This is a genomic window from Stenotrophomonas sp. YJH_SMC_14-1 (assembly GCF_059372275.1).
Genome location: NZ_JCAFVK010000003.1, coordinates 56,076 through 111,853, shown reverse-complemented (window position 1 = coordinate 111,853; position 55,778 = coordinate 56,076). Strand labels below are relative to the sequence as shown.

The following is a 55,778-nucleotide window of genomic DNA, read 5'->3' as shown; positions in this document are numbered from 1 at the left end:
CCGACCACGTCACCAGTGATGGCGCCGGCATCGCCGTGGATGTGCGCCCCGAGGCAAGCGGACGGCGCCAGGTCCTGTCGATCCTGTATGGCAACTACGACGTGCTGGTCGATCCGCGCCGCTTCGTCGATGTCATCGCCGACCCGAACGTGCGCCTTGCCCTGGCCAGCCCGGACGGCCGCCTCCTGGCCAGGCAGGACGGCATGGATCCGGCATTGCTGGAGACCCTGCTGCGCGCGCCCGGTGAGGGCCTGGACCACAACACCCTGTACGCCACCGCGCGCAACGAAGAGTGGCTGGCGATCGCAACCACGCCGCGTACCGCGCTTGCCGCGACCTTCCGCCAGCAGGCCTGGCTGTTCGTGCCGATCGGCGTTCTGCTGGCCGCCATCGGTGCCGGCCTGGTGATCTGGCTGTCGCGTCGCCGCCTGTCCCTGCGCGGCGAGCTGGCCACGGCGATCCGCCGCCGCGAGCTGTACCTGCACTATCAACCCATCATCGAACTGGATACCGGCATCTGCGTCGGCGCCGAGGCGCTGGTGCGCTGGCAGCGCCCGGATGGCACCCAGGTGCGGCCGGACCTGTTCATTCCGTTGGCCGAAGAGGCCGGCATGATCGCCGCAGTCACCGATCTGGTGATCGAGAACGTGGTGCGCGACATGCGCGAACTGCTGGTGGCCGACCGCAGCGCGCACATTGCGATCAACCTGGCCGCCGAAGACATCAGCAGCGGCCGTGCGCTGAAGATGATCTCCAAGCACATGGCCGGCAGCGGCATCCTGCCGCAGCAGATCTGGATGGAAGCCACCGAACGCGGTTTCCTCGATCTGGACCGCGCCCGCACGATGCTGGCACAGGCACGTCGGGCCGGGCACAGCGTGGCCATCGATGATTTCGGCGTCGGCTTCTCCAGCCTGCAGTACCTGGAGCAGCTGCCACTGGATGCGCTGAAGATCGACAAGTCGTTCATCGATGCGATCGGCACCGAGAGCGCGACCAGCCCGGTGACGCCGCACATCATCGACATGGCCAAGGAGCTGGGCCTGTGGGTGGTGGCCGAGGGCGTGGAGACCGAGGCACAGCTGGCGTACCTGCATACCCGGAAGGTCGAGTTCGCGCAGGGCTGGCTGTTCTCGCGGCCGCTGCCACGGGATGAGTTCGTGGCGTTCCACCACAAGCGGCAGCAGCGCTATGGCGCGGCGCGGGAGCACATGCAGAATCCGCGCAGCGTGCCGATCGAGCGTGAGGGAGTGGAGTAGGACGGCGAACGGCGGAGCCCCTCGTGGTGGGTCGCGTACTGCTATCCCAGGGCTGGCCGGGACGGTCGGGTTCGCGGGGGACGCCGTAAACCCGTCCATGGGGGCTTGGCCGCGGCATCCATGCCGCGGACACCCCCGCGAATCCGACCGCCCCGGCCTCTGACAGGTTCCTGCAGCGTCCCACCACGGAATCAACGGGAAAAGGCAAAAGCAAACGCGGGTCGCTGCGCTCGGTGGATCCACGCCATGCGTGGATGGCGGGGACCACGGTAGTGCCGGCCGCTGGCCGGCACCTCCGTAACGTTTGCTCTGGGCCTACGCCCAGGCCTTCGGCCGTGCCAGCAGCCACGCCACGCTCACCGCCAGCAGCAGCAACGGCAGCCATCCCAACGGGTTCGGGCCGCCCGCCTGCAGCAGCACACCCCCTGCAACGCCTCCGGCGGCGATGGCGAGGTTCCAGCCGGTCACCAGCATCGACTGCGCCAGATCCGCGGCGGCACCCGCACGCCGTGCCAATGCGGTCTGGAACAACGTAGGCACCGCACCGAAGGCCACGCCCCACAGGATCGTCGCCAGCAGCAGCGCGGTCGCGTCGCCCGGCCACAGCAGCAGCGCCAGCACCGGCACGATGAAGCCGATCACCGCCGCCCACACCAGCGTGCGCAGATGACGGTCCACGCCCCAGCCGGCAATGCCGATGCCGGCGATGGCGGCCAGGCCGAAGGCCAGCAGCAGGCGGTCCAGCCACGGGCCGGTACCGGCCTCCACCGCCAGCGGTTCGATGTAGGTGTAGAGCACGTTGTGCGCCAGCACGTACAGCACCATCACCAGCAGTGCACTGCGCACGCCCGGCATGCGCCACACCGTGCCCAGCGGTATGCGCCGGCCGGCACCGGCGGCGGGCAAGGCCGGCAGTGCCCAACGCGCATACGCCAGCAGCCCCACGCCCAGCACGCTCATCAGCGCGAATGCCCAACGCCAGCCGATCTGCTGGCCCAGCAACGTACCGGCCGGTACACCCAGTGACAGCGCCAACGGCGATCCGACCATCGCCACCGCGATTGCCCGGCCCTGCAACGACGGCACCACCATGCGCGCGGCGTAACCGGCCACCAGCGACCACAGCAGGCCACCACTCACGCCGGCCAGGAAACGCGCGGCCAGGATCAGCGGATAGCTGCTGCTCAGTGCGGTCAGCGTGTTGACCAGCACGAAGCCGGCAATCGCAGCGAGCAGCAAGGGGCGTCGCGGCAGGCGCTGGGTCAGTGCGGTCATCGGCAATGCGGCCATCACCGAGCCCAGTGCGTACACGCTGACCAGCTGGCCGACCGCCGCATCACTCACACCAAGGCTGTCGCCCATCGGCCGCAGGACACCGGCCGGCAGGGTCTCGGTCAGCAGAGTGATGAAGCCGCCACCGGCCAACGCCAGCAGGCCGGCCCATGGCAGGCGCGTGGCTTCGCCGGCGGGGCTGGCTGCATCGATGGCATGGCCGCTCATCGCACGGTCCCCACATCGGCATACACCGCATCGCGCAGTTGATCGACGAAGGCACCGTCCATGCCTTCGTACAGGGTGTTGGTCAGCGCCACCACGCTCAGCCCGCGCACAGGATCGACAAACCAGCTGTGCCCGTAGGCACCGCCCCAACGCCATGTACCTGCGTTCTGCGGCGTGCCGCTTGCGGCCGCATCGCGCAGCACCGCAAAGCCCAGGCCGAAGCCCCAGCCGGCCGGTTCCGGCGGCCCCTGCTCGCCGACCTGCGGGCTGGCCATCTCCGCTGCCAGTACGGGCGGCAGCAGGCCTGAACGCTGCACGTCACGCAAGGCTTCCAGCACCGCCATCACGTCATCGGCGGTACCGACCAGGCCGGCCCCGGCCGAGGGGAAACGGCTCGCATCGGTGGCGCGCGCGAGGCTGTATTCGATGCCGACCGTACCCTCGAACGGAGCGACCACCTCGCCTTCCTGCAGGCGATGCGGCTGCGGCGCGTCGCTTACATAGGGCGTGGCCAAGCGTGCCGCGGTGCGCGCAGCAAAGGCGGTGTCGCGCAGGCCCAGCGGTGCGGCCAGCAAGCGCTCGCACAGTGCCTGCAGCGTTTCACCCGTCGCTGCTTCGGCAACGGCACCGGCAACGTCCACGCCCAGCGAGTAGAGCCATTGGCTGCCCGGCGCGAACAGCAGTGGCGCCTGCGCGATGCGGCGCACGTTGTCGGCCAGGGAGAGCGGGTTCGCGTCCAGGCCATCGCTGACCCCAGCGCGCGCATACGGGCCGTCGGCATCGGCTTCGAGGAAGCGATAGCCCAACCCGCTACTGTGGCTGAGCAGTTGGCGCAGGCTGATCGGCGGCATGCTGCCGTCGGCCAGTGCCGGGCGGAAGTCCGGCAGCCAGCGCTGCACCGGCATATCGAGGTCGAGCACGCCCTCTGCTACCAGGCGCAGGATCACCGTGGTCAGCAGCGGCTTGCTCACCGATGCCAGCCGGAACAACTGGTCGCGCTGCATCGGCGTGGCCGTCTCGCGATCGGCCAGCCCGGTCGCGCGGGCGTGGCGCAGCACACCGTGCTCGCGCACCAGCACCACCGCACCGACCAGGCGCTGCGGGTGCACCTGCTGCAGCAGCCGCTGCACCGATGGCAGTGTCGGCGTGGGTTCAAGGGAAGGAGCGGCATTCATCGCGGGAATCCGTGGGGAGTGGCCCGCCACGTTAGGCAGCACGGCGCAGCGCAAAAAGCCGGTTGGCGCTCCGGGCATCATGGACCGTGCAGTCCGCAATCGGCATGATGGCCGGAACTGCAAGGCCGCAACGGTCCCAACGCCACCCCGCACCACAGTGTTGCGATGGCGGAGCCGTCCACTACGGCCGCGCCGACCTACCCTGCCGCTTTCATTGCCCACACGCCCATGTCAGTCCTGGACAACCTCGCCAATCTGCAGACCTTCGTGCACGCGGCCGATACCCGCAGCTTCGTCGAGACCGGGCGCCTGCAGGGCATCTCGGCCTCGGCCGCCGGCAAGTGCGTTGCCCGGCTGGAGCATGCACTGGGCGTGCGCCTGTTCCACCGCAGCACGCGCAGCATCACCCTCACCGCCGAGGGCCAGCTGTTCCTGGCGCGCTGCCGGCGCATCCTCGACGAGCGCGATGCCGCACGCACCGAGCTGGCACAACCGCACGCCACGCCTCGCGGCACGCTGCGCATCGGCCTGCCACTGGTGGGCGACCTGACCCTGCCGCTGATGGCCGAGTTCATGGCGGCCTATCCCGATATCCGCCTCGACCTCGATTTCAGCGATCGGCTGGTCGACGTCATCGAGGAAGGTTTCGATGCCGTGCTGCGCGTCGGCGAGCCCAGCGACTCACGCATGAACGCACGACGCCTGGGCGTGTTCCCACGCCGCATCGTCGCCTCGCCGGCGTACCTGCAGCGGCGCGGCACGCCGCGCACACCGGCTGATCTGATGCAGCACACGCTGCTGCACTATCGCTTCCCCAGTACCGGCAAGCTGGAACTATGGCCGATCCACTGGCCCGACCAGGAAACACCGCAGGAACTGCCAGTGCACATGGTGGCCAACACCATCGAAGCGCGGGTAGCGCTGGCACTGCGCGATATCGGCCTGGCGTTCGTGCCCGTGCACTCGGTGCGCGATGCGTTGGCCGATGGCCGCCTGGTCACCGTGCTGGACGAGCATGTGCATTCCTGCGGAATCTTCCACCTGCTGTGGCCCTCCGGCCGCCACGTGCTACCGAAACTGCGCGTGTTCATCGACTTCGTCAGCGCACGCCTGGAAACTGTGCCCTAGGCGATCGATCCACCCCATGCCCGGCCCACAGTAGATCCACGCCATGCGTGGATGCCTTTGTAGAGTCGCGCCATCAAACCATTCAGCCAGCCCCGCTATACTGGCCGCTCATTCCTCCCAGAGGCTCGCGACCAATGCGCCATTGATGCCGCCGTCTTCCCACCAGACGGCCTGACTCTTCCCGCCCCTGCGCGCAGGGGAGAACCCGGCATCCATGGAGGTCGCATGACCCCGCATTCCCTCACGCTCGATCGCGTGTCGTATCGATTGGCCGACGGCCGCCCGCTGTTTTCCGATCTGACGTTTTCCTTCGAACCGGTCGCCACCGGCCTGGTCGGTGCCAATGGCGCCGGCAAGAGCGTGCTCGCACGCCTGCTGGCCGGACGGTTGCTGCCCGACAATGGCCAGGTGCGCGGCACCGGCCGCGTGTTCCTGTTGCCGACGCCCGGCTATCCACCCGCCGGCACGGTCGGTGAACTGGCCGGCGTCGGCGCGCAACTGGCCGCACTGCGACGCATCGAAGCCGGCAGCGTGGACGAGGCCGACTTCGCCTGCGTCGACGACCGCTGGGATCTGCGCGAACGCCTGCAGCAGCAATGGCGGGCGCTTCGGCTGCCCGACGACCTCGATCCCGCCCAGCCGGCCGCGCGCCTCAGTGGTGGCCAGGCCATGCAGGTCGCGCTGTCCGGTGCTTGGGCCAGCGGTGCCGATTGGCTGATCCTGGACGAACCCAGCAACCACCTCGATGCACGCCATCGCCAACAGCTGTACGAGCAGTTGCAGCAGTGGCGCGGTGGCCTGCTGGTGATCAGTCATGATCGCGAGCTGCTGGCGCACATGCAGCAGATCGTCGAACTCGATGGGGGCGGGCTGCATCGTTACGGCGGACCGTGGCAGCACTATGCCGATGCGCGCGCCGCCGAGCGCGAAGCTGCCACCGCCCAGCTCGATCATGCGCGCGCCCAGCACCGCCAGCAGCAACGCAGCGCGCGCGAACAGCACGAACGGCAACAACAACGCCAGGCGCGTGGCAACCGCGATGCGAAGCAGGCCAACCAGGCCCCGATCCTGCTCGGCCGGCAGAAGCAGCGCGCCGAGGCCAGCCACGGCCGCGCACAACAGGTGCAGGCCGAACGCCTGCAGGCCAGCGCAGAGCATCTGCGCGCAGCGGCATCGGCGGTGCACGCGGCGCCGGAACTGGCACTGTTCGCCGGTGCGGGTGACCGGGGCAGCATGCGCCTGCTACAGGCCGAGGCGCTGGTGCTGCCACATGGCTGCAGTGCACCGTTGCAGCTGGAGATCCGCCGCGGCCAGCGCATCGCCGTGGTCGGTGACAACGGCAGCGGCAAATCGACCCTGCTGCGTGTGCTGGCCGGCCAGCTGCCGGCACGCAGTGGCGCCGTGCAACGGCATGCGCCACTGGCCCTGCTCGACCAGCAGCTGCTGGGGCTGTCCGGCGAGCGCAGCATCCTCGACACCGTGCAGGCCGCCAACCCGGGCGCGGACCCAGGCGAGCTGCGCACGCGGCTGGCCCTGCTCGGGCTGGATGCACAGCGCATCCAGCGGGCAGCCCACAGCCTCAGCGATGGCGAACGCGTGAAAGGTGCGCTGGCCAGCGTGCTGTACGCCGATCCCGCGCCCCAGCTGTTGCTGTTGGACGAACCCGGCAATGCGCTGGATCTGAGCGCATTGCAGGCGTTGGAGGAACTGCTTGCGGCGTGGCCGGGCGCGCTGCTGATGGTGAGCCACGACCGGCACCTGCTGCAGGCATTGCGACCGACCCACGTGCTGCAGGTGAGCACCGGGGGCTGGCAGTGGCGCGACAGTCTGTAGAGTCAAGCCATGCTCGACTCCGCCATGCATCCATCCACGCATGACGTATCGACCAGGGGGTAGTGCCGGCCGCTGGCCGGCAACCCATGGATCCTCAATGCACCGTCAACGCTTCCACACCGGGAACGCCTGCGGCAACTGCTGCCACAGCAATGGCCCCGCACGCAGCTCCTGGTCGTTGAGCAGACACGCATCCAGCTCCGCACGCACCGCGCGCTCATCCATGTGCACGCCAATCACCACCAGTTCCTGGCGGCGATCCCCCCACAACGGGTGCCAAAGCCGCTGCATCGCCGTGTGCGCTGCCTCATCCGGGAATTCTTCAGGCCCCGGGAGCGGCGCGCTCCAGCAATCGGCCTGCTGCCGCGCCCATCCCAAGTCGCTGTAAGGCAGCGGCGTGGGCGGCAACAACGGCGCGGTGTCTTCCAGCCCGGCCCGCACGCGGTCACGTGCGGCGTACCAGAAGCCCGCCGCCTGCGTGCGCGTCGCAGCGCCCACGGTGTTCAGCTCACCCACCCAGTCCATGCGGTTGGCCAGCCAGAACCAGCCTTTGCTGCGGATCACGCCGGGCATGCCGGACTGCAGCGCGCGGGCGAAGCGCGCCGGGTGGAACGGACGTCGCGAGCGGTAGACGAAGCTGCCGATGCCGTACTCCTCGGTTTCCGGTGTGTGCTCGCCCCGCAGTTCCTTCACCCAGCCCGGCGCACGTTGCGCACGCTCCATGTCGAAGCGACCGGTATCCAGCAGCTCGGCCAGCGGCACATCGCCGAAGCTGGACAGCAGCAGCTTCGCGTCGCGGTTCAGCCCACGCAGTACCGCCAGCGTGTCCTGCAGTACCTCGTCGTCCACCTGGTCCACCTTGCTGACCACGATCACGTCGGCGAACTCGACCTGCTCGCACAGCAGGTCAACCACACCTCGATCATCCTCCGGGCCGGCCTGCTGGCCGCGCTCGGCCAGTCGCGACGTCGAGCCGAAGTCGGCAAGGAACGCGCTGCCGTCGACCACCGTCACCATCGTGTCCAGCCGCGCGATATCACTCAGGCTGAAGCCATGCTCGTCGCGCACTGCGAAGGTGGCCGCCACCGGCATCGGTTCACCGATGCCCGTCGATTCGATCAGCAGGTAGTCATAGCGGCCGGCATCGGCCAGGCGCCGCACTTCCTGCAGCAGGTCGTCGCGCAGCGTGCAGCAGATGCAGCCGTTGCTGAATTCCACCAGCGTCTCTTCGGTGCGGCGCAGCTCGGCGCCACCTTCGCGCACCAGCTGCGCATCGATGTTGACCTCGCTCATGTCGTTGACGATGACCGCCACACGCAGGCCTTCGCGGTTGCGCAGGATCTGGTTGAGCAGGGTGGTCTTGCCGGCCCCCAGGAAGCCGGACAGCACGGTGACCGGAAGGCGACGGTCGGCGCGGGAAACAGTGTTCATGTCGGAGCGGGTTGGCTGCGGAACGGAAATGTTACTGTATAACACTTGTTGCGCAAGGAACCTCCCCCGATGAAGTCACCTTCGGCCGCCCTGCTTGATGCCGGCGCGCTCGCCCTGTCCAGCCTGTGCCTGCTGCACTGCCTGGCGCTGCCTCTGCTGGCCGCCGCGCTACCGCTGTTCGGCACCTGGGCCGAAGCGGAGTGGGTACACCTGCTGTTCGTGGCCATCGCCCTGCCGCTGACCGGCTACGCGCTATGGCGCGCCGAGCGCCGTCACCCGCTGCCCGTACTGGCCTGGGCCACCGCAGGCGTCGGTCTGGGCCTGTTGCTGGCCGGCGCGCTGGCGCTGCCCTCACATGACTGGGAAACGCCGATGACGGTCACCGGCAGCCTGCTGCTGGCCGCAACGCATATCTGGAACGCGCGGCACCGGCACGCGGGGTAGAGTCGACTGTTAGTTGTGTAAACCCACCACGTTGTTCAGCAGGACTCTGGAAATAGGTGGCTGGCCACCGATCCCCATGTGAGGGCGGTGCCAGTTGTAGTGGTGCAGCCATTGGGTCAGCACGGAATTGCGCTGGTCCGAGGAGGCGTATTCGCGGGCGTAGGCCCATTCGCGCAGGCTGGTTTGGATGAAGCGCTCGGCTTTGCCATTGGTCCGCGGCGTGTAGGGCTTGGTTCTGATGTGCTTGATCCCAAGGGATTTGAGCAGCTTGGCAAAGGCGGTGGAGCGATAGCAGGCACCGTTGTCGGTCAGGATCCGCTTGAAGGTGATTCCCAGGCTGGCGTAGTACTGCAGAGCGCCCAGCAGCGCCTGGCAGGCGGTTTCGGCCTGTTCGTTGGGGTGGACGCTGCTGAAGGCGACCCGGGAGTGATCGTCGATGGCCACGTGGACGTAGCCCCAGCCACCGCCAGCGGCGTTTCCCCGGCGTTTGGCATCGGTTCTGTGCCCTGGCCGCTGGAAGTTGCCCAGCTTCTTGATGTCCAGGTGCAGCAGCCCTCCGGGCTGATCGTATTCGTATCGGATGACCTCCTTGGGCGGTTCAAGCCGACACAGCCGATTGAGGCCGTGGGCACGCATCAGCCTTGAAATCGTACTGTGGCCGACCCCCAGCGCCTTGGAGATGGTCAGGTAGGTCTGCCGTTTACGGCGGTGCTCCTTGATTTGCTCGATTACCGGAGCAGGTGTGGCATGCGGCGTCTGGTGAGGCCGTGAGCTGCGGTTTTCCAGCCCCGGTGCCCCGAACTGGCGGAATCGGGCCAGCCATTTGTAGGCCGTACGCACACTTACGCCGCATGCTTGGGCTGCTTCCTCTGGGCGCAGGCCCTCGTGGAGGATGCGGCGAATAAGAAGTGCTCGACTATGGACGGTCAAACGGGCATTTTTATGGTGGTTCATCCGGGCTCTTTGGGGACTGGATAGGTGTGGTAACCACCATTTTCCAAAGATGCCCCGGATGAACAACCTACCGAGAGATCACAGTTAGTCGACTATCGCGCGAAGCGCGGGGTTTTTCGTTGGTTGTACGAAGAGCAGTCGACTGACAGTCGACTCTACCGCCCCTCGGCCTATTTGCCGTAGCGGCGCAGCAGCTCCACCAGCACCGCGGCCTCGTCTGCCCGCTGCTGCGGGTCGTCGGCACCCACCACGTGTTCCTGCAGGTGCTCGTGCAGCAGCTCCATCAGCAGGCTGTGGGCGGCACCGCGCACGGCGGCAACCTGCACCAGCACGTCCGCACAGTCGCCGGCCTCACCCTCGGGCCTGTCCAGCGCCTGCTCCAATGCCGCCACCTGGCCCGCGATGCGGCGTACCCGGGTCAGCAGCTGCTTTCGATTCCTGTGTACATGGGCCATGGCGGGATCATATACCCTATGGGGGTATCCACTCCAGCTCCCGCCGCTATGCACCTGGACGCCCTCGCCGCCGCCCGTCGCCACGAACACCGCTTCGACGACGGCAATCCGCTGGCCGAACGCAATACCCGCCGCGCCCTGTGGCTCACCGTCGGCATGATGCTGGTGGAGATCGTCGGCGGTTGGTGGTTCAACTCCATGGCCGTGCTCGCCGACGGCTGGCACATGAGTTCGCACGCGCTGGCGCTGGGCCTCTCGGTATTCGCCTACCGCTGCGCGCGCCGCTACGCGCACGATCCGCGCTTCGCCTTCGGCACCTGGAAGATCGAGATCCTGGCCGGCTATACGAGCGCCATCGCCCTGCTCGGCGTCGCCGCGCTGATGGCCGTGCAGTCACTGGAGCGGCTGTGGGTGCCGGCGCCGATTCACTACAACGAAGCCATCGCCATCGCTGCGGTGGGCCTGGGCGTGAACCTGCTCTGCGCATGGTGGCTGCACGACAGCCCGGGCCACGCGCATCACCACCACGGGCATGGCCATGGCCACGGGCATGACCACGAACACCACGATCACGACCATGCGCACGGTCACGACCTCAACCTGCGCTCTGCCTACGTGCACGTGCTGGCCGACGCCGCCACCTCGGTGCTGGCCATCGTCGCCCTGCTCGGCGGCAAGCTGCTGGGCCTGACCTGGCTGGACCCGGTGATGGGCCTGGTCGGCGCCGTACTGGTCACGGTGTGGGCGATCGGCCTGCTGCGCGACAGCGGCCGCATCCTGCTCGACGCGCAGATGGACGCGCCGGTGGTGGCCGAAGTACGCGAGGTGATCGAACAGGGCCCGTGGCCGGCACGCCTGGCCGACCTGCACGTCTGGCAGGTCGGTCGCGGCAAGTACGCGGTCAGCGCCAGCGTGGTCACCAGCGACGCAGGTCTGGATGCCGATACCGTGCGCAAGGCGCTGGCGATCCATGAAGAGCTGGTGCATGTCACCGTGGAAATCCACCGCAGCACCTGACCCGCATCCGGTAGTGCCGGCCGCTGGCCGGCAACCTCATGGGCTCCGGAAACAATCCAGCGGTGCCGGCCAGCGGCCGGCACTACCGCTAGAGATTCAACATCATCCGCAGCAGGTACATCAGCAGCGGCAGCGCACTCAGCACCGCACCACCGATGCCGATCCACGGCCAGCGCTCGCCGCGCACGCGCGAGGCCACCGCCAGGCCGCCGCCCACCAGTGCCGCACCCAGCACGCCCACGCCCAGCCCGGCGGCCATGCCATTGCCACCTGCGGCCACCGCCGCCTGCGCAGCCAACGTGCCCGCGCCCCAACCCACAGCGATCCCCAGCCAAGTGGCCACGCCGCACCACGGTGCCTTGCCCTGCGCCATCCGAAAACCCCTGTGTCCTTGCCGAATTTCTGTACGGGCCGTGCCCGTGTGCTGCCTACACTAGCCGCACCTGCCCCGTCGGGACATCCCATGCGCACGCTCCGCCTGCTGCTGCCCGGTGCCCTCCTCCTGCTCACCGCCTGCGGTGGTGACGCCGGGCTTCCTTTCAGCGCCGACCCGTTGCAGGGCTGCTTCGCCACCGGCGCGCGCAAACCGGCCGATTTCCGCATCGACAAGGAAGGCGGCCAATACTTCGTCTCCTTCAGCCGCGGCGACCAGTGGCAGCGCGAGCCGAATGCCCTGCACAAGGCCACCCGCAGCGAGATCAGCCGCTACTTCCGCGATGACGCCGAGCAGATCGACAGCGCGTTGATCCGCATGGCCGGTGGCTTCGGCATCTTCCACTTCAACAAGGGCGCGACGTTGAAGGGCAAGGCCAGTGATAGTGACTACATGGCGCTGATGCTGATCGGGGCTGGGCCGGTGTATGCGGTGAAGTGCCATTAGCGACAGGAAAGACTGAGAATTATTTGAAATCTGAAGAATTGCCTGGTGTGCCCCAAAATTCTATGGAGCAAGTAATGAAGATGGAGCCTCACCCAATTCTGAGAGGCTCAAATGAAAATGCAGGTAGCTATTCTCATGCTCATCGTCTCTACATCTGTGCAGGCAGGAGGCGGAACTCCAGCTGATGGACAAACCGCTGACGAAGCGAAGACCCCATCAAGAATCGTCCGCACCGCAGAATGGCCCGACTTCATGGGAGGAGCGGTAATTGTAGAGCAGTCCCTCATCCGCAACTCGAAGGGGCAATATGTATATCGCTACGACGATCAATCGGCAGCTACGAAACAATATCACGAGGCATCCTGCGCGGATATCGGGATGAATCCGGCCAAGGGTGAGTCAATCACAGTGGGTCCAGGAAGCGCCGCGTGGCATTGCTCAAGCATCGAGTCGAACAGTGTTATCGACTAAAAGAGTACTGACTATGTAATCGTCTATGCGCCAAATGGACAGGTATCCGCCGGCCAGAACTTCGTTTCCTACGGAACCGTAAGATTCAACAGTTCAGTCAGCGGAAACATCCAAGGTAGTGCGCAAATCGACAACGGAAGGTGCCAGACCTTCTATAGCGAGTATTACCCACCCAACACTGTGGGAAGTCACACTGCCAGAATACTCTGCTTCGCTCATGCGCCACAGACGATGAATACGTTGATGGAAGGATGCGTGCCGCGGGCCTGCGCAAGCGATCGTGGCTCCATCAGAGCCTACTGAGGTCAAAACCCTTTGACGTGGCAGTGAGGGTGATGAAGCCGCCCTCACTGCTCAGGCTCATGATCCTATCCTGATGATCGCCTCTACTATTCAATTCCTTGCTCTCTTATCGGTATCCTGCCTTCCGGGCCAACTGAGCGCGGACTACAGCCTGTCAGGGACGCCTATTGTCATCCGCAACACATCGGCCCCTGACAGCTCTGGAAACATGACGTGCATCCAACAACTTCTTATCAGGAATGAAGAAGGGGTACTGACCTATCACTACGCCCTTCAACCCTCAGCGGCACGAGACCTCCATGAAGAACTCTGCGCTGCCATGGGCATGACGCCTTCATTGGGGACAGCATTGCTACCAACGCCCTCATCCGGTTGGGCCTGCACTACCGAACTCCATGATGGTGGCCAACGCCCTGCGGTACCATGCCCTCCCCCGAACCGCCCCGGTACCCGCCGTGTCCCATTACACCGGCCCCCTGCTGACCCGCGACAGCGCCGACAGCCTGCGCCGTGCCCATGACAAGGGCGCTGCCGACTGGCAGGGCTCGCTCGACCTCGGCCGCAGCGAGGGCAGCGTGGCGCTGGATGCCGACGGCTTCCACTTCCGTGGCCAGCCCTACCCGTGGCCGGGCAAGCTGAAGGACCGCACGCTGTACTACTGGGACGGCGAGGACTTCGCACCGATTTCGCGCTACAGCGGTTCGCTGATCAAGCTGGTGCCGACCGAATGGGGCGCACCGACCTTCGAGATCGACGGCATCAAGATGCTGCCGACCTCCAAGCTGTCACCGTTCGAGGACGCGCGCCGCAAGGTCGAGCTGGTCGCCCCGGCCGGCAAGGTCATCCTCGATACCTGCGGTGGCCTGGGCTACTTCGCCGCCTGCGCGCTGGAGGCCGGCGTCGGCCAGATCCGCTCGTTCGAGAAGAACGCCGACGTGATGTGGCTGCGCACGCTCAACCCGTGGTCGCCGGACCCGGAATCGGCTGCGGCCGGTGGCCGCCTGCAGTTCAGCCACGGCGATGTCTCGCAGCAGATCGAACAGGTGGCCAGCAGCAGCGTCGACGCGATCCTGCACGACCCGCCGCGCTTCGGCATCGCCGGCGAACTGTACTCGCAGGTGTTCTACGACCACCTCGCCCGCGTCATCCGAAAGGGCGGGCGCCTGTTTCACTACACCGGCGCGCCGAACAAGCTGACCAGCGGCCGCGACGTGCCACGTGAAGTGGCCAAACGTCTGGAAAAGGCCGGCTTCAAGGCCGAGCTGGCGCTTGACGGTGTGCTGGCCGTCAAGCGCTGAGCCTCACTCCGAATCCACCTTGGCCAGCTTCATCACCCACGCCGGCACCTCGGGTTCACCGGCGTAGAACTCCTTCGGTTTCTTCTCCGCCATCGCCCAGCGGTGCAACCAGCTCGGGCCGTAACGGCCACTGTAGCCTTCGGCACCACGTGCATAGGCCGGGTCACGCATCGCTTCATCCAGTGAGATGAAGCGATAGCCGCGGCGCTTCGTCGCCGCCACCAGTTCGGCAAACGTGGCTGCATTGAGTTCGTTGGCGTGCATCAGCCAGACCTGTGGCAGCGCGTAGCCCAGCAGTGCCTGCGACTGCTTCTCGTAGTAGTCCAGCTTGTTCAGCATGTACGGCACGTAGCCCTTGCGCAGCTGTGCCAGCGTCGCCTCGCGCGCCGGTGAATCCGGCTGCTCGTTCATCACGTTGGCGTAGGCGAACGCCCACACCCACTCGCCGTTGTCGACCGTCACCGGTGCCACGCGGTAGCCATGCTGCTTGAAAAACGCGTCCATCTCCGCGCGTTCTTCCGGCGTGCGCCCGGCACGCAGATAGGGGTGACGCATCCACTGCGGCTTCAGCCCACGCTCGGCCAGCAACGGCCGCAGCACCGTCTCGCCACGCAGGAAATCCTGCTGGAACGCAGGCACGCCCTTGGCATTCAGGTCCATGTGCGAGTAGGTGTGGTTGCCCAGCACATAACCGGCGTCCAGCCAGTCGCGCAGCATCTGCGCCCGCGCCGGCTGCACCTGCCCATCGATCTCTAGCTTGTTCTCGTTGACGAAGCCAACTACCGGCACACCCGCCTGGTGCAGCTGCGCCATCAGCGCTTCGTGCCGCGACTGCAGGTCCGGCGGAACGATCTCGTCCACCCGCGCCCAGGGCAGGTCGTCGATGGTCACCGCAATCCGGCGGTCCACCTCGGCGGCGTGTACCGCCAGCGAACAGAGCAGTAGCGGTACAGCACGCAGCAACCAACGCATCAGCACATCCTTGCAGGAGCGAAGCGCAGACTGTAGCGCGATTGCGGGCGCGTGGTCGGTCACACACCCCTCAGGGGCTGGGCGACTGCACCTGACGTTCGCGCACGATCGCCCGCCACAGCATGAATCCTGCAGCCATTGCCACCAGCATCAACGCGACCAGCACCAGGGCAAGGTCATCGGGATTGCGCAGCAGCGGCGCATGCTCATGGGTGAGGATCTCGAACACCACTTGCTGCGCCTGCGCCAGCGGCAGCCGGCCCTGCTCGCCCAGTTCAACCAAGCATGCGGCCGGAGACAGCTTGGCCACGCTGGTCCATGCCATGTCGTACAGATGCAATGCCCTGAGCGCCAGCGCCAGGATCGCGGCGTGCAGGGCCATCACCCCCCAGTTGGCGCGTCGCAGGCGTTCGGACAGGCGACCCAGGCGGTAGACGCTGATCGACATCGCGCCCAGCAACGCCAGTACCACCCCCGCCATCGGAATCCACTGCAACGGTTGCCATGGTGCAAGCGCAGCGGACCGCGCCAGCAGCTGTTCTGCAACCTGCATGCGCGCGACAGGATCAGGCCCACCGCATGCGTCATCCACCGGCTCCAGCAGCAATCCCACGCGGTAGTGGAAGAAGCCGGCTGCAAGGGCTACCGCCAGCAGCGCCACCACCTGCAGTGCCAGCAGAATCGGGCCAGGACCACAGATACGACAGAAGCGGGCAGCAGCAGAGACCATCGGTTCATCCGTGACAACAAAGGACCATCCTAACCAAGCGCCCTGTGCTTGTCGGCTGGCGGATACGACAACCGCCGCGTGGCCCCGGTAGGATGTGGACGAGCATGGATGGTCGCATGTAGAGGTGTTGTGGATGGTCACGCTGTATCTGTGGGTGCGAACGCTGCTTCCGCTGCTGGCGTTCGTGATCGCGTGGATGCTGCTGTCGCGCCTGATCAAGGCCCGCGTGGCGCGCCTTCCACGGGTGCCCTTGAACCTGCCCGAGCACAGCAGCAGCCCGCGCAGGAAGGACCGGCGCATCTACGCGCGCAAGCTGCGGCGCAAACCGGGCCTGCGCACCGCAACGCGCCCGGCCACCGCGCCGCGCAGCTGGAACCTCGCGGCGGTGTTCGTTTCGTTCTCTGCGTTGATTGCCGCCGTGCTGGTCATGCCGGATGGCGCGCGCTTCCAGGTGCTGGTCGAGAGCCTTACGGGCTACCCGGCCACGATTGCTGAAGTACATGTTCCCGCTGCCGGGCAGCCTCTCGTGCTGCAGGCGTGGCAGCCCGCACTGGCGCAGCTGTCACGGCCGGTAACAATGCGCTACCCGATCGGGCGCACCGGCGGCCAGCATGACGCGCACGCCACGCTACCGGTACAGGTGAGGCATCAGGGTGATCGGCTGCAGGTGGCTACGGCCGCGCCGGTGGATTCCGAGCTGCTGCGTGCAGAGCTTGCGCGTTTGGCGGGGCTGCCGACGGAGGCAATCACCGTCCGCCAGAGCGAGATCTCACCATGGCTGGAACCCGGCTGGACGCCGCTGGACGGCATGCAGATGCCGGGCCAGGCCAGGCTGCTGTTGCAGTAGATCCACGCCATGCCTGGATGGGCACCGTGCGGGGTCGAGCACGGCTCGACTCTACAGATCAGGACCCGCGCGGCAGCTTCGCGGCCCACATGTTGTCCACCAGATTCGGATAACGCCGCCCATTCTCTTCCGCCCGCTGCCGCGCCGCCTCTTTCTGCGCAGGCGACAGCGGCTGCGAGGTCTGGCCCTTGGGGTTGGGCTTCTTCCACGGGGGTGTCTTGGTCTGGCGCATGGCCGCAGCTTACCGCTTCAGGAAGTTCAGCAGCGCCAGATTGAAGCGGTCCGCATGGCTGGTATTGCACCCATGTGGTGCGCCTTCCAGGATCACCACTTCGCTGCCCGGAATGGCCCGGTGCGTGCGCTGACCCGAGCCTTCAAACGGCACGATGGCATCGCTGTCACCGTGCAGGATCAGGGTTGGCACCGTGATCTTCTTCAGATCGTCGCGGAAGTCGGTAGTGGCAAACGCCTGCATGCAACCCAGCGCCGCCGTCTGGTCGGATTGATGGCAAAGCGCGATTGCGGCCTGGCGCTCATCCTCGGTCACCATCAGCTTGCCATTGGCACTGAAGAAATCGCGGGTGAAGCCATCGAAGAACGCCTCGCGATCCTTCTCCAGACCGCTACGCATTTCGTCGGCCTTGTCCTGTGTGAGCGGACCTTCCGGGTTGTCCTCGCCGCGCAGCAGATACGGCGGCACGGCTGCTGCAAACACCACGCTGTGCAGGCGCTCCTGCCCGTGATTGGCCACATACCGCGCCACCTCACCGCCGCCCATCGAGAAGCCGACCAAGGTGACGTCGCGCAGGTCACGTTCCTCGATCACCCCGGCCAGATCCGCCGCCAGCGTGTCGTAGTCGTAGCCCTCGGCGGGCTTGTCGGAACGGCCGAAGCCGCGCCGGTCGTAGCTGATCACCCGGTGTTGGGCGTCGCGGAGGATCGACACCTGCGTCTTCCATGCGTCGGCGGACAGCGGCCAACCGTGAATCAGAATGACCGGGCGGCCGTCGCCACCGGTGTCTTCAACGTGCAGGCGGACGCGGGAAGCAGGCATGGAACCTCCTGTGGAAGGGGAGGATTTCAGCCTATGGGCCGGCCCCTATCGCGGCCGTGATGGAATCGCCGGTCGCCATGACATCCCCTGCACAGACCACGGCCCCGACGCTGGAGCCGAGCCGCCAATGCGGGCATTCACTCCGTGGAAGGGCCGTTTCGTCGGACGCCGGCTGCAGCGCCCCGAACGCCATGCGAGCCTGCGTGAACCCTCCCTGGAGACTCGCCATGCTGCTGCTCACCCTGCCCCTGCTGGCCGCCGGCCTCGCCGCCGCACCCGCGCCCTCCGATGACCTGCGCGAGCAGATCCGCCAGGCCGACACCCAGCTGTTCGCCGCCGCCTTCGAGGCCTGCGATGCCGACAAGGCCGCCGCGATGACCACCCAGGACATGGAGTTCTTCCATGACAAGGATGGCAAGTCGGCCAGCAGCCGCGAAGACTTCCGTCGCAGCGTGGCCACCATGTGCAGCAATGCGCGCAAGGGCGGCTGGAGCCTGCGCCGCGAGCGGGTGGAGCCTTCGTTGCAGGTGTTCCCACTACACGACGAGCGGGCGCTGGAGATCGGCGACCACCGCTTCCACGAACGCGGCAAGGACGGCGTGGAGCGCTGGGTGGGCCAGGCCCGCTTCATCCAGGTCTGGCGTCGCGTGGACGGGCGCTGGATGGCCGAGCGGGTGATCAGCTATGACCATCGGCCGGCAACGAAATGAACCCGTCGGCGACTGTTCACTCGCCCTGACCAAGACCATTCAGCCCACGGTCTCCTCCAGATCGCGGGCGTAGTAGCTTGCTGCCTGAGCCAACTCCGCGCCGATGGCGTCGCACAGGTGCGTTGGGGAATCGACCCGTACGTTGCTCCCGAAGCCCATCAGCCACCAACGCAAGGTCTGGTCGTCCTCCACCGTAGCGCGCAGCCGGATCCATCCATCACCCAGATCACTGATCGTCTGATCTTCGGACAGGGGCGTCTCCCTGAGATGCTCCGCAGCCTGCGCCCGGAAGCGCGCCTCCAGCACGATGCGTCCTTGCCCCTGGAACGCGGTGGCGGTGGTCGTCGCATAGCGCTGGAAGTCGAAGTCCGGCAGGCTCCTTGCCTCCATCTCCAGCACCCGGGTTCCACTCAGGCGATGCAACGCCAGGTGGCGGATGTCCGTATAGTCCCGCAGCATGCAGACAAGGTACTGCGCAGAACCGCGCATCAGCAGCCCCAGAGGATGCATGATCATCTCCTTCGGCTCGTCCTTGCCTTTGCTGCGGTACCAGCCTGACAGGCAGCGTCGGGATGCCAATGCCCTGTGGACATCCACCTGTACGGCCGTTTCCACTTCGGGGGCGAGCAGGTTCGGGCCCATGGGCAGGATCGCGGTCCTGCTGGCCCACTCCCCCCAGCCCGACGTCGAGACTTCCGCCCGCGCCATGTCGAACACGGGCATCAGCTCATTCATGGCCGTTGCCGGGAGCAGCTGACGCAGATGTGCATGCGAAAGCAGCAGTGCAACGCTCTGCGAAATCGACAGCCTGGGCGTGAAGGCGAAGTTCGCTTCCCTGGACCAACTCCAGCCAAAGGGCTTTTCACTGTCGTCGGCAATGAGCTGGAACCGCGTGGACAGGTTCTGGAGGTCCCGTTCAATGGTGCGACTGCTGGTCCTGAAGCCCAGCGGCTCCAGATTCTCCAGTATCTGCCTGACGGATATCCTGCGCGGAGCTCGCGGGATCATGCGCAGCATCTCCCACTGCCGCATCAACGTGTCGTTCGAACGGATCTTCATATCAATCTTCCCTTCCAGAGCCGACAGGCAACAAGAGCCCCACCAGAACGGCGTGGGGCTCTGCCCATCGTCAAGCCGCCTTGGCGGGCTCCTCGCCCTTCATCACCACCATCGCCGCATCCACATCGGCCACGGTCTTCTCGGTCGAAAGCACCAGCGCTCCTGCGTCATCCAGGATCGGGGTATCGATCATCACCTTGATCAGCTGGGCAATCTTCACGGCACGGAAAACCCGCTCCCGCGCCTGCTGGGGGAAACTACTGAAATCGCAGCCGTGCTCCCGGATGACATCACGGATATCGGCTACACCACGACGCAGCGACATGCACAGCTTGGAGAACGTCCTGTTGGCGAGCGTTGTAACGGTCTCGACCGCCGCCAACTGTTCGGCGGCCAACACGGCCTCGTCGTAATGGGTTCGAGCAACCTCTTTGTTGCGGCGTGCATCGGCCAGCGCGGCTTCAGCCTTGCTGCCCACCACGTAGCCAAAGATCGCCAGCGCCGGACCGGCAACCAGGCCACCCAGCACCAGGGTGCCGCCAGCCATTCCGAATCCGCCCGCAGCCAACGAACCGCCGCCCAACCACGCCAGCGTTGCGTTGGTTGCTGCAACACCGCTGAGGGTCGAAATGGCAGTGCCGGTGCTGGCACTGGCCAGCAGCATCGTCCCGTTGTACGCACCAAATGCCAACGCGGCGCCACTTCCCAGCCCGGCGCCCAGGCCCAGGCCCGAGTCCATCAGCAACTGGTAGTCCCGCTTCAGGCCTTCCAGCGACGCCGTGGTGAAATCGCCCTGCACCAGCTTGTCCAGTTCGGGTGAGCCGATCCCCTCAACGTTCTTGAGCTGACCAAATGCATCGATGAAGTCTGCGATCCCCCCATTGAAAGCACGCAGTTTGCGTGCACCATAGTCCTCAAGCACCGTGTTGGTACGCTTGCGCTGCGTCTCCAGCAACGACGAGCCCTTCTCGATCAGCCCTTTTGCATCGGCGTTGGCGATGCCGGCATCCTTGTGATCGACCACGGCCTTGCCGCCCTTGTAGATGCCATACAGCGCGCTGGCCGCCATCGCGGCCCCGACTACGATTGGAATCATGGGTAACTCCTTTTACTCAAGAATGATGGCAACGGTACGACTGGCCTCGCGATTGATACTTTCCGCGCGCTCAAGCAGGTCGTTGTAGATGTAGTCGTCAATACCGAAGATATCGGCCAGGCGACGCAGCTGTGCTTCCTCGACACTCGACACTTCACCGTCAGCCAGTGCAAGCAGCATCAACTCATACAGCATCACCTTCGGTACAGCCGGCTGCGCGGCTTCAACCATGGCCTTGTCGATCAGCGAGTCGAGCACCTCACACGCCACCCGCGCCCGCTCCACCGGGTCGCTCTGGCGCACCAGCGGCATCGTCTGCAGGCGCGTCAACAGTTCCTTCGTCACCCCGTCGGACCGATATACCTTGCCGCACTCACGGGAAAAGCTGTCGAAGATCGCACGTTCGTGTTCGGATTCATCCAGCGAAACCTTGCTCAGGTTGGTATCGCCAGTCACTTCTTCGTGGGTCTTTCCGTCCCACAGCATCGGGTTGTCACTCACGCTCAGCAGGCGCGCAACCTTCAGGAAGGTTGCCTGCTCGGTGTCTGGAAGCAGATAAAGGAACATCGTATCTCCAAGGTCCTGGGATCACACACGGAAGCCGGCGTGGCCAACCTGCCCGGAAGGCCACGACCAGAAATGGGTTCGATTGATCAAAGCCGAAGCGGCTCGTGACCCGTCATGAACAGATCAAACTCCTGCAGCGAAGCAAACTGCAGGCGGCTGCCCAGCAGAAGGGCAAAGCGGTTGATTGCAGCCGCGAATCCATCGGCGTCAATCTCCGGCTGGGTGGTATCGAGTGCACACAGCAACTGGGCCGTCTCGTCATTCAGCACTGGAAGCTCGGCCGCAATGAACTGCGCCAGCGCCAAGCGCTGCGCCAGAATTTCTTCACGGGCAGCTTTATTGAGCTCGATTGCCAAGGCCAGCCTCTCGGCAGCCAGATCTGCACTCCGGGCCGCCTCCAACGTTTCCCGATAGAAGATCGATGAAAGCGTGCAGCCAATCATCCCGCCGATGGCGGCGCCAACCACCGGGACCGGAATCGCGATCTGGCCCAATGCCGCCATCATGGCCGAAGCCATCATGCCGGAACCCTTCTCACCGATCTCATCCAGGAACTGGACGCCGTCGATCTCACCCCTGGCGTAGCGGCGTATGCAGCCGGTCATGGTCACGCAGACGTCGACCACCATGGCCGGAGCGGCTGTACGGGAAAGGACCTGCAGGCTCTGTCGGCCTGACTGCTGCATCACTGCGGTCAATGCGGCCCCGGACGCAGCCGTTGCGTAGCCCATGCCGGCAGAGACGGCACCATCCACCAGGACTGCGCGGCCCGCATCAATCATCCCCCTGCGCTCGGTTGCCACCGCATAGGCATTGGTCGCCATGCTGATCGCCGCGCCAACCATGAACGCCCCGCGCGCGCCTTCAAGACCTGCCCTGTGGCTGGTATGCGCGATATCGCGCACCGTCGCCATCCGCGGATGGGTACGATAGAACTTCGCATCGTCACTGGTCAGCCCCGTATCCAGAAGGTTGCCGGCCAGCTGCTCATAGTTGTCTGCCTTCGCACGAAGATGCAGTGCGACCTCAGGCTTGCCCCTCGCGTCGACCACGTCCGCCTGACGGCGCAGATCTGCTGCCTGCGCCCGGCAATGTGCCTCGGCATCGACGTACTGCTCCGAGGGCAGCTCCAACTTCAGCCCACGATAGCGCGAGAACTCTCCATCGGGCGCAGCGATCTTCTCAAGGAGCCGGTCACGGTTGCCCACGAACTTCATCTGTGACTGGCTGCCTTCAATGATCTGGCCATCCAGCACCCTTATCCGATCAACGCGATCATCGTTCCGCCGGTACTGGGGATGGTCATCACTGCGCACCGTGCGAACGGGTGACCCACTGATGATGGCCTCGGCATTGTCACGACTGGTCGCTGCGACCTCAGCCGCATAGCCGGCCTGCTGGGCAATGCTGTTTTCCGGACGTAGCGGATCAAGCTTGTACCCGGAGATCTTCTTCAGGCCATGGGTAAATGTCTGACCGGTCAGTTCGTCTCTTCCGGTATACCCTTTGATGTATTCGGCATTAGCATTGCCATAGCGTTGGACAGTCTCCAGCGTTGACATCGTCGTCGCTGCGTCCAGGATCTGCCTGCCCGACGTTTTGCGGGCATTTTCATCTGCATTGGGTTCCATTGCGTTTTCCTCCGTGACGCAAAGCATCCAGCTGTGGGCCAATACCCGGGCATGCTTCGCCCGCAGGTTTGGCTGGGAGATCCATCTTCGGCGTACATAGCGACAAACCATGTCGTAACGCCTGATCCCCCGGATCATCGACAGCACTTCCGAAAACTTTAGGCCTATTGCGAACTTTTCGTGGCCGATTGCGACGACACATCGCACTGCGACACAGATTGTCGGAGGAATCCGCATATTCCTCTCCGGGGAGGCCACGCAGGTGCTGGGCCTCCCTTCCTTCCATCACCTGACGAGGAACGCCATGTTCAGAATCATCGGTGCCACCGTGGTGTACGGGCTCGCGCTGTATGGCCTGGGATGCTGGGTACGTGACAGCCACGAAGTACGTGACACGAGGTAGACCTTTACTCCTGTCGAAACCCGGATGACCTCAGCGGTCGACAGCAGGCAATCCCCTCACCGGACAGCGAGGGAACACAGATCAGGATGATGGAATCCCCAAAAGAGAGATTGATGAACAAGCGTCATTCCGAGCTCGTGACCTTCATTGACAATGTCGTCGTAGAACTTCGCCCGGTGCTGGCCTGGATCGAGCGCCATCCGGTCCTTATTGCGTCGATTGCCGTACTTCTGCCCAGCGCAGGCATCCTCTACTACGCCGTCAGGGAAGAGCTGCCTCTCAGCCTGCTTTCGTCCGATGCCGTTTCCGCACTCCCCATGATGCTTGCGGTGACCGGGCTGCGCGTCCTTGCCCTGGCCGTCATGTTCCTTTCCCCCATCGTACTGTCACCCAATCGGTTCTCGTACATCCCAGGCCAGGGAATCAAGCTGCTGCCGGACGATCTGGCGAGCCGGAAGAGGACGCTCTGGCGCTGGAGCCTTGCGCTGATCACTCCGGGCGTACTGCATTTCAGCGGAATCTATGTCGCATCCTTCTACACCGAGATTTCAGACGCAGCACTGTGGTTCAGTACGATTGGCTGCCTGCTGATCTTCGTTCTCTTTTCCCGCTGGGCGAAGCCCGATGACAGGAAGCAGAAATGGCTTTCCTTGGATAGCTACTTCCTGCTGGGCATGGGGCTCATGCAACTGCTGTCCATCAACACGATCATGCGGCTCATGCTCGGCCTGGTCTCCAGGGAAAGTGATCTGGTGATTGGCATGTGCCTGCTCACGGCCGCAGTAGCATTGGGCATATTCCAGTCCATCGTCATCAGAGTGGTCGATGAACTGAGTGGACGATACGGCGTTGGTGTGCTTGCACTCTCGTTCGCCTCGATCATGGTCACCGTGGCCATGCTCTTCCCTCCGACCGGTGCATACCTGGCCTCGCAGGTTGTCAATCCGCCAAGCGGAAAATCCCGCGGCTGCATGACGCTGGATCTGCGATCGCGTGACAGCGCATCCCGCAAGCTCCTGACCGGTGATGGTACCGCTACCCATCCGGTCAACGTTGTCTACTCGACCAGTTCCGTGCTGCTTGTACGCTTGAAGGATGACGACAGCAGGACCATCCATCGCATCCCCATGGACCAGGTTACCGAGTTCAACCCGTGCCCGCGGGAAACAGACACCGAGAAGTCACCCGGGACATAAGGAAGCTGATGCCCTGATCCGAGCAGGGCCGCCCGTGCCAGACGCACGGGCGGCCCCGTAGCCGGTTACAACTGAATCCGCGCCACACTCTCGTCAGCGCCCTTGTCGTCCTTCTCGCCGTTCTTGATGCTGACGAACAACACGTTGTTCTTAGCATCCAGCGCCAGGCTGTTCGGGTGGGTCGGCACCGTGTAGGTCGCCACCTTCTGGTAGCTGTCACTGTTGTACGCGGTCACCGTACCGGCCTCGCGGTTGGTCACGTACAGGCGCTTGCGCGGTGCATCCAGCAGGATGCCCAGAGGACCGGCATCAGTCGGGATGCTGGCCAGTTCCTTGCCGGTGCTGCGGTCCAGCACCAGCACGCGCTGGCCCGGATGCTTGCTGACCAGGCCGCTGCTCTTGGCCTGGTAGCCACGCAGGAATTCCGAGCCCTGGTCGGTTACGAACAGGCGCTTGCCGGCCGGGTCCAGCGCGATATTCATCGGCTGCTCGGCGGCGATCTTGTGCTGCGCCACCACCTTGTTCGAATCGGTGCCCACCACCACCAGGTCGGCCAGCAGGTTGCTGGTGTAGACGCGCTTGTTGGCCGCATCCAGCGCCAGGCCCGGTGCCTTGGCATTGCCCAGGCCATCGATGGTGTTGATCACCTTCAGCGTGGTGGTATCGATCACGAACAGCACGCTGCTCACGTCCGGCTGGCTGCTGTGGCCGGTCACGTACAGGCGGTTGGCCGCGCTGTCGACCACCAGTTCGCGCAGGTCGTGGGTGTAGACGGCCTTGCCGTCCTTGCCGGTCTTCTTCTCCATCAGCTGGATGGTGCCGACGGCCTTGTTCTGCGCGGTGTCGACCACGGTCACCGACAGGTCCACGGTGTTGCCCACGTACAGGCGGTTGTGGGCGTCATCCAGCACCACGCCGAAGGCTTTGCGCTCCAGCGGAATGCGGGTTTCCACGGCCAGCGTGGCCGGGTTCAGGCGCAGCACCTGGGCCGGGCCGGCGTCATCGCCGAAGCCACCGGACGAGGCTACGAACACGGCGTTCTGCTTCGGGCTGTAGGCCAGCTCGTACAGGCCCTTGGCCACGGCCTGGCGCTGCACGGCAGTGGTGGCGCTGGCGGCGGGTGCGTTGTCGGCGAATGCGGAGGGCGCGCCGAGGCTGAGCGAAACGGCCACGGCCAGGGCGGCCGAGCGGAAGAGAGGATTACGGAACATGCGAGCGTCCTTGAATGGGCACGGGAGGGTGTCCTGGCTCGCTGGGCCGTTCTACGACGGCCCGACCTGCATCTGTCTGCGCGGGGTGGGCTGGCTGGGGTTGCGGGGGAATGGTAGCAGGTGGGGGGCGTGGCGTGCGCCGGCACGCGTATGGCAGGCGCGCGGGTTACTGCTCCTTCAAGCGCAGCGAATCGGCCACATCGGTCTTGGCCGCCACCTCGGTGGCGATGCTGGCGCGGCGGTGCCCTGGGTCATTGCGGTCGCCCTGCACGATGAAGATGCTCTCCGCCGCATGGCTGCTCTTGGTCGGCTGGCTGAGCAGCACGTGGTCCACGCGCGAGAGATTGTTCTGCTTGGCCAGCACCAGCAGGCTGGCGCTGATGCGCTGGCTGGCCGCATCGAACGGGCGGCCATGCGCGGCATCCAGTTCGGCCACTTTCTGGATCAGCTGCGAGAACAGGCGGTGGTCCGGATGCGAGGGGTCCAGCAGCGTGCCGGCCACTTCAATCGGCGTCGGCGGCGGCTCATCGCTGGCACGGTCGCCCTGGCGATGATGTTCGGCCTCGCGCTCGGGCATCGCGTGGTGGGTTTCGGCATTCAGATCGCTGCCCGGGAACGGCGCGGCAATGCACTGGATTTCCGGCAGGTTGAACAGCACCGCGAACTCGCCCAGGTTGCTGCCGCCATCCAGCGGTGCCGGCAGCGGATGCAGGCCGGCGTAGTGCAGCGCCGCCCAGACGAAATCGCTGCAGCGGTTGATGGTGGCCGGGCGATCCACATCGAATTCGAACTCGGCCGGTTCCTCGGCGAAATCACGCAGGCAGCCGTAATGCTCCTCGGAGATTTCCAGGGTGCGGCTGTAGTACGGGTCCAGATGTTCGTCGGCATCATCGTGGCGCACCTGCGCGTACTGCACGCCGGTGGGGGTTTCGCCCGGCGCCTGGCGCGGTGGTGCGAAGCCATAGCTGTGGGCCTCGTCGCCTGCTGCCACCTGCAGGTACATGTGGCCGCGCGGCGAAATGCCCCCGCTCTTCAGTGGGGTGCCGGGGGCGGCTAGGTACAGCGTTGCCGTGTAGCGTGTTGCCTGCTCCATGCCTGTTCAGCCTTGATGGGTGCTGCGGTCCTGGCCGGATGATGGCATAGGTGGGATGGCGGGCAGGTGGAGGAATAGAGGCGACCGATCGCGGCTTGCTGAATATGTGAGCCAGCATGCAGTAATGACCCCGCGGTGGCTGCGGTCTCGGCTGCGACTGGAGCTTGCCATTCCACCGTTCTATAGTCGTTTCGATCATGCAAGGGAATCGCCCATGAGCAGAGCACCGGCTTGCCGGCTTGCCTCCTTCGCCCTGGTGGCCGTGCTGAGCACCACCGCCTGCGCGAAGGCCCCATCCACGGAAAAGGACCCGAACGGAACCCCCATGTCCGAAAGCGCAACCAGCCCACGTACGGTGGGCGGACAGACCTACACGACGCACCCGGTAGAGGCTCGGCTTGGCCCGCACCGCTTCATGTTCCCGGCCAACTTCTACTACAACCAGACGGGCCCCTTGGCCGATGGGGGCGTCATGCTCACTCTGTTCTGGCCTGATTTCGATGCAGCTCCTCCTGGTGATCGCCCGGTGCGCAGCACGCAGGACAGCCGGCGGCAGATACTGGTCGAGCTTAGGTACATCGATCGCGTTCCCATCCAGAACTATCTGGCGCGTCGGTCCAGTAGTGAAGCCACCAGCGCGCCGGGATCACTGGAACGAAGGGACCCGGTAGAGAACCTTGCGCTGCGCGTTGCACAACCCGAGCGCTGGGGTCTGACGCCGTATGCGATTGACCCATCGTTGATGGAAGCCTATGCAAAGGAGTCAGAGGCTGCGCTGGGCAGGCCTTACGTGCATAACCCGGGGATGGAGCCAGACTGGTATGTGGCCCGCTCGGCGGAGGGGCAACTGACAACGTTCATCAGCTGCGACCCGGCAGACCGCATTCCTGACGGACTTGTAGTTCAGGGAAAGACACTTGAACGCGCCGGCGAAGGCCAGATCGCAATGTGCCGCCATTCCATCGTGGACGTCGGCGATAGCATTGCCATCGAGATGAACTATGCACGCGTCATGCTGAGCGACTGGCAGGGCCTGGAAGCCAGCGTGCGTGATCTTCTGAGCCGCTATCGCGTTCAGCCGTAAACCGCATCTCAAGGATGAATCATGAGCGGACTTACCGATAAGGACATTCGTGTCCTGTCCTCCTACGCGAAGGAGGGAAATCGCGAGCTGTACTGGAACTATCTCGCGCAGCTTCCCGACAATGATGGCTACGGCCTGCTTGCGTTGGGTGTTGTGCGCAACGACAGCCTCCCCGGCCGGGTGGCCAACAGCTTTGCAAGCGCCGTTGCCGAGCAACAGGCCACGCTGTTCGGCAACGAGAAGAACGTAGCGTTCACCGAACGCAGGCAAGAAACCTTCGGCCAGGATCTGATCAGGAACGACCTGGCGGAGCGCAAAAGTTGGATGGAGGCCGGCAGGCCTGATCTGGCACTCAACCTGCCCTATACGAGCACGCTCAAATCCCACGATGTTTCGTTCGAAAAGAACGACCTCAATGTGAACTGCTGGACGCCGCGCTTGCTGCTGGTGTCCACGGAGCACAAACGCGGTGAGCAGGCAGCCGAAAAGGTCTGGCAGAACATGCTGGACAACAGCGCTGCCGGCGCATTCCGTGCCGGCAAGACGGCCGTCAGCGTGCACCTGGATATGCCGCAGCCCGCTGGGCATTTCTACTTCGTTGAGCTGAGCAAGTTCGAGGGCGCAGCACTCCTGCAGCGCGACGCCGTAGATCCGAACGTGATTGGCACCAAGTTCGACTATCACAGCTACGACCCCAAAGACGGCAGCTGGAACCGCACAGTGGGCGTTCCCCCACTCGATAGAACAACCAAAGAGACCGATCCCGCCGAGATTTCCGCGTTGAATGAGACCCGCGAGGTTCGCTTGGAACGCGAGGCCAAGGCGAAGCAGTTTCATCCTGAAGATCCCTACAGAGAGATCGCCAAGAGCCCGCGCGTGGTGTCGACGCAGGAGCCCGAGCCTCTCTTTACGGAAGGACGCCGCGTCGCGGCGATGGAACCAGGCAGCCCGGACCACGCGCTTCACCAGCAGATTCGCCAGGGCGTCGCTGCACTGGACGAGAAGCACGGCCGCCCCTTCGACGCGACCAGTGAGAACCTCGCCGCCAGCCTGACAGTGAAGGCACGCGAGCAGGGTCTGGAACAGGTGGACCATGTGGTGCTGAGCAACGCCACGGCCAATCAGCCGGCGGGTCACACCATCTTTGTTGTACAAGGCGACCTATCCGACCCTGCCCACCTGCGTGCAGGCATGCCCACTGCCGTGGCGGCACAAACACCGGTGTCTGAGTCGCTGCAGCAACTGGCCGTGGTGGGCGATCAGCGCGAGCTCGCCCGCCAGAATGCGCAGCAGGCGCTGGATGCACGTACGCAGGAACAGCAGAGCCACGCCATGCGCATGGGCTGATCGCCCGGAGGGAGGCGACCTCCTCCCTCCGGGCCAGAGATCGCAGTCCCTGAGACCTTCCCAGGCCAGGGGTGCGTGTGAGCTTCGTGCCCACGACTGAAGTATCCTGGTTTGGGAGCTCCTCACATGTTCGCCGCACGAATCTGTATCTCGTGCTGCACCCGCTGATCTTCCAGCTGCTGATCCATCTGATTCGCAAGCGCACGCTGATGCGCTTCACGGCTGACAGAGTCGAACTGTTGCAGTGACTCTTCAACTGATGTCTGCGCCGCCAGCTCAGTCGGCATCGCAGCGCGCTGATGCGCCGGATTGCTTGGCTCGCCCTGAACCACGAACAGCGTGTGCCCAGCCGGATGTTCACTCGTAGCGTTGCTCACCAGCACATGGTCCACCCGCTCCAGGTCGTTGTCCTTGGCCAGCACCAGAAGGCTGGCGGTCATGCGTTCGCTGACTTCATCGAAGCTGCGGCCGTGCTTGGCGTCCAGCGCTTCCACGCCCTCGCGGATCTGCTGATACAGCGCGTGATCGGGGTGGCCGGGCTGCGTAGGGTCCTGCAGCGCCAGGTTCGGGGCCGACGCCTCATCCGGTGCGGGTTCGGCTGGCTCAGGGCTTGGCGCAATCGTGGGCGCGGCAGGAACAGTGACAGCCGCAGTGACAGGCTGGAGGTCATCCGATAGAGCCGGTTCGGGCTCTGGCACGTGTTGTGCCGCTTCCTGCTCCAAAGGCCATGGATCGCGCGCAGGCTCAGCAGGCAGCGGCTCCTTGAAGGGCACCGGTTCCACCTCCTGAACTGCCATGTCCTGCTTTGGAGTGGGAGCAACCGCAGGCACCGGGGCCATCTTCTCCGGCTCCGATGCCTGCTCTGTGCGCTGCGTGGGCATGGTCTGCGTTGCCGCTGCCAGAGGCGTGTCAGCGTGTGGCGTCGCGCGCTCAGGTGCGGCCGGGTGCGCCTGCATCGGCCCAGCGGGCTCCGGCGTCTGTGAGGCGGTACGGTTTTCGGTAGGCGCCTCGTTGTTTGGATGGGGCTGAGGTTGAGGCTCCGCCTCGCGTCCCGGCGGATCGCGCTGCTCGGCGTGTCGCTGAGGCGCGGGCTTGTCCTGGGGGGCGGGCGTAGGCGGTGGCGTGACCGCTACCGCGGGCGGCGCTGCCGCAACCGTTACAGGCGCGACGGGCTGCGCAGTCGCCGGCTCTTCAGCCCGCGCTTCCACGTTTCCATCCTGCTCAGATGGCTTGTCGCCATGTGCCATCTGCGCGGCTGCTCGTGCAGCCTGTCCTGCATCTACCTGCGCAGCACCCAGCCGATTGGCTTCCTGCAGTGCCTGCCGGTACGCCTCCTCCTCACCCGCCGACAGTGCAGCAATGCGCAGCTCGGGCGAGTCCGGCAACGGCGCCTGCTCATTGGCACGCGCGCGCACCTCATTCCATGCGGCCTGCAACTCCTGCGTGCTGGTGGTCGCGACGGCACGCGCCACGCCATCCTGACCCACTTGGTAATGGGTGATGGGCCGGGACGCGCCCGCGTTGCCCTCGGCTACAGGCCCCAGTTCCTGCAGCGTGGGACCCGTAATGCCGTGCTGCTCGCGCGTGCGCGCCGTGGCCAAGGCAATGGCCTGCTCCCACGCCGGGGTCAGCGCAACACCCGCAGCGTAGTAGCTGTGGCGCAGCTCGTTCTGGTTCACTTCCGCCGCCGACGGCAGCGGCCGCGATTCCAATGCGGCAATGGTCTGGTTGAACTGATCGAGCGACGGCTGCTGGATGGTGCGGGTCAGCTCCAGCTCCAGCGCCATGTTCCCCTGTGCGTTCTGGCCAGCATGGCTCCATTGTCCTGCTTCATCGCGCTGATAAAGATGGCTGTCGGAGCCCTGGATGGCGTCGGGCTTGGCACGGGCCTGCTCTACCGCTTCCGGCACCAGCGGCACGAAGTCACTTGCCCGTGTAGCAGCTCGGGTCTCCAGATAGCTGGCGGCAATGGCGGCCTTGCCGTTGGCGATGTTGTTCTCGATGCGTTGCACCGCCTCGCGATTCAACTCGTTGGCGCGCTCAGGGCTGGCGGTCTGCGTCTCATACACACCCCGGTCGTTGGCACCGGACACGCCAATCTTGACCTGCCGCGTCCACTGTTCAGTCTGTGCATCGCGGTACCAGTTGGGATTGTCCAGACGGCCCTCGCCGTCCTTCGCCGGGATGCTGAAAGGATCCTGCGGCGGCATTGCCTTGCCCAGCGCCAGCTCTACCGCCTTTACGTGGGCGTATGCGCCCAGCTCGCGGGCCTTCTCGTAACTGGCGCCCACACTGCGCTCAGCCGGATTGCCCAGGCCGTCGCCCGCGCTGTCCATGACCGCTTGGCGCTGCCAGTTGCGGCCATCGAACTGCCATGTGACATCGGCCTTGTCGGTCTGCCGGTAGACGGCGCGGTTGTCGAGCAGATCGGCGCCCTTGTCGAATGCCTTGCTCATCAGCAGCGCATCGCCCGCGACGATAGCCGCAGGGACGAAGCTGGACGTGCCGATCACCGACGCGGTAGCCATACCACCGACCCAGCCACCGCCGTTGCGCGCCAGAGCGTGGGTGAGCTCGGACTGGGCGGCGGTGCCGTTGCCTTCTTCCAGCAGCTGTGAGGTGCGGCGGGCGGTGATGACGGCATCGGCGCCGGAGGCAAGCAGGCCACCGGAGCGGATCAGTTGGCTGGTGGAGGCTTCGCCGAGGAGGAGGTCCAATGTCGCACCGCCTTGCTGCGAGCGCGGGCTGCGAATGCGATGCCCGGCCTCCTCGCCGAGCACGCGCTCGACCGTCTGGATACCCGGCTCTGTCAGAACAACTCGGCCACCGTGGTGGGCATTGGAAATGGCAAGCGACAGGCCGCTTCGCTGCAACTCAATGTTTCCACCGCGAGTCAGTGGCTTGGCGTCATACTCGATTCTATTGAGCGTAGTCACAATACCACTTTCGGAATGCGTGACAGCCACCCAGCCAAGGTCGACCCCGGTGAAACCTTTCAAGGCTTGGATCTGAGCGATATGCCTTTGGTGGTACTCAGGAACTCCGTCAAAAAAATCCCGGATTCGTTTGTTCGTGATCGCAGGCGTGCTTCCCAGCGGAGTATTCGTGTTGAGATCGCCGTTGATCAACCCGACCTTGACGGTGTCTCGCAATGCTTCTACACGTGCCATGACTCTATCGAGGGCGTCAGAGTCATTCAGCAGCGCGGCCTTACCGTCTCGCGTTCTCTGAATCTCGTTCAAGCGCCGAATCATTCCGTTCTGGTATTCACCCAACGGTCCGCCACTGTGAGGCGTAATGCCCATCGCATCTGCATAGGCAGGGTTTGCGGGGAGGAATAGCCGGTTCTCTTGGGCGTGAATATTGAATCGCCCGGCCTCCTGCAGCTTTGCGAGCAATGGGCTGTGCCTCAGCGTCTGCTGCTCAATCGCGTGATGGTCCTGCAAATGAGTGGAATGTCCAGCCACAAATCCTCCTTGACTCAAGCATCGCCTGGTCTCAGCAGTTCACCGCGTCATAGAACCACAGACCGTTGGACGTACCGCTGGCGATCAGTCCCGCGGCTTCGACCGCCTCCTTGAAAGTGCGGTCGCAGAAGACACCTTCGTAGTAAGGGAGCCGGAATACGTGAGCATCGCCGATGACCTCCCGCTTGAACGCCAAGCGGACGTCGCCAGTCAGATCGTAGTATTTCCCCTCTTCATAGTCGTCACTCACGATGATCTTCAGCTGGGATGCTGCCTCATCCAAGGCATCAATGGTTCTGATGACATCGCAAAGGAAATAAGGGCCACCCATTGCTCCATCAGCGAGTCGATAGTCAGTCTCCCTGAACGCAAAAGCTCCTGGGTCCACGGCCGCCATCACCTCCCGGAGACGCCCGGAAACGAGCCAATAGCCGCTCATCCCAGCTTCAAGATCCTCCGGTGGCCACCCTTCGCTTGGGTAATACACCAGGCGCGGGGTCTCGCGCAGAGGCGGGAAGCCCCCCTGATCGGGACGCAAGAGGAAATTTGGAGGGGTCTTCAAGGAAGACTCGTTCTCAAAAACGACGCCATGCCCTTTGCCGCGCCGTCGGGCATCTGGGCGCAACTCGAAGAACTCGCCCTTCTTTGGGAGATTCGAAGTCATTGCTTGTCTCACCTCAGAATCAATCTAAATAAGCGTGCCAAGAGCTTATCAGAGGGCGCCAACCTTCCATGCCCTCTTCGAGTCATGCCCGCGCGCTCACAGCCCGAAGCCCCCTCCGGAAAGCCAACCGCGCACTGGGCCGGCATAGCGCACTGCTGCTTTTCTCCGACGCGTGGTATCAGGCACCAGGAGGAAGTACTCGCCAGGAACAGCATGGGGTGGCTTCGACGGTTCCATGCTTTTTCCTATCTTCCAGATGTTTGCACTCCAACGTAGAGACATAGCCGGGTTTCGGGAAGGCATCGACTGTCAGTTATGTGAAGGCCAGCCACTCATGAATTCTCTGCCGGCATGGGCTACACCCTATATATCCGCGGCATCCGTCAACCACACGCCGTCGGCATCGCTGTCAGTCTCTATACCGGCTGCAGCCACTGCGTCCCTAAACACGCGGTCACAGAACACAGAGCCGGAGAATGGAGTCCTGAAGACGTGAGCCTGCCCCAGCCTCTCCCGGTCGAACGTCACACTCGCACCGCCGCCCAAGTCGTAGAACTTCCCGTTGATGAATTCCTCGGTGGTGTCGATGAAGAGCTTGGACGCACCTTCGTCCAACGCGTCAACGACCTGAACCACGGTGCACAGGAAGTGGCGATCACCCCGGCTACCGTCTTCCAGGCGATAGTCGGCTTCCGCAAAGGTGAAGGCGTGAGGATCCACGGAGATCATCACGTCATGCAGCCGCTCAGAGACCAGCCAGTAGCCGCTGAACCCCGACTCCAGATCCCGAGGCGGCGGTCCTTCGCTCAGTTTAAGTACCAGGCGCGGCGCCTCGCGAAGCGAGGGGACGCCGCCATCCTCCGGCAGCAAGATCATGCGAGGGAGAGACAGCAGGCGATCCAGATTCTCGAAGACGACCCCGCAGGCAGGGCCGCTTATCGCCCCTGGCTCAAGGAGAAAGAACTCCCCTTTTCGAGGATGGCGGGTTGAAACCGAATCCATGCACTGCCTCCCTCTCATTGCCACTCCGACGTTGGAGCGAAGGTCTCGACCCATTTCCGATCATGTGAAGGCGATCGGTGAATGTTCACCCGAACAAGCCGCAGCCCTTTTCTACCCTGACTTGCACGGGCCGGCAATCGGAGCCGAATGAAATCAAATGATTGTCGAGCTCCTATCCCATCCTGTGAGATCTACCGCGGCCAAACTCAGCTCCCCCTCTGGAGGACGACTGTGACCAGGATCGAACCTACATGGCTGGAAACCTTCGACAAGGAGCTCCTACACCTGTTCGCCATCGACCATAGCGATGCCGGCATGGATGAGTACCTGCTGGGCTGCTACGCAGACCTGCCGCCACGCGAGGCGGCGCTGGCGTTCGGAAGCGACTACGACCTGGAGCGCGACGATGCGCTGTGGCCTCGGTCGGGCTTAGGGGTGCAAAGTTAAGCTGTGTCGCAATCGGCACGCCGCGCGTGTCAGCTCGGCGGGCTAGGTGTCGCTTTTGGGATCCTACACGGCTGCAAACCGTACTTTTTGAAGCGCATTCGGGCGGTAGCTTAACAACGGCCGAAACCACTGCACCGCAAGGGTTATGTCGCGCGTGCGCCATGCAACAATGCCGTAAGCGTCAGCATTTGCGGCCTCTGCGGCCTACGGTTTCTTGGCATCTCGCAGCCATGCGAGTACACCTTGGCATGCCACCTCACACAGGGTGGCACGGGCGTCGAAAACCCGGTCAACAACCATGTGTTTGCGCTTGTCAGCCGGCGTCACGTTCGTGTGACGCCGGCTGGCAATCCGTTCGCGGTCCATGGCGGGCGGTGCGTGGGGGTCTTCGGACCCGCCGGATTGGTTGTTGACCGGTTTTCGAGCCTCGCATCGTCCGCCACTTTTATCGGTGGCGCTGCTGTCTGTCCTGTACGGAGCATTGCCATGAACACATCGGACTTCCGTTCCCTGCACGCGCAGTACGATCCGGACAACGCCGAACCCGACCGCGAACGGTCCATCGATCCCAACGCCTTCGTCGCCACGTTGCATCGCATCGGCACTGGTGCGGCTGCGGACGGCCAGCCTTGGCCGGAGCGGCATCAACTGCCTGGGCGTTGCCTTCAACTGGCGGATGCGGATTGCGCGTTGGCCGGCTTGCGCGTGGTGGCGGAGTTGATGCTCGCTGCTGAGCGGACTCGGCAGAACGGCGCGCCCGAGGAGTACCTGGGGGATCGGGTGATGGAAGGGTTGAAGATGGCGTGTGTGGCGTTGACTGCGCAGGTGGCTGAGCGGTTGCACGTGCGGGAATAGCCCAGTTGGATCTGGCCGTGTGTCACGTAGCTGCTGGTCGTCCACGTGCTATCGGCTGACGTCGGTTGGAAGCGCCCTTGCGGATTCCACAAGGCATCCCCGATTCGGAGATGCCTACCTCCGGTGATTATTTCCTACTTACGCAGCAGTACGGCCCGATGGTAATTCAGGTACGAGACCTGCGCCGCCGAGAACGGAACGCTCGGAATCTTCTGCACCACATCCCACCTCAAGCGCACTGCCTCCGGCAACTGCTTGCTCAGAATTAGCCGGCCGTCATCTTCAAAAGAGATGTATCCACGGTCGAATAGCCGATCGATATGGGGCGCCAACATCAGCCCATTGCTTCCATCAAGGCGCTCAGAGTTGGTGCTCTTCGCCCAGGGCTTAATGTGGCTAGCGACGAGAAACTTGGGCTCACTCGTGCCGGTAACGCGGCAGACCTTTTCGATGTCGCTCACGTTCTTACGGTAGATTCCCTGTCCCACTCTGGCATTGATCAGCTGGGCCTTCACTGTCTCGCCAATATTTTTGTCTTCCTTGATCTCCTTGACTCGCACCTCGTCTTGCCAAGCGCTCAGGTCATCAACGTCAACGTTGAGCAGCGACAAAAGCTCAGTAGCCATTTCCGGCGGCACTGGGAACAGGTAGGCCTGGTTAGCCTTGCCATCCGGCTTCAGCGGCGAGTACTTCATCGGAAGACGCGGCCGAATCTTCGCCATATGCTCGCTCACCTTTAGCGGCGATTCCACCAGGTGATAGTCAACCGGAACGGCCCAGCCGTCCCTGCGCCACTCGTTGTCCGTCTTCTTGAAGTCATCAGGGCGATCTTTCGCATAGTGCGCGCCATTGACGATTGCGACAGCCTTGATTCGAGTGTTGGCAAATGCAAAGACCACATCACCCGGACGCACCTGAGTCATGTGCTCATAGAAGGGATTCGTCTTCCCTTCTACATTGGTCTTCGGCGACCACAAGTAGCCTGCCTTAACAGCCCGATCAAACGTCTGCTTCTGGTTCACCCACCAGTACGCCATCCTCGCTTCCCCTGTCTCATCTAATTGATGCGGCCTATTGGCCTCCGAGACGGGATAGTACCTTTCGATGTCGTAATCAGCACACTCTCAAGGCAGCCCAGCATATGCACGTGTCGACCCGTATGCTCGCTAGCCGAGCACCGGCTGATCTGACAGTGGCGCAGGAGTTCCGAGCACTGGCGAGTCACTCTCATATACTTGCTGGCGAGGTACCAGCGCGATTCTCATCGACTGCGCATCGGCGATCTCGTTGCGCGCTCGCTTAGTGTCACTTTGGGGGGGGGCGGAGCTCTGCTGTTCCGCTATTACTATCTACATATTATCGATCCCCGGGCTTTTCAGGGCCTGCGGCGAAGATTTATGAATCACCCAGGTGGACCACTAAGCTCGATCTAACGCAGCTATTACAGAGCAAGGTCGCTCGTTCGCCGTCCTTACCTATATAAGTCTCAAGATGGTCGGGTAGCAATCCAAGGGGCCACCAGCCTGGCGTACGCTTCATTGCTACTTGCGTACGCCCATAGCCAGGGAAAAAACCAACTATACAGTGATCGGCAGGAGCATCCATTCCAAAGCAAGAAGAGCTCCTGTTAGGAAATAGAGCTCTCCTGGGGTAAATATTTAGACTAAAGCCTCTTATAGTGATTCCAAAATGCTTCCGACAGCATTTTATCGTCCGTCTGAATTCTTATAATAGACTCAGTTTGAGACTCTACGAGCTGGAGATATCCCTTACGGGACTCGTGCTGGCGCAGCTCGTATTTCATCTCATTCTCGAATATTCTATCCAAAAGCAAAGCAACGTCAGTAACTGATGTAGTAACGATCGCACCAACTGCAACACCGGTTGAGAAATTTATTAGCCTTGAAAGAGGATGAACCTCCTTGTAAAAGTTATTCCTCGTCTCGTTATCACAGAGAAAGATAACATTCTTTCCAAGACTAAGGGCCATTGCAGCCTCAGCATCCTTACCGTAACTTTCCTTTTCACCCGCACAGTATATTAACACCTTAGAACATCTAACCATAAGACATTCAATCAAGCCCTTGTCTTGATGGCCCTCAGCCGCACTCATGGTGGGATCGAAATATCGAAGATGCAGATCCGCGACTGCTTGATCACCGAATATCGATTCACACTTTTCCGCCATCTGCCTAAAGTCCTGCCTAGTCCGCATACTCGTGGCAACATAGACATCCAGATCATTAACAAGCGAAAGATAGTGCTTTGTATTCTGAAGAGCCGCCTCTCTAGCTTTCTTGAATTTCGCGGCAACTTTATTATAGTTCTCAACAAGCTCGTCTTCCGAGCTGACGTCATGACTTAATATATCGTCAGCCGAAAAAATAAACATCTGCTGCCTTGGCTCCTTCTCGTCACCAAGAAGTTGGGTGATGGAAATCGAACCACCGCTCCGTTTCGCATGGGCTCCCCACGCCTCACGCATGTAATTCAGAAGCTCCCCATTCTCCGGCATGTCACCATATGATTTACATGCCATCTCCGATATCAAGTATCTATCGTCCTTGGAGATTCCGCGCATTTCGAGCGCGGGCCCGCGCGCTTTAATGGCATTCGTATCGAAGAACAAAGGCTTCAATCTCGCCTCAATCGCCTCCAATCCAAGTGAACAGCTGCTTCGAAAGTACGCCCGCACGTTACCGCAAAGAAGCAGGCCATCCATGAATATTCTATATAGCCCATGAAAAAGCTGCTCCACGCTCCTAATATCATCATGAGCGGCATACGACTCGCTATAATTGGGAACGTTAGATACTACGTATGGAGAACGCCCCCCATTGCACCAGTAGAACTTGAAGAACTCATCTGAGACCGCCATCTCTCGTTTGTATCCAAGCAACTGGTTCAGCTGCACCTTGGATAGCGGATCACTCGGAATATTAAGCACTCTCTCACAAACGAATTCGTGCTCATTCCCCCACAGCAAAGATTCAATACCATCCCCACTAGCATTAAAAACCGCGTAGGTTTCTTGCAACTCCGTCTTATCCACACATCACCTCATGTCCCTCTGGATGATTGGAAGGTCAGAATAGTAGTATAGGCACAGCCCATACTCAGAAACACCGCTCGTACATCGGGGCAAAGCGGGAGTCGGCGTATACTCACACGCGCTTATCGAATTCAGGTGCGGCGAGACTTTCGACAGCTCCTTCTCTTTCGAAGTTCCACCGTGCAAGACCGCAACCAGAGCAGCGGCCAGACCGAGAATAGCGGCTGCATAGAATACAATTCTGAAGCTCTGACTATACGAAATCCCACCCTTCTCGGAACTTTGAAATGCATGATCTTTCGTGAATATTGCACATGCCGAGCCCCCACCATTACCTTCCAGCTCCATCAGCGCGGCCTCGGCCTTCTTAATCATCTGGGAAGTCCGCCTGTCCAGCCGTTCAAATACAAAAGAGAGTAACGGGACTAGAATAAATAGAAATACAGACCACTTTCTATTTTCAGCACTCCCGGCAATAAGAACCCCCCCGCCAAAAATGGCGGTAACGAGTGTGATATAGAACTGAAAAACCGCCATTCGCTGTGCTGCATGTATTGAGAAATAATTCCACGCATATGTTCGATCATCCATGCAGCAACCTCAGGCAGTCCGGCGTGTAGAAAAAGGGCGACCATCTCTGGTCGCCCTTTTATATTTCATCTAATTAAAAAATCAAACCCCAACAGGATTAGCCTTCTCCGGGTCAATCTTGTACTGCTTGATCGCCCGGGCCACATCCTTCGCGGTCATCTTCCCTTCCTTTGCCAGCGCCGCAATCGCGGCATGCGCGATGTAGTACCGGTCAACCTCAAAGAACCGGCGCAGGTTCGCACGCGTATCCGAACGGCCAAACCCATCGGTACCCAGCACCGTGTAAGACATCGGCACGAAGGCGCGGATCTGGTCCGCATACGCACGCACATAGTCGGTGGCGGCAATCGCCGGGCCCTGGCGGCCTTCCAGCAGCTCGGTCACGTAGGCCTTGCGCTGCTCACCTTCCGGATGCAGGCGGTTGGCACGTTCCACGTCGAAACCATCGCGACGCAGTTCGTTGAAGCTCGGGCAGCTCCAGATGTCGGCGGTCACGCCGAAGTCCTTGTCCAGCAGCTCGGCAGCAGCAATGGCTTCGCGCAGGATGGTGCCCGAACCCAGCAGCTGCACGCGCAGCTCGCCCTTCTTCGGCTTGCCGGCGTCGGTCAGCAGGTACATGCCCTTGACGATGCCTTCGGCCGCGCCTTCCGGCATTTCCGGGTGGGTGTAGTTCTCGTTCATCAGGGTGACGTAGTAATACTCGTCCACCTGGTCTTCCATCATGCGCTTGGTGCCGTGCTGCAGGATCACCGTCACTTCGAAGCCGAAGGTCGGGTCATAGCTGCGCACGTTCGGGATGCCACCGGCCACCAGATGGCTGAAGCCATCTTCGTGCTGCAGGCCTTCACCGTTCAGCGTGGTGCGGCCGGCGGTGCCACCCAGCAGGAAGCCGCGGGTACGCATGTCGGCGGCCTGCCAGGCGATGTCGCCCACGCGCTGGAAGCCGAACATCGAGTAGTAGATGTAGAACGGCAGCATCGGCACGTTGCTGACCGAGTAGCTGGTACCGGCGGCCATCCACGAGCTGATCGCACCCGGCTCGCTGATGCCCTGCTGCAGCACCTGGCCGCTCTGGTCTTCGCGGTAGAACATCAGCTGGTCGGCGTCCACCGGCTTGTACTTCTGGCCGAACGGCGCGTAGATGCCGATCTGGCGGAACAGGCCTTCCATGCCGAAGGTACGGGCTTCGTCGGCCACGATCGGCACGATGTGCGGGCCCAGTTCCTTGTCGCGCAGGGTGATGTTCAGGCTCTGCACGAAGGCCATGGTGGTGGAGTAGCTGCGCTCGCCGCTGCTCTTCAGCAGGCGCTCGTAGGCTTCCAGCTTCGGCGCCACGAAGGTCTTGTCGGCCTTGCGGCGGCGCTGCGGCAGGTAACCGCCCAGCGCGGCACGGCGTTCCTGCAGGTACTGCACTTCCGGCGAATCCGGGCCCGGGTGGTAGAACGGTACCTGGCCGTCAGCCAGCTGCGCGTCGGTCACCGGAATGTTGAAGCGGTCGCGGAAGTGGCGCACCGCTTCGTCGTCCAGCTTCTTGGTCTGGTGGGTCGGGTTCAGTGCCTCACCGGCGCTGCCCATGCCGTAACCCTTCACGGTCTTGGCCAGGATGACGGTCGGCATGCCCTTGGTGTTCACGGCCTGGTGGTAGGCGGCGTACACCTTGTGCGGGTCGTGGCCACCACGGTTCAGGCGCCAGATGTCGTCGTCGGAAAGACCGGCGACCATCGCAGCGGTTTCCGGGTACTTGCCGAAGAAATGCTCGCGGGTATACGCGCCGCCGAAGGCCTTGCAGTTCTGGTATTCGCCGTCGACGGTTTCCATCATCAGCTTCTTCAGGACGCCATTGGTGTCCTTGGCCAGCAGGGCATCCCAGTAACCGCCCCACAGCAGCTTGATCACGTTCCAGCCGCCGCCACGGAACACGCCTTCCAGTTCCTGGATGATCTTGCCGTTGCCGCGCACCGGGCCATCCAGGCGCTGCAGGTTGCAGTTCACCACGAAGATCAGGTTGTCCAGGCCTTCACGGCCGGCCAGGGCGATGGCACCCAGGGTTTCCGGCTCGTCGCTCTCGCCGTCGCCGATGAAGCACCACACCTTGCGGTCGGACTTCTCGATCAGGCCACGGTTTTCCAGGTAGCGCATGAACTGCGCCTGGTAGATGGCGGCCAGCGGGCCCAGGCCCATCGACACGGTCGGGGTCTGCCAGTAGTCCGGCATCAGCCACGGGTGCGGGTACGAGGACAGGCCACCGCCGTCCACTTCCATGCGGAACTTGTCCAGCTGCTCTTCGCTGATGCGGCCTTCCAGGAAGGAACGCGCGTAGATGCCCGGGGCGCTGTGGCCCTGGATGAACAGCAGGTCGCCCGGGTGGTTTTCGCTCGGGGCGCGCCAGAAGTGGTTGAAGCCCACGTCGTACAGGGTGGCGCCGGAGGCGAACGAGGCGATGTGGCCGCCCAGGTCACCCGGCTTGCGGTTTGCGCGCACCACGGTGGCCATCGCGTTCCAGCGGATGATCGAACGGATGCGCCATTCCAGCTCGGCGTTGCCCGGGCTCTTGGCCTCGAACTGCGGTTCGATGGTATTGACGTATTCGGTGGTGGGAGAGAACGGCAGGTAGGCGCCCGAACGACGGGTCAGTTCCACCATGCCTTCCAGCAGCTGATGCGCGCGCTCGGAGCCCTCGACATCAATAACGGCCTTCAACGACTCGATCCACTCCTGGGTTTCCACAGGATTCGGGTCGTTGTTCAGCACCTCGTTCAACCAGTTCATTAGCGCTCCCATAACCGCACGCACGCGCGCGACTGTTGTATAGATTTCTAGACCGCAAAGTGTAGCGCACCAAGGGCTTTCGTCACTTGGCTACGCAGGCGTATGGATGCAACCGGCCAGTGTCCGCAAGGGGCTTGCCGGGCCCGCTGAAGGCCCTGCGGCGGGCCTTGGTGGCTGCGCGGGCTGTCGCTTGCGGGCCGCTGCGCCCATGTGCAGGACGCAGTGTTACCGCTGCCGATGACGGTTGTAGGGCAGCGCCATGCCCACCTGTATCGGCTGCGCGTGCTGGCGCTGAACCGGCGACAACGTGTCGCACCTGCCTCTGGATTGGCCCCCACCCTGCCCTCAGGGTAGGCCTCGAGTGTTGGCCTCGCCCGCTTCGGTCCGCCGTCTGGCCCTGCCTCGCTCCCTTCCACAGTGTTGCCCGGGGCGCCTCGCAAGGGGCGCCCCTTTTGCCGTGCGCGGGGCTGGCCGTGGCCCAAAACTGATCCGCTTGTGGCCGGATCGGTGATTGTCGTCTTCGATATATCGATATATCGTTTGCACACTCGTTTACCGATATATCGAAATGAGCCGCACCGCTTCTCCCAGAGCCCGTTCCACCAATCCGGAAGTGCCGCGCCGCAACGGCCAGCCGCGGGTGCTCAGCCGCGGCGACCTGCGCCTGCTGGTGCTGGCCCTGATCGGCGAACAACCCCGCCATGGCTATGAGCTGATGCAGCTGATCAGCAACCAGTTCATGCAGGCCTACACGCCCAGCGCCGGCACCATGTACCCGCTGCTGGCCAGCTTCGAGCAGGCCGGCTGGATCGAGGCCGAGGAAGTGGACGGCAAGCGGATCTTCCGCATCACCGCCGCCGGCGAGTTCGAGCTGAAGGTGCAGCGCACCCAGGTGCGCCTGGCGCAGCGACGTGCCTTCGACCGCGCCCGCGAGATCACCAAGGCCTCGCTGCCGCCGCCGCTGGCCGGTGCCCTGCGCGAGTTCAAGCGGGCGCTGGTGCACCACCACGGCCGCTGGGCGGAGGGCGAGGCGGACGAAGTGGCCGCGCTGCTGACCCGGGCCTCGGCCCTGCTCAACGGTACCGCCGGTAACGAGCAACCACCGATTTCAATGACCCAGCCAGACTGACTCCAGCCAGGTCTTCCCTACGCCGCGCGCCCCCGCGCGACACCTTTACAGGTAACCCCCATGACCGAACACAACAACACGCGCCTGCGCCTGGATGTGCGCTTCCGTGAATTGACCGTGCTGCGCACTGAAGAGGTCACCCCGCACATGCGCCGCATCGTGCTGGGTGGCGACGCGCTGGCCGGCTTCGATTCGCCCGGCGCCGACGACCACATCAAGCTGTTCTTCCCCAACGCTGCGGGCGAGATGGTGCTGCCGGTGCTGACCGCCGAAGGCCGCAGCTACCCGGATGGCAAGGAGCCCTCGCCCGCCCGCGACTACACCCCGCGCTGGTGGGACCACGAAACCGGCGAGCTGGCCATCGACTTCGTGCTGCACGACCAGGGTATTGCCGGGCCGTGGGCCGAGCGCGCGCAGCCGGGCGACGTGCTGGTAATCGGTGGCCCGCGCGGTTCGTTCGTGGTGGCCGACAGCTTTGATGCCTATGTGCTGATTGGCGATGAAACCGCGCTGCCGGCCATCGCCCGCTGGCTGGACGTGCTGCCGGACGCTGCCGAGGTGCAGGCCTTCATTGAAGTGAGCGATGAGGCCGAACGCCAGGACCTGCCGCAGTACGAGAACGTGCGCATCCACTGGCTGGAGCGCAATGGCTTCCCGGCGGCCAGCAGCACGCTGCTGGAAGACATGCTGACCGACTTCGAGGCCCCGGACGGCGATGTCTTCTACTGGATCGCCACCGAATCGCGCCGCGCACGGATGATGCGCAAATTCATCGAAGGCCACCTGGGCGTACCGCGCGACTGGATCCGCTCGACCGGCTACTGGAAGGCGCACCCGGACGAAACCGACGGCGATTGACCGGGCAGCCGGTGGGTGCGGACCCTGCTTGGTGGGTGCGGACCGTTGGTCCGCACGCCCTGCAACAGGTAGTGCCGGCCGCATCCACCCAAACAGCTGCGCGGCCTAGATCTCCAGCGCCAGCATCCGCACGCCCTCCGACAGGTAGTGCCGGCCGCTGGCCGGCAACCTCATGAACCTTCGACAGGAACCTGAAATTGCCGGCCAGCGGCCGGCACTACCACCTGCTGCGCCCATCCGAACCGCTGCGCGGCCCAGATCTCCAGCGCCACCAACAGCGCGATGATCAACAACGGCAACAGCAGCCCGAAGTACACGCCGGGCATCATGCCGTTGATCTGCGCCTTCACCAGCCGCAGCACACCACGGGTGTGCAGCAGCTCATCCACATGCATCGTCAGCGCTTCACGCACCACCTTGGGTTCCAGGCCGAGGGTGCCGGCCTTGTCCACCAGCGTGTCTTCCACCATGCCGCGCAGCAGGCCTTCGCGCACCTTGCCGATCACCCAGCCGGTGCCGCGTGCCAACGGGCCGTTGCCAAGACGATCAAGACCGGGCAACGGATGTTCGCTGAGGTAGGCCGAAGCGATGGTATCGGCCACGTCGCCCACCGTGCCCTGGCTGCGCAAAGCCTCGCGCATGCGCGGGTCGTCCAGCGAGTCGGTGAAGCCCTCGCTCCAGCCTTCCACCAGGGTCTGCAGGTGCGGCTGGAAATGATCGAGCTGCTTGAACAGCGCGCGGTGCGCACCGGCGGTGAAGCCAAGCTGCAGCCCGAAGAAGGCGGTGGCCAGCGGCAGCACCACCACGTAGCTGGCCAGCAGCCAGTGATGCCTGCGCTTGCGCCGCTGCAACCAACCCCGGCGGTGCAGCCCGCGCCAGGCGAGGATGCCCAGCACCAGGCCAAGTAGCGTGCCGAGCAGGCTGCCGCCCAGCAGATCGAGCACGCTCAGGCCCGACCAGAATTCGTTCAACCAGTACTGCGCGTCCTGCATGGGTCTTCCTTCCGTGGGTGCGGCTGTGCCTGAAACGCCAGCCAGGTAGAGTCGACTGTTAGTCGACTACCGCGCGCAGCGCGGGGGTTTCCGGTATCGCGCCAAGAGCAGTCGACTAACAGTCGACTCTACCAAACGGAAGACCGCCGCTCCGGAACACGCCAAGCAATGCGACAATCGCGCTCCTTTCCTGCAGCAACGAGGCCCACATGGCCAAACTGACCCTGGCCAGCGTGGATGCGCTGCGTACCCGCTTCACCGATGACGCCGCCTGCGACGCGGCGCTGGCCGCCTTCGCCGACACCGTTGCCCTGCGCACGCCGCTGCGCGAACTGGTGGAAGCACAGCACCGCTACCTGCAGGCCGAGTTCGAAGTGGCCCAGGTGGCCGATGTGCTGCGCCGCGACCAGAAGTACGCACCGGTGGGCCGGCCGTCGGTGCACATCGTGCAGCTGCGCAAGCAGCAGGCCGCGACCAAGCAGGCAGCACTGATCGCACGCCAGGTGGTGGCACAGGCCGCGCAGACCTTCGTGCGCGTGAGCGGGCTGGCGGTGAAAGCCAAGCAGAGCCCGAGCGAAGCGTGCGTGGCATGGTTGGGCGCGCTGCGCTGAGGGATCGTGCGGACCAACGGTCCGCACCCACCAGATCTAGGTCCGCACCCACCAGATGCAGGTTGGCGTCTACCGGGTAGTGCCGGCCGCTGGCCGGCAACCCCATCGGCATCGGGCACCTCGCATGCAGCCGGCCAGCGGCCGGCTCTACCCGCGCTCCAAAAAAGAAGGCCCGCTTTTCAGCGGGCCTTCTGCCTTCTCACGACGAGTGAGCGGGGTGCATCAAGCGGCCGGCTTTTCGCCGGTGGCTTCGGTGGTGATGCGGATCTTCACTTCATCGCTGACGTTCGGGGCATAGGCGCCGACGCCGAAATCGCTGCGCTTCAGGGTGGTGGTGGCATCGAAGCCGGCGGCCGGAACCTTGGCCATCGGGTGCTCGCCGCCGCCGTTGACGGTGACGTCCAGGGTGACCGGCTTGGTGATGCCCTTGATGGTCAGGTCACCGGTGACGGTCAGCTTGTTGGTGCCAGCGGCTTCCACCTTGGTGCTCTTGAAGGTGGCATCGGCGAACTTGGCAGCGTCGAAGAAGTCGGCGCTCTTCAGGTGCTCGTCGAACTTGGCGGTGAAGCTGTTCAGGCCGCTCAGCGGCAGCTTCACTTCCACGGTGGACTTGGTCACGTCTTCGGCGTTGTACACCAGGGTGCCTTCAACGTTGCCGAAGTGCGCGCTGGGATTGGAGAAGCCGAAGTGGCTCCACTGCGCCAGCACGTCGGTGTGGGTCGGGTCCAGCTTGTAGGTGCCCGAGGCGATCTTGATCGCTTCAGCAGCCGGCGCAGCGGCGGCGGCATCGGCAGCCGGGGTGGCGGCCTGCTCGGTGGTGGCCGGGGCGGCGGCATCGGCGGCCGGGGCAGCGGTGTCGGCCGGCTTGGAGCAGGCGGCGATGGCCAGGGTCAGGGCCAGCGGCAGCAGCAGTTTACGGGTGGCGCTCATCTCAGGAACTCTCCGGATCGTAGGGTGGGGACAACAGGGGCCGCCAAGATGACGGCCCGAAACCGATACAGCGACTTACGCGATGCGCGCCGCTTCGTCGAACGACAGGCGCGGCAGACGCGGGAACAGGCCCGCCGAGTCACCGTAACCCAGGTTGACCAGGAAATTCGACTTGATGGAGGTACCGGCGAAGAACGCTTCGTCCACCTTGGCCGGATCGAAGCCGGACATCGGGCCGGCATCCAGGCCCAGCGCGCGTGCGGCCAGGATCAGGTAGGCGCCCTGCAGGCTGCCGTTGCGGATGGCGGCTTCGTGGCGGCCTTCCTGCGGGCCGTCGAACCAGGCCTTGGCATCGGTGTGCGGGAACAGGTACGGCAGCTTTTCGTGGAAGTCCAGGTCGAAACCGATGATGACGGTGACCGGGGCGGCCATGGTCTTGTCGTGGTTGCCTTCAGACAGGGCCGGGGCCAGCTTGGCCTTGGCTTCCTTCGAGGTGACGAAGACGAAGCGGGCCGGCGTGGTGTTGGCAGCCGTCGGGCCCCACTTCACCAGGTCGTACAGTTCCTGCAGCAGGCTGGCCGGGACCGGCTTGTCGAGGAAGGCGTTCTGGGTACGGGCAGTACGGAACAGCTGATCGAGGGCGGCAGCGTCGAGCGCGTGGGACATCGGTGGATCTCCAGGGCGGCGAAAGGAAGTCAGTGCCCGCGGGCGGCGCGGGGCGAATCGACGAGCCGCAGTGTAGAGTGTCGCGACTGTTGCAACACCCAGCAGGGCTGAAACGAATTAATGCCACAGGTGAAACGATCGAGTGCGCCCTGGACGGTCACGGACGGCCGTGCGGGCAATGTCCGCCAGGCGGTCGCGCTGGCCTCTGCGCTGCGCCAGGGCACCCATCGGCCGCTGGTCCTGCAGCCCCGCGCGCCCTGGCGCTGGCTGTCGCCGCGGCGGCTGCCCGGTGATGTGAACGGCTACGGCCAGGCCTTCGCGACACTGGCGGCAGACGCCCCGGCGCTGGCGATCGGCTGTGGCCGCCAGGCCGCCGGCGCACTGCGCGTGCTGCGCGCACGTGGCAGCCAGGTCGTGCAGATCCTCGACCCGCGCATCGGCGCCCGCCACTGGGATGTGGTGGTGGTGCCCGAACACGATGCCCTGCGTGGCAGCAACGTGCTGACCCTGCTCGGCAGCCTCAACCCGGTGGACGATGACTGGCTGGCCTGGGGCCGCGCCGCGTTCGCCGGCTTCAGCACCCTGCCCGGTCCGCGTACTGCGCTGCTGGTGGGCGGGCCGACACCACTGGCACCGTGGGATGAGACGGCGATGGTCGGCGTGTTCCAGGCGCTGGCCGACCAGATCCGCAGCGAAGGCGGCAGCCTGCTGGCGACCACCTCGCGACGCACGCCGCCGGCCTTGGCCGAGATCCTGCGCGCGACCTTCGCCGACCTGCCGCACGTGATCTGGGGCGACGGCGGCGACGGCACCAATCCCTATGGTGGCCTGCTCGGCTGGGCCAACCGCGTGGTGGTGTCGCCCGATTCGGTGAACCTGCTCTCTGAAGCCTGCGCCACGCGCATGCCGGTGATGGTGGCGCTGGCCGATACCGCGCAGGGCCGGCTGGCACGCTTCCAACAGCAGCTGCGCGAGCGCGGGCGATTGCAAACGCGCTGGCTGGACTGGCAGTACGACCGCATCGAGCCGCTGCGCGAGACCGCTCGGGTAGCGGCAGAAGTGAAGCAGCGCCTGGCATTGGGGTAGTCCCGGCCGCTGGCCGGCAATCCTGGGCGCCCGGCATCACGGTGGTGCCGGGTGCGCAGCGATTTCTGAACATTTCGGTCCGCCCGCACCGTTAGAGTCCAGCTTCCCCCATCACGCTGAACGTCTTCATGCGCACCCTGCTCCTGCTGCCCCTGGCCCTGCTCGCTGCCTGCTCCACCGCGCCCACCGAACTGGACCCGATTTCCTACCAGTGCCAGCAGCAGCTGGACGCGTATCGCGAACAACCGGCCTTGCGCGATCCGAAGACTGGCGAGCGCCCGCCGCTGCCGATCGCGCCGATCAGCGATGCCTGCGACAGGGAACTCAAGCGCAAGGGCGTGGACCGCCCGCTGCGCTGAGCGGCGTATGATCGGCGCGCGGGCCTGCCCGCCGTTGAAGGTATCGACATGGATCGTTTCTCCCGCCTGCCCCGCGCCGCCCTGCTGATCGCCAGCCTGCTGGCGACCGCACCGGCCTGGGCCGACAGCACCGCCTGCCGCGAGCGCTACCCGAGCGTGGCGTCGCAGGCGGCGATGCTGGACGTGGCCTGGACCACCGCCGAACGCCTGGACGCGCTGCCCGAGGTGGACGTGGCGGTGGCCGCGCGCGGTGGCCAGGACCTGAGCCGCTACGGCCTGCGCCACAGCCACCTGGCCTTCCTGCTGCGCGAGGACGACGGCCGCTGGCGCGCGATGCACCTGCTCAACCGCTGCAAGACCGACAGCTCGCAGCTGTACCACGAAGGGCTGGGCAACTTCGTCGGCGAGAGCGGCGGCCATACCGACCTGCGCATCGGCGTGCCGTCGGCGCCGCTGCGTGCTGCATTGAAGGCGATGCTGGTGTCGCCGTCGATCCAGCCCAAGGCGCTGCACGAGACCAGGTACAACGTGGTCGCCTACCCGTTCGCCACCGACTACCAGAACTCCAACCAGTGGGTACTGGAGGTGCTGGCGGCAGCGATGGCACAGGCCGACGGTGCGCCGGCCATCGTCAAGCGCGAACAGGCACAGCAGTGGCTGCGCCAGCAGAAGTACCAGCCCAGCGTGCTGCATATCGGCCTGGGCAAGCGCGTGGGTGCACGCCTGTTCATTGCAAACGCCACCACCACCGACCACCCCGCCGGCGAACGCATTTCCGGCAACTATTCGGTGGTGACAGTGGAATCGGTATTCGACTTCCTGCACCAGCGCAGCCAGCTGCAGCAGGAACTGGTGATCCCCCATGTGCCGGTGGCCGGTGCTGCTGCCGCTACACCCTGAATCCCGCGAGGAGAACGACATGCGTCCGCTGCCTGTTTCCCTGATGTCGATGGTGATCATTGCCGGCCTGCTCGGCGCGAACACCGCCCATGCCGAACGCCGCATCATCATCCTGCAGGACCCGGGCCCGCAGGGGCCGAGCCTGGAAATGTCCGCGCCCCTGGTGGCTTCCGCGCGCGCCGCCGCTGCCAAGGAAGCCCGGGATGCCGGGCTGCCGCCCGGCCACGGCGCATCGGTGAAGCTGCCGCAGATGCAGGTGAGCGCCATCGCCACCACCGTCGACGGCCGCCGCGAAGTGCTGCTGCGCGATGCCAACAACCCGCAGAACACCGCGTCGATGCAGTGGCCGAAGCGCCCCGGCGATCCCGCCGTGCAGTTCACCGTGGGGCAGACCGTGAACTTCGAGCCGACCGGCACCGACCAGGGCTGGCAGGTGAAGGACAACCAGGGCCGCCCGCTGGTATACCTGCCCGAGGCCACCGGCCCGCGCGACATTTTCGATACCCGGCGCTGAGCCGCCGCCCCCACGTTGACCAGGAGGTCTCCATGTTCCGTTGCCTGCGCATTCCCGCGTCCGCCCTGCTGCTCTCGGCGCTGCTGGCGCCCACTGTCCATGCTGGCGCCGCGCCGCAGTTGAACAGCAGCGAGGCCAGCGTGATCGTGACGTCGTTCGTGGTGCTGTCGTTGCCACTGGCGGCCTCGATGGGCTTGTCAGAACTGTCCAAGGCGCCGTTCAAGGCCAGCGAACGCAACGGCCGGGCCACGCGCACCAAGGCAGTGCCGCTGCCACCGATGGAGGTGAAGAAGGTGGAGACCACGCCGGAGGGCGAGCGCCAGGTACAGCTGCAGGTGCCGGACAAGGCCGACCAGACCGCCACCCTGCGCTGGCCGGCGCACGTGCACGAAGACCAGGCGGCAGGCTTCGTGGTCGGCCAGCAGGTGCACTTCGACCCCACCGAAGCCGGTGCCGGCTGGACCGTGAAAAGCGCGCAGGGCCAGGCACTGGCTTACGTGCCCACCGCCTACGCCGCTGGCGACGTGATGAGCGAAGCGCTGTAAAGCTGAACGACCGGTTTTGGCTTTGCCGCGGGCCGGGCGGATAATGGGCGATCCCCTTTGTCCCCCTGGCTCGCCATGTCCGTGCGTCCTGCCCCTGTGTTTGCCCCGCTGACCGCCCGCGCCCTGGTGCTGGCGGTACTGGCGATGGGCGCAGTGGTGCTGCTGTCCAACGTACTGGTGCAGTACCCGATCAACGATTGGCTGACCTGGGGTGCCTTCAGCTATCCGGTCGCGTTCCTGGTCAGCAACCTGATCAACCGCCGCTTCGGCCCGGGCCCGGCGCGCCGCGTGGCATGGATCGGCTTCCTGGTGGCGGTGGTGTTGTCGGTGTGGGTGGCCACGCCGCGCATCGCCATTGCCTCGTGCTCGGCCTTCATCGTGGCGCAGCTGCTGGACATCACCGTGTTCGACCGCCTGCGTCGTGGCAGCTGGTGGCGCGCACCGATGGTGGCCACCACCTGCAGCGCGACGGTGGATACCACCATTTTCTGGTCGATCGCGTTTGCCGGTTCCGCCCTGCCGTGGGTGAGCTGGGCAGCGGGCGACCTGGCGGTGAAGCTGGCGATCGGCGTCTGCCTGCTGGCCCCGTTCCGCGCGTTGTTGTGGAAGATGGCGCCGCTGCGGGCCACCAGCTGACCGCACATGCTCTGGTAGTTGCCGACCTTGGTTGGCACGCTGTTGCCGGGGGGGCATGAACGCTGACGGGTTGTGCCAACCAAGGTTGGCACCCACCAACAGCAGGTCATAGCCAGGCCATAGCTCTGGTAGGTGCCAACCTTGGTTGGCACGCTGTTGCCGGGGTCATGAACGCTGATGGGTTGTGCCAACCAAGGTTGGCACCCACCAGAAGCAGGCCATTGCCCAACCATCGCTGCCGCTCAGGCGAACGGCAACTCCGCGGCTCTGCACGCTGCCGTAATCGCGGCACACGCCTCTTCAATCGCAGGCGTGGTCGGCGCCAACCGCGGGCGCCGATCCAGCGTGCAGGCCAGGCCCACGTCCAGCAGCGTGGCATGTGCCCCGTGCAGTGCCTGCGCGGTGGCATCCGGCAGGAAACCGACAACCGCCAGCGCATCGATCAACGACGGCGTATCGCGAGGCTGCAGCAGCGCCGCATGCTGCGCACTGCGTGCCAGCACGCCGGTCTGCAGCAGGAACTCCAGGTCCACCACGCCGCCAGCACCCTGCTTCAGGTCCAGCCGTGCGGCATCGCTGCGGTCCAGCTCGGTGCGCATGCGGCCGCGCATCTTCAGCACGTCGGCATACAGCACACCCATGTCGCGCTCACGCCCAAGCGTCTGTGCACGCACCTGCTCAAAGTCGGCCAGCAGGCTGGCATCGCCGGCCACGCCGCGTGCGCGCACCAGCGCCTGGTGTTCCCAAGTCCATGCGCGTTCGCGCTGGTATTCGGTGTAACTGGCCAGCGAAGACACCAGCGAACCCTTGCCACCATCCGGGCGCAGGCGCACGTCGATGTCGTACAGGCGCCCGGCAGCCGTGACTGCGCCAAGCAACGCCATCACCTTCTGCGCCAGGCGTGCATACCAGCGGCCCGGCTCCAGCGGGCGGGCGCCATCACTGGCATCCACGCCGGCCGGGTTGTCATGCAGGAATACCAGGTCCAGATCGGAACCGAAGCCCAGTTCAAGCCCACCCAGGCTGCCGTAGCCGATGATCGCGAAACGTCCGCCGGGAATTCCGCCGTGTGCGGCGTGCATGTCCGCTTCGGCCATCGCCAGCACGGTGACCACCACCGCCTGCGCCAGTTCAGCCAGTTGCCGGGTGCTGTCCACCGCGCCCTGGCGGCCATCCAGCGTGGCCATCGCCATGCGGAAGCTGAGCGCCAGCCGCGTCTCGTTGAGCCAGCGCAGCGCGGATTCGGGATCCTCCACCGCCAGCACCTGCTGGCACTCGGCCAGCATGCCGGCGGCATCCGGCATCGGACCGGACACGCGTACGTCCAGCAGTTCGTCCAACAGCAGCGGATACGCCGCCAGGCGCTCGGCCAGCAGCGCGCTGCGCGCCAGCACATCCACCAGCCGCGCCAGCGCACTGGGCTGCTCGTCCAGCAGCGCGAGATAGCTGGTCCGGCGCAGCACCGCCTGCAGCAGGCCAAGCACACGCTTGAGCGCGGCGTCGGGTTGTGGCGAGCGCGTGGCCGCATGCAGCAGTGCCGGCAGCACGCGATCCAGCCGCGCACGCGCCGCATCGGACAAGGACTTCACGCCGGTGCCCTGGGCGAAATCGCGCAGCGACTGGTCGGCGCCGTTGGCATCGAGGAAACCGGCTTCGGCCAGCAGTGGTGCGTTGCTGCCTTCGGGCAGGCTGCGCCAGTAGTTGGCCAGCGCGTCGGGCGCGGCCTGGCCCTTGCGCGGCGCCAGCAGCGCGGCGAATTCAGTACTGACCCGCTGCTGCTGTTCGGCCAACGCCGCGCGCAGCACGTTCCAGTCCGCATAGCCGAGGCCGACGGCGATGCGTTCGCGGTCCAGCGCGTCGCTGGGCAGTACGTGGGTCTGCGCGTCGCGCAGCATCTGCAGTCGGTTCTCCAGCCGGCGCAGGAACAGGTAAGCCTCGCGCAGCGCGGCGCCATCCTCGGCCGCGATCTGTCCGGCGGCGACCAGTGCATCCAGCGCCACCAGCAGGCGGCGCTCGCGCAGTGCCGGTTCACGGCCACCGCGGATCAGCTGCAACGCCTGGCACAGGAATTCGATTTCGCGGATGCCGCCGGCGCCACGCTTGATGTCCTCGTGCAACTCGCGGCGCGCGACCTCGGCGGTGATCGCCGCCTTCATTTCGCGCAGGCCATCGAGCGCGGTGAAATCGAGGTAGCGGCGGTACACGAACGGGCGCAGGGTCTGCAGCCACGCTTCACCGGCGGCGATGTCGCCGGCCACCGCGCGCGCCTTCAGCCACGCGTAGCGTTCCCAGTCGCGGCCTTCGCGCTGGAAATACTGGTCCATCGCTGCGAACGACAGCGCGACGCGGCCGGCGCTGCCGAACGGGCGCAGGCGCAGGTCGACGCGGTGGCTGAAGCCATCGACCGTGGTTTCGTCCAGCAGCTTGGCCAGGCGCTGGCCGAGGCGTGCGAAATACTCTTCGGCGGCCAGCGCGCGCGCGCCGTCGGATTCGCCGCCGTGCGGATAGGCGTAGACCAGATCGATATCGGAACTGAAGTTGAGCTCGCCGCCGCCGAGCTTGCCGAGGCCGAACACCACCAGCTGCTGTGGGGTGCCTTCGCCATCGCGGACCACGCCGTGGCGTTGGGCGAATTCCTGCTGCAGGGCGTCCAGTGCCAGCCGCAGGCAGTCTTCGGCCAAAGCGGTGGCGCCGACGAGGGTCTGCGGCACGTCGTCGAGGCCGGCCAGGTCGCGCCAGATCAGCCGCGTGGACATGGCGGTGCGCCAGCGCCGTATCTGCGCCGGCCAATCGCTGGGCTGCAGCGGGTCGAGCACGGGTGCGGGGATCGGCGGGCAGCCGTGCGCGGCCAGCTGCGCCAGCAGCGCCGGTTGCCGCACCAGGGTGTCCAGCGCGAAGTCACTGGTCACCGCCAGCCGGGTCAGCAACGGCAGCAGGTCGGCCGGGATGGGCTCGGGCAGGACCTGGGCCAGGCGCGCCAGGGCGCGGTCGACAAGAGGCTGCAGGGAGGCGGGCAGATCAGCGGGGGCGAGGGTCATGGGCTGATTGTATCGACCCGGTCGGGACGCAACGGACCCGGTAGTGCCGGCCGCTGGCCGGCAACCCCGGTAACCTTCGGCAGCATCATCGGATCTGCCGGCCAGCGGCCGGCACTACCAAGTCAACGGATCTGCCGGCCAGTGGCCGGCATTACCAACAATGGAGGCCGCGTATTCATACTGGGCGACAGGCAATAAAAAAGCCCGCTTGCAGCGAACTGCCAGCGGGCTCTGCTCCCTCCCCCACGTCGGGATGCAGGGCCATCGTGCGGGCTGCGAAAGCACTTTGCACGCTGCACTGCAAAACAAAACCGACGGGTTTGGGTGAGCCCCCGGGGAAAAGCCATTCCACGAAGGTAGAACCCCCCGTACGGATGAGGATGGCCGATAATCGGAATTCCCCCCAGCAACACGTGTCGTCATGTCTGTTGATCGCATCGCCAACGCGCGTCTCCGTGACCGCGTGGTCTCCGCAGAGGCCGCAGCCGCGCTGATCCAGCCCGGTGAAACCGTGGCCATGAGCGGCTTTACCGGCTCCGGGTATCCCAAGGCCGTTCCCGTCGAACTGGCCCGCCGCATCGAAGCGGTGCATGCCCAGGGCAACCCTTTCCAGATCAAGCTGATGACCGGCGCCTCCACCGCGCCGGAACTCGATGGCGCGCTGGCCAAGGCCGATGGCATCGCCATGCGCATGCCGTTCCAGAGCGACCCGGATGCGCGCAACCGCATCAACGAGGGCAAGCTGGACTACATCGACATCCACCTCAGCCACGTTGCCCAGCACGTGTGGTTCGGCTTCTACGGCGAGATCGATACCGCCGTGATCGAAGTCTCGGCCATCCGCGAAGACGGCTCGCTGGTGCCCTCCACCTCGGTCGGCAACAACAAGACCTGGCTGGACCTGGCGAAGAAGGTGATCGTCGAGGTCAACGAATGGCAGCCGGCCGGCGTCGACGGCATGCATGACATCTACTACGGCACCGCGCTGCCGCCGCACCGCAAGCCGATTCCGCTGGTGAACGCCAACGACCGCATCGGCGACACCGCGCTGCGCTGCGACCCGGACAAGATCGTGGCCGTGGTACGCACCAACGGCCCGGACCGCAACAGCCCGTTCAGCCCGATCGATGCGACCAGCGAGCAGATCGCTTCGCACCTGATCGAGTTCCTCAAGCACGAAGTGAAGAAGGGCCGCCTGCCGCCGAACCTGCTGCCGCTGCAGTCGGGCGTGGGCAACATTCCCAACGCGGTGCTGGCCGGCTTGGCCAAGAGCGGTTTCCGCGACCTGGCCGCGTTCACCGAAGTGATCCAGGACGGCATGCTCGACCTGCTGCGCGACGGCGTGCTGAGCTATGCCTCGTGCACGGGTTTCGCGCTGAGCCCGCAGGCCAACGAGACGTTCAAGGAGAACATCGATTTCTACCGCGAGCGCATCATCATGCGCACGCAGGAGATCTCCAACCATCCGGAACTGGTGCGCCGCCTGGGCTGCATCGGCATGAACGGCATGATCGAGGTG

Annotated in this window: 52 protein-coding genes (2 of these 52 cut by a window edge); 25 read left to right on the top strand and 27 right to left on the bottom strand. The window is 64.5% G+C overall.

The window, feature by feature from the left end; all coding sequences use genetic code 11:
* Positions 1-1,259, top strand: partial view of an EAL domain-containing protein gene (locus tag AC5P9P_RS09960; protein ID WP_005412097.1) — the 3' portion only. It extends 358 nt beyond the left edge of the window; only the last 1,259 of its 1,617 coding nucleotides appear in the window; its start codon lies off the left edge, out of view; its stop codon occupies positions 1,257-1,259.
* Positions 1,260-1,574: 315 nt separating this feature from the next.
* Here AC5P9P_RS09960 and AC5P9P_RS09955 read toward each other — a convergent pair whose 3' ends face one another.
* Positions 1,575-2,759 (bottom strand): MFS transporter, encoded by a 1,185-nt coding sequence (locus AC5P9P_RS09955; RefSeq protein ID WP_111108513.1) that lies wholly within the window; start codon positions 2,757-2,759, stop codon positions 1,575-1,577.
* Positions 2,756-3,934, bottom strand: a complete 1,179-nt coding sequence (locus AC5P9P_RS09950; RefSeq protein WP_495232728.1) for a serine hydrolase domain-containing protein — start codon at positions 3,932-3,934, stop codon at positions 2,756-2,758. Before AC5P9P_RS09950 ends, AC5P9P_RS09955 begins: the two co-directional genes overlap by 4 nt.
* A gap of 228 nt (positions 3,935-4,162) precedes the next feature.
* Between AC5P9P_RS09950 and AC5P9P_RS09945 the strand changes: the two genes are divergently transcribed.
* Together AC5P9P_RS09945 and AC5P9P_RS09940 are read left to right on the top strand one after the other, a co-directional pair.
* Positions 4,163-5,062 (top strand): LysR family transcriptional regulator, encoded by a 900-nt coding sequence (locus AC5P9P_RS09945; protein ID WP_005412094.1) that lies wholly within the window; start codon positions 4,163-4,165, stop codon positions 5,060-5,062.
* Positions 5,063-5,287: 225 nt separating this feature from the next.
* Entirely contained in the window at positions 5,288-6,895 is a 1,608-nt protein-coding gene (locus tag AC5P9P_RS09940) for an ATP-binding cassette domain-containing protein (protein ID WP_495232727.1), read from the top strand.
* A gap of 105 nt (positions 6,896-7,000) precedes the next feature.
* Here AC5P9P_RS09940 and AC5P9P_RS09935 read toward each other — a convergent pair whose 3' ends face one another.
* The gene (locus tag AC5P9P_RS09935) at positions 7,001-8,326 is read right to left on the bottom strand and encodes a GTP-binding protein (protein ID WP_049403434.1); all 1,326 of its coding nucleotides are present in this window, start codon (positions 8,324-8,326) and stop codon (positions 7,001-7,003) included.
* Positions 8,327-8,395: 69 nt separating this feature from the next.
* Here AC5P9P_RS09935 and AC5P9P_RS09930 point away from each other — a divergent pair, with 69 nt between their 5' ends.
* Positions 8,396-8,770 carry a MerC domain-containing protein gene (locus AC5P9P_RS09930; protein WP_495232726.1) on the top strand — a complete coding sequence of 125 codons (375 nt, stop codon included), beginning with the start codon at positions 8,396-8,398 and terminating at the stop codon, positions 8,768-8,770.
* 9 nt (positions 8,771-8,779) lie between these two features.
* Here the strand turns inward: AC5P9P_RS09930 and AC5P9P_RS09925 are convergent, their stop codons facing one another.
* Positions 8,780-9,724, bottom strand: coding sequence for an IS481-like element ISStma1 family transposase (locus tag AC5P9P_RS09925; RefSeq protein WP_012478995.1), 945 nt, complete (start codon positions 9,722-9,724; stop codon positions 8,780-8,782).
* A 170-nt stretch (positions 9,725-9,894) separates the two neighbouring features.
* Positions 9,895-10,179: a metal-sensing transcriptional repressor gene (locus AC5P9P_RS09920; protein WP_049403692.1), complete on the bottom strand. Its 285-nt coding sequence runs from the start codon at positions 10,177-10,179 to the stop codon at positions 9,895-9,897.
* A 48-nt stretch (positions 10,180-10,227) separates the two neighbouring features.
* On the opposite strand from AC5P9P_RS09920, the gene dmeF reads away from it, so the two are divergent.
* Positions 10,228-11,196, top strand: a complete 969-nt coding sequence (gene dmeF, locus AC5P9P_RS09915) for a CDF family Co(II)/Ni(II) efflux transporter DmeF (RefSeq protein WP_033833683.1) — start codon at positions 10,228-10,230, stop codon at positions 11,194-11,196.
* Between the two features lie 88 nt (positions 11,197-11,284).
* Here the strand turns inward: dmeF and AC5P9P_RS09910 are convergent, their stop codons facing one another.
* Positions 11,285-11,569 (bottom strand): hypothetical protein, encoded by a 285-nt coding sequence (locus tag AC5P9P_RS09910; protein WP_049403694.1) that lies wholly within the window; start codon positions 11,567-11,569, stop codon positions 11,285-11,287.
* Positions 11,570-11,659: 90 nt separating this feature from the next.
* Between AC5P9P_RS09910 and AC5P9P_RS09905 the strand changes: the two genes are divergently transcribed.
* From AC5P9P_RS09905 to AC5P9P_RS09895, 3 genes are all read left to right on the top strand, one after another.
* Entirely contained in the window at positions 11,660-12,076 is a 417-nt protein-coding gene (locus tag AC5P9P_RS09905) for a hypothetical protein (RefSeq protein WP_033833681.1), read from the top strand.
* A 111-nt stretch (positions 12,077-12,187) separates the two neighbouring features.
* Positions 12,188-12,547: a hypothetical protein gene (locus AC5P9P_RS09900; protein ID WP_146256999.1), complete on the top strand. Its 360-nt coding sequence runs from the start codon at positions 12,188-12,190 to the stop codon at positions 12,545-12,547.
* Positions 12,548-13,248: 701 nt separating this feature from the next.
* Positions 13,249-14,148, top strand: a complete 900-nt coding sequence (locus AC5P9P_RS09895; RefSeq protein ID WP_049403726.1) for a class I SAM-dependent methyltransferase — start codon at positions 13,249-13,251, stop codon at positions 14,146-14,148.
* 3 nt (positions 14,149-14,151) lie between these two features.
* Here AC5P9P_RS09895 and AC5P9P_RS09890 read toward each other — a convergent pair whose 3' ends face one another.
* Together AC5P9P_RS09890 and AC5P9P_RS09885 are read right to left on the bottom strand one after the other, a co-directional pair.
* Positions 14,152-15,120 carry a polysaccharide deacetylase family protein gene (locus AC5P9P_RS09890; RefSeq protein ID WP_043033955.1) on the bottom strand — a complete coding sequence of 323 codons (969 nt, stop codon included), beginning with the start codon at positions 15,118-15,120 and terminating at the stop codon, positions 14,152-14,154.
* Positions 15,121-15,190: 70 nt separating this feature from the next.
* Positions 15,191-15,850, bottom strand: coding sequence for a hypothetical protein (locus AC5P9P_RS09885; protein WP_043033956.1), 660 nt, complete (start codon positions 15,848-15,850; stop codon positions 15,191-15,193).
* A 133-nt stretch (positions 15,851-15,983) separates the two neighbouring features.
* Between AC5P9P_RS09885 and AC5P9P_RS09880 the strand changes: the two genes are divergently transcribed.
* Positions 15,984-16,697 (top strand): hypothetical protein, encoded by a 714-nt coding sequence (locus tag AC5P9P_RS09880; RefSeq protein ID WP_495232725.1) that lies wholly within the window; start codon positions 15,984-15,986, stop codon positions 16,695-16,697.
* A gap of 58 nt (positions 16,698-16,755) precedes the next feature.
* Here AC5P9P_RS09880 and AC5P9P_RS09875 read toward each other — a convergent pair whose 3' ends face one another.
* Together AC5P9P_RS09875 and AC5P9P_RS09870 are read right to left on the bottom strand one after the other, a co-directional pair.
* Complete coding sequence (locus AC5P9P_RS09875) at positions 16,756-16,929, bottom strand: hypothetical protein (protein WP_005412082.1); 174 nt, start codon at positions 16,927-16,929, stop codon at positions 16,756-16,758.
* Positions 16,930-16,938: 9 nt separating this feature from the next.
* The gene (locus tag AC5P9P_RS09870; RefSeq protein ID WP_184013729.1) at positions 16,939-17,751 is read right to left on the bottom strand and encodes an alpha/beta fold hydrolase; all 813 of its coding nucleotides are present in this window, start codon (positions 17,749-17,751) and stop codon (positions 16,939-16,941) included.
* Positions 17,752-17,978: 227 nt separating this feature from the next.
* Between AC5P9P_RS09870 and AC5P9P_RS09865 the strand changes: the two genes are divergently transcribed.
* Entirely contained in the window at positions 17,979-18,461 is a 483-nt protein-coding gene (locus AC5P9P_RS09865; protein ID WP_099474743.1) for a DUF4440 domain-containing protein, read from the top strand.
* 39 nt (positions 18,462-18,500) lie between these two features.
* Here AC5P9P_RS09865 and AC5P9P_RS09860 read toward each other — a convergent pair whose 3' ends face one another.
* The 4 genes from AC5P9P_RS09860 to AC5P9P_RS09845 form a co-directional block, all read right to left on the bottom strand.
* Positions 18,501-19,520 carry a helix-turn-helix transcriptional regulator gene (locus AC5P9P_RS09860; protein WP_049397217.1) on the bottom strand — a complete coding sequence of 340 codons (1,020 nt, stop codon included), beginning with the start codon at positions 19,518-19,520 and terminating at the stop codon, positions 18,501-18,503.
* A 70-nt stretch (positions 19,521-19,590) separates the two neighbouring features.
* Positions 19,591-20,616 carry a hypothetical protein gene (locus AC5P9P_RS09855; protein WP_043033961.1) on the bottom strand — a complete coding sequence of 342 codons (1,026 nt, stop codon included), beginning with the start codon at positions 20,614-20,616 and terminating at the stop codon, positions 19,591-19,593.
* 12 nt (positions 20,617-20,628) lie between these two features.
* Entirely contained in the window at positions 20,629-21,183 is a 555-nt protein-coding gene (locus tag AC5P9P_RS09850; RefSeq protein WP_033833675.1) for a tellurite resistance TerB family protein, read from the bottom strand.
* An 86-nt stretch (positions 21,184-21,269) separates the two neighbouring features.
* Entirely contained in the window at positions 21,270-22,814 is a 1,545-nt protein-coding gene (locus AC5P9P_RS09845; RefSeq protein ID WP_495232724.1) for a hypothetical protein, read from the bottom strand.
* A gap of 516 nt (positions 22,815-23,330) precedes the next feature.
* On the opposite strand from AC5P9P_RS09845, the gene AC5P9P_RS09840 reads away from it, so the two are divergent.
* Positions 23,331-24,413 (top strand): hypothetical protein, encoded by a 1,083-nt coding sequence (locus tag AC5P9P_RS09840; RefSeq protein ID WP_495232723.1) that lies wholly within the window; start codon positions 23,331-23,333, stop codon positions 24,411-24,413.
* Positions 24,414-24,478: 65 nt separating this feature from the next.
* Here the strand turns inward: AC5P9P_RS09840 and AC5P9P_RS09835 are convergent, their stop codons facing one another.
* Both AC5P9P_RS09835 and AC5P9P_RS09830 read right to left on the bottom strand, forming a co-directional pair.
* A complete protein-coding gene (locus tag AC5P9P_RS09835) occupies positions 24,479-25,624 on the bottom strand; it encodes a YncE family protein (protein WP_049403700.1) in 1,146 nt (381 codons plus the stop codon).
* A 166-nt stretch (positions 25,625-25,790) separates the two neighbouring features.
* The gene (locus AC5P9P_RS09830) at positions 25,791-26,717 is read right to left on the bottom strand and encodes an XVIPCD domain-containing protein (protein ID WP_231522534.1); all 927 of its coding nucleotides are present in this window, start codon (positions 26,715-26,717) and stop codon (positions 25,791-25,793) included.
* A 214-nt stretch (positions 26,718-26,931) separates the two neighbouring features.
* Here AC5P9P_RS09830 and AC5P9P_RS09825 point away from each other — a divergent pair, with 214 nt between their 5' ends.
* Entirely contained in the window at positions 26,932-27,801 is an 870-nt protein-coding gene (locus AC5P9P_RS09825; protein WP_111108524.1) for a hypothetical protein, read from the top strand.
* Between the two features lie 21 nt (positions 27,802-27,822).
* The gene (locus AC5P9P_RS09820; RefSeq protein WP_231522533.1) at positions 27,823-29,148 is read left to right on the top strand and encodes an XVIPCD domain-containing protein; all 1,326 of its coding nucleotides are present in this window, start codon (positions 27,823-27,825) and stop codon (positions 29,146-29,148) included.
* Between the two features lie 122 nt (positions 29,149-29,270).
* Here AC5P9P_RS09820 and AC5P9P_RS09815 read toward each other — a convergent pair whose 3' ends face one another.
* The 3 genes from AC5P9P_RS09815 to AC5P9P_RS09805 form a co-directional block, all read right to left on the bottom strand.
* Positions 29,271-32,615 carry an XVIPCD domain-containing protein gene (locus AC5P9P_RS09815; protein ID WP_495232722.1) on the bottom strand — a complete coding sequence of 1,115 codons (3,345 nt, stop codon included), beginning with the start codon at positions 32,613-32,615 and terminating at the stop codon, positions 29,271-29,273.
* 31 nt (positions 32,616-32,646) lie between these two features.
* The gene (locus tag AC5P9P_RS09810) at positions 32,647-33,279 is read right to left on the bottom strand and encodes a DUF1629 domain-containing protein (protein WP_111098388.1); all 633 of its coding nucleotides are present in this window, start codon (positions 33,277-33,279) and stop codon (positions 32,647-32,649) included.
* 363 nt (positions 33,280-33,642) lie between these two features.
* Positions 33,643-34,281 (bottom strand): DUF1629 domain-containing protein, encoded by a 639-nt coding sequence (locus AC5P9P_RS09805; protein ID WP_231522531.1) that lies wholly within the window; start codon positions 34,279-34,281, stop codon positions 33,643-33,645.
* A 231-nt stretch (positions 34,282-34,512) separates the two neighbouring features.
* On the opposite strand from AC5P9P_RS09805, the gene AC5P9P_RS09800 reads away from it, so the two are divergent.
* Positions 34,513-34,728 carry a hypothetical protein gene (locus AC5P9P_RS09800; protein ID WP_111108528.1) on the top strand — a complete coding sequence of 72 codons (216 nt, stop codon included), beginning with the start codon at positions 34,513-34,515 and terminating at the stop codon, positions 34,726-34,728.
* 486 nt (positions 34,729-35,214) lie between these two features.
* Positions 35,215-35,583, top strand: coding sequence for a hypothetical protein (locus AC5P9P_RS09795; protein WP_071306540.1), 369 nt, complete (start codon positions 35,215-35,217; stop codon positions 35,581-35,583).
* 134 nt (positions 35,584-35,717) lie between these two features.
* Here the strand turns inward: AC5P9P_RS09795 and AC5P9P_RS09790 are convergent, their stop codons facing one another.
* From AC5P9P_RS09790 to aceE, 4 genes are all read right to left on the bottom strand, one after another.
* A complete protein-coding gene (locus AC5P9P_RS09790) occupies positions 35,718-36,605 on the bottom strand; it encodes an HNH endonuclease (protein ID WP_164227247.1) in 888 nt (295 codons plus the stop codon).
* Between the two features lie 641 nt (positions 36,606-37,246).
* Positions 37,247-38,635 (bottom strand): hypothetical protein, encoded by a 1,389-nt coding sequence (locus AC5P9P_RS09785; protein ID WP_146257001.1) that lies wholly within the window; start codon positions 38,633-38,635, stop codon positions 37,247-37,249.
* A 3-nt stretch (positions 38,636-38,638) separates the two neighbouring features.
* A complete protein-coding gene (locus tag AC5P9P_RS09780) occupies positions 38,639-39,226 on the bottom strand; it encodes a hypothetical protein (RefSeq protein ID WP_146257002.1) in 588 nt (195 codons plus the stop codon).
* A gap of 81 nt (positions 39,227-39,307) precedes the next feature.
* Positions 39,308-41,995, bottom strand: a complete 2,688-nt coding sequence (gene aceE / locus AC5P9P_RS09775; protein ID WP_012478970.1) for a pyruvate dehydrogenase (acetyl-transferring), homodimeric type — start codon at positions 41,993-41,995, stop codon at positions 39,308-39,310.
* A 568-nt stretch (positions 41,996-42,563) separates the two neighbouring features.
* Here aceE and AC5P9P_RS09770 point away from each other — a divergent pair.
* The gene (locus AC5P9P_RS09770) at positions 42,564-43,124 is read left to right on the top strand and encodes a PadR family transcriptional regulator (RefSeq protein ID WP_288468879.1); all 561 of its coding nucleotides are present in this window, start codon (positions 42,564-42,566) and stop codon (positions 43,122-43,124) included.
* A 60-nt stretch (positions 43,125-43,184) separates the two neighbouring features.
* Positions 43,185-43,982: a siderophore-interacting protein gene (locus AC5P9P_RS09765; protein ID WP_322535038.1), complete on the top strand. Its 798-nt coding sequence runs from the start codon at positions 43,185-43,187 to the stop codon at positions 43,980-43,982.
* A 170-nt stretch (positions 43,983-44,152) separates the two neighbouring features.
* On the opposite strand, the gene AC5P9P_RS09760 is transcribed toward AC5P9P_RS09765, so the two are convergent.
* Positions 44,153-44,974, bottom strand: coding sequence for a hypothetical protein (locus tag AC5P9P_RS09760; protein WP_322535037.1), 822 nt, complete (start codon positions 44,972-44,974; stop codon positions 44,153-44,155).
* 209 nt (positions 44,975-45,183) lie between these two features.
* On the opposite strand from AC5P9P_RS09760, the gene AC5P9P_RS09755 reads away from it, so the two are divergent.
* Positions 45,184-45,585, top strand: a complete 402-nt coding sequence (locus AC5P9P_RS09755; protein WP_164144161.1) for a hypothetical protein — start codon at positions 45,184-45,186, stop codon at positions 45,583-45,585.
* Between the two features lie 222 nt (positions 45,586-45,807).
* Here the strand turns inward: AC5P9P_RS09755 and AC5P9P_RS09750 are convergent, their stop codons facing one another.
* Together AC5P9P_RS09750 and AC5P9P_RS09745 are read right to left on the bottom strand one after the other, a co-directional pair.
* Positions 45,808-46,515 carry a YceI family protein gene (locus tag AC5P9P_RS09750; RefSeq protein ID WP_005407837.1) on the bottom strand — a complete coding sequence of 236 codons (708 nt, stop codon included), beginning with the start codon at positions 46,513-46,515 and terminating at the stop codon, positions 45,808-45,810.
* 75 nt (positions 46,516-46,590) lie between these two features.
* On the bottom strand, positions 46,591-47,181 hold the full coding sequence (locus tag AC5P9P_RS09745) for a malonic semialdehyde reductase (protein WP_281056077.1): 591 nt from the start codon (positions 47,179-47,181) through the stop codon (positions 46,591-46,593).
* Positions 47,182-47,301: 120 nt separating this feature from the next.
* On the opposite strand from AC5P9P_RS09745, the gene AC5P9P_RS09740 reads away from it, so the two are divergent.
* The 6 genes from AC5P9P_RS09740 to AC5P9P_RS09715 all read left to right on the top strand — a co-directional run bounded on the left by AC5P9P_RS09740 (position 47,302) and on the right by AC5P9P_RS09715 (position 51,221).
* Entirely contained in the window at positions 47,302-48,267 is a 966-nt protein-coding gene (locus AC5P9P_RS09740; protein WP_495232721.1) for a mitochondrial fission ELM1 family protein, read from the top strand.
* A gap of 128 nt (positions 48,268-48,395) precedes the next feature.
* Positions 48,396-48,626 (top strand): hypothetical protein, encoded by a 231-nt coding sequence (locus AC5P9P_RS09735; RefSeq protein WP_049443513.1) that lies wholly within the window; start codon positions 48,396-48,398, stop codon positions 48,624-48,626.
* Between the two features lie 48 nt (positions 48,627-48,674).
* Entirely contained in the window at positions 48,675-49,526 is an 852-nt protein-coding gene (locus AC5P9P_RS09730) for a DUF2145 domain-containing protein (protein ID WP_495232720.1), read from the top strand.
* Positions 49,527-49,545: 19 nt separating this feature from the next.
* Positions 49,546-50,040, top strand: a complete 495-nt coding sequence (locus AC5P9P_RS09725) for a hypothetical protein (RefSeq protein ID WP_495232719.1) — start codon at positions 49,546-49,548, stop codon at positions 50,038-50,040.
* Between the two features lie 32 nt (positions 50,041-50,072).
* Positions 50,073-50,585, top strand: a complete 513-nt coding sequence (locus AC5P9P_RS09720) for a hypothetical protein (protein ID WP_033833660.1) — start codon at positions 50,073-50,075, stop codon at positions 50,583-50,585.
* A gap of 75 nt (positions 50,586-50,660) precedes the next feature.
* Positions 50,661-51,221, top strand: a complete 561-nt coding sequence (locus tag AC5P9P_RS09715) for a queuosine precursor transporter (RefSeq protein ID WP_049403715.1) — start codon at positions 50,661-50,663, stop codon at positions 51,219-51,221.
* Between the two features lie 242 nt (positions 51,222-51,463).
* On the opposite strand, the gene glnE is transcribed toward AC5P9P_RS09715, so the two are convergent.
* Complete coding sequence (glnE, locus tag AC5P9P_RS09710; RefSeq protein ID WP_231522528.1) at positions 51,464-54,259, bottom strand: bifunctional [glutamate--ammonia ligase]-adenylyl-L-tyrosine phosphorylase/[glutamate--ammonia-ligase] adenylyltransferase; 2,796 nt, start codon at positions 54,257-54,259, stop codon at positions 51,464-51,466.
* A 421-nt stretch (positions 54,260-54,680) separates the two neighbouring features.
* Between glnE and scpC the strand changes: the two genes are divergently transcribed.
* Positions 54,681-55,778, top strand: partial view of a succinyl-CoA:acetate CoA-transferase ScpC gene (gene scpC, locus AC5P9P_RS09705; RefSeq protein WP_005407828.1) — the 5' portion only. The gene runs 417 nt beyond the window's last position; 1,098 of the gene's 1,515 nt are visible here — the first part of the coding sequence; it begins with the start codon at positions 54,681-54,683; its stop codon lies beyond the right edge, outside the window.

Excerpts from the sequence above, each read along its gene's own strand:
- AC5P9P_RS09950 (WP_495232728.1), bottom strand. The coding sequence starts at position 3,934 with ATGAATGCCGCTCCTTCCCTTGAACCCACGCCGACACTGCCATCGGTG.
- AC5P9P_RS09945 (WP_005412094.1), top strand. The coding sequence starts at position 4,163 with ATGTCAGTCCTGGACAACCTCGCCAATCTGCAGACCTTCGTGCACGCG.
- AC5P9P_RS09825 (WP_111108524.1), top strand. The coding sequence starts at position 26,932 with ATGAGCAGAGCACCGGCTTGCCGGCTTGCCTCCTTCGCCCTGGTGGCC.
- AC5P9P_RS09725 (WP_495232719.1), top strand. The coding sequence starts at position 49,546 with ATGCGTCCGCTGCCTGTTTCCCTGATGTCGATGGTGATCATTGCCGGC.
- glnE (WP_231522528.1), bottom strand. The coding sequence starts at position 54,259 with ATGACCCTCGCCCCCGCTGATCTGCCCGCCTCCCTGCAGCCTCTTGTC.
- AC5P9P_RS09780 (WP_146257002.1), bottom strand. The coding sequence starts at position 39,226 with ATGGATGATCGAACATATGCGTGGAATTATTTCTCAATACATGCAGCA.
- AC5P9P_RS09920 (WP_049403692.1), bottom strand. The coding sequence starts at position 10,179 with ATGGCCCATGTACACAGGAATCGAAAGCAGCTGCTGACCCGGGTACGC.
- AC5P9P_RS09730 (WP_495232720.1), top strand. The coding sequence starts at position 48,675 with ATGGATCGTTTCTCCCGCCTGCCCCGCGCCGCCCTGCTGATCGCCAGC.
- AC5P9P_RS09750 (WP_005407837.1), bottom strand. The coding sequence starts at position 46,515 with ATGAGCGCCACCCGTAAACTGCTGCTGCCGCTGGCCCTGACCCTGGCC.
- AC5P9P_RS09745 (WP_281056077.1), bottom strand. The coding sequence starts at position 47,181 with ATGTCCCACGCGCTCGACGCTGCCGCCCTCGATCAGCTGTTCCGTACT.
- AC5P9P_RS09875 (WP_005412082.1), bottom strand. The coding sequence starts at position 16,929 with ATGCGCCAGACCAAGACACCCCCGTGGAAGAAGCCCAACCCCAAGGGC.
- AC5P9P_RS09810 (WP_111098388.1), bottom strand. The coding sequence starts at position 33,279 with ATGACTTCGAATCTCCCAAAGAAGGGCGAGTTCTTCGAGTTGCGCCCA.
- AC5P9P_RS09890 (WP_043033955.1), bottom strand. The coding sequence starts at position 15,120 with ATGCGTTGGTTGCTGCGTGCTGTACCGCTACTGCTCTGTTCGCTGGCG.
- AC5P9P_RS09850 (WP_033833675.1), bottom strand. The coding sequence starts at position 21,183 with ATGTTCCTTTATCTGCTTCCAGACACCGAGCAGGCAACCTTCCTGAAG.
- AC5P9P_RS09900 (WP_146256999.1), top strand. The coding sequence starts at position 12,188 with ATGAAAATGCAGGTAGCTATTCTCATGCTCATCGTCTCTACATCTGTG.
- AC5P9P_RS09925 (WP_012478995.1), bottom strand. The coding sequence starts at position 9,724 with ATGAACCACCATAAAAATGCCCGTTTGACCGTCCATAGTCGAGCACTT.
- AC5P9P_RS09845 (WP_495232724.1), bottom strand. The coding sequence starts at position 22,814 with ATGGAACCCAATGCAGATGAAAATGCCCGCAAAACGTCGGGCAGGCAG.
- AC5P9P_RS09720 (WP_033833660.1), top strand. The coding sequence starts at position 50,073 with ATGTTCCGTTGCCTGCGCATTCCCGCGTCCGCCCTGCTGCTCTCGGCG.
- AC5P9P_RS09840 (WP_495232723.1), top strand. The coding sequence starts at position 23,331 with ATGAACAAGCGTCATTCCGAGCTCGTGACCTTCATTGACAATGTCGTC.
- AC5P9P_RS09760 (WP_322535037.1), bottom strand. The coding sequence starts at position 44,974 with ATGCAGGACGCGCAGTACTGGTTGAACGAATTCTGGTCGGGCCTGAGC.
- AC5P9P_RS09870 (WP_184013729.1), bottom strand. The coding sequence starts at position 17,751 with ATGCCTGCTTCCCGCGTCCGCCTGCACGTTGAAGACACCGGTGGCGAC.
- AC5P9P_RS09940 (WP_495232727.1), top strand. The coding sequence starts at position 5,288 with ATGACCCCGCATTCCCTCACGCTCGATCGCGTGTCGTATCGATTGGCC.
- aceE (WP_012478970.1), bottom strand. The coding sequence starts at position 41,995 with ATGAACTGGTTGAACGAGGTGCTGAACAACGACCCGAATCCTGTGGAA.
- AC5P9P_RS09905 (WP_033833681.1), top strand. The coding sequence starts at position 11,660 with ATGCGCACGCTCCGCCTGCTGCTGCCCGGTGCCCTCCTCCTGCTCACC.
- AC5P9P_RS09955 (WP_111108513.1), bottom strand. The coding sequence starts at position 2,759 with ATGAGCGGCCATGCCATCGATGCAGCCAGCCCCGCCGGCGAAGCCACG.
- AC5P9P_RS09895 (WP_049403726.1), top strand. The coding sequence starts at position 13,249 with ATGGTGGCCAACGCCCTGCGGTACCATGCCCTCCCCCGAACCGCCCCG.
- dmeF (WP_033833683.1), top strand. The coding sequence starts at position 10,228 with ATGCACCTGGACGCCCTCGCCGCCGCCCGTCGCCACGAACACCGCTTC.
- AC5P9P_RS09935 (WP_049403434.1), bottom strand. The coding sequence starts at position 8,326 with ATGAACACTGTTTCCCGCGCCGACCGTCGCCTTCCGGTCACCGTGCTG.
- AC5P9P_RS09835 (WP_049403700.1), bottom strand. The coding sequence starts at position 25,624 with ATGTTCCGTAATCCTCTCTTCCGCTCGGCCGCCCTGGCCGTGGCCGTT.
- AC5P9P_RS09820 (WP_231522533.1), top strand. The coding sequence starts at position 27,823 with ATGAGCGGACTTACCGATAAGGACATTCGTGTCCTGTCCTCCTACGCG.
- AC5P9P_RS09865 (WP_099474743.1), top strand. The coding sequence starts at position 17,979 with ATGCTGCTGCTCACCCTGCCCCTGCTGGCCGCCGGCCTCGCCGCCGCA.
- AC5P9P_RS09930 (WP_495232726.1), top strand. The coding sequence starts at position 8,396 with ATGAAGTCACCTTCGGCCGCCCTGCTTGATGCCGGCGCGCTCGCCCTG.
- AC5P9P_RS09805 (WP_231522531.1), bottom strand. The coding sequence starts at position 34,281 with ATGGATTCGGTTTCAACCCGCCATCCTCGAAAAGGGGAGTTCTTTCTC.
- AC5P9P_RS09910 (WP_049403694.1), bottom strand. The coding sequence starts at position 11,569 with ATGGCGCAGGGCAAGGCACCGTGGTGCGGCGTGGCCACTTGGCTGGGG.
- AC5P9P_RS09715 (WP_049403715.1), top strand. The coding sequence starts at position 50,661 with ATGTCCGTGCGTCCTGCCCCTGTGTTTGCCCCGCTGACCGCCCGCGCC.
- AC5P9P_RS09735 (WP_049443513.1), top strand. The coding sequence starts at position 48,396 with ATGCGCACCCTGCTCCTGCTGCCCCTGGCCCTGCTCGCTGCCTGCTCC.
- AC5P9P_RS09765 (WP_322535038.1), top strand. The coding sequence starts at position 43,185 with ATGACCGAACACAACAACACGCGCCTGCGCCTGGATGTGCGCTTCCGT.
- AC5P9P_RS09880 (WP_495232725.1), top strand. The coding sequence starts at position 15,984 with ATGGTCACGCTGTATCTGTGGGTGCGAACGCTGCTTCCGCTGCTGGCG.
- AC5P9P_RS09755 (WP_164144161.1), top strand. The coding sequence starts at position 45,184 with ATGGCCAAACTGACCCTGGCCAGCGTGGATGCGCTGCGTACCCGCTTC.
- AC5P9P_RS09885 (WP_043033956.1), bottom strand. The coding sequence starts at position 15,850 with ATGGTCTCTGCTGCTGCCCGCTTCTGTCGTATCTGTGGTCCTGGCCCG.
- AC5P9P_RS09830 (WP_231522534.1), bottom strand. The coding sequence starts at position 26,717 with ATGGAGCAGGCAACACGCTACACGGCAACGCTGTACCTAGCCGCCCCC.
- AC5P9P_RS09855 (WP_043033961.1), bottom strand. The coding sequence starts at position 20,616 with ATGATTCCAATCGTAGTCGGGGCCGCGATGGCGGCCAGCGCGCTGTAT.
- AC5P9P_RS09860 (WP_049397217.1), bottom strand. The coding sequence starts at position 19,520 with ATGAAGATCCGTTCGAACGACACGTTGATGCGGCAGTGGGAGATGCTG.
- AC5P9P_RS09795 (WP_071306540.1), top strand. The coding sequence starts at position 35,215 with ATGAACACATCGGACTTCCGTTCCCTGCACGCGCAGTACGATCCGGAC.
- AC5P9P_RS09770 (WP_288468879.1), top strand. The coding sequence starts at position 42,564 with ATGAGCCGCACCGCTTCTCCCAGAGCCCGTTCCACCAATCCGGAAGTG.
- AC5P9P_RS09740 (WP_495232721.1), top strand. The coding sequence starts at position 47,302 with ATGCCACAGGTGAAACGATCGAGTGCGCCCTGGACGGTCACGGACGGC.